Below are 57671 nucleotides of genomic sequence, written 5' to 3' on the forward strand. Positions count from 1 at the left end.
CCACGGCCGTCTCCCGTCCCCGGCGTCGCCTTCCGTGTTGCCGCCGCAACTGGCATAATCGATCTTGTTACTCATCAGTAACCAAACGGGCGATGGCCGGCCCGTCCTCGGAGGCCATCGCGAAGCACCCGAGTCGAACAAGGCAGGAACTCGATGGCCCACGACGTCGATCCGAACAACCTCCCCTACGCGAGCGGGGACTTCCTCCACTTCGAGGAACTCCTCAGCGCTCAGGAGCAGGTGCGTCTGAAGGAGGTGCGGGAGTTCCTCGACGCCGAGGTCCGCCCGATCGCCCGCGACGCCTGGAACAAGGCGGAGTTCCCGCACGAGATCATCCCGAAGATCGCCGAGCTGGACATCGTCTCGCCCGTGCGCCGCCTCGGCTACTCGCCGCTGCTCGCCGGCTTCATCCACGCCGAGTTCACCCGCGCGGACACCTCCATCGCGACCTTCATGGGCGTGCACGACGGCCTGTTCACCGGCTCGATCGAGCTGCTCGCCTCCGAGGAGCAGAAGGAGGCGTGGCTGCCCGACATCTACGCGATGAAGAAGATCGGTGCATTCGGCCTCACCGAGCCGCTCGGTGGCTCCGACGTCGCCGGCGGTACCCGCACCACCGCCGAGCGTCAGGGCGACAGCTGGGTGCTCAACGGCGCCAAGCGCTGGATCGGCAACGCCACCTTCAGCGACTGGGTCGTGATCTACGCCAGGGACGTCGCCGACAACAAGGTCAAGGCGTTCCTCGTCGACACCTCCCTTCCCGGCTACACGGCCACGAAGATCGAGAACAAGATCTCGCTGCGCACCGTGCAGAACGCGGACATCACGCTCGAGAACCTCGTGGTCGGCGACGAGTTCCACCTCGCCCACGCCAACAGCTTCCGCGACACCAACAAGGTGCTGCGCGCCACCCGCATCGGTGTCGCGTGGCAGGCCGTCGGCCAGCAGATGGCGGCCTTCGACGTCGCCCGCAAGCACGTCGTCGAGCGCCACCAGTTCGGCCAGCCGCTGGCCGCCAACCAGATGGTGCAGGACCAACTCGCCACGATGCTCGGCAACGCCATGGCGTCGATGGGCCTGCTGGTCCGCGTCGCCCAGCTCGAGGCGAGCGACCAGGCCACCGAGGAGCACGCCGCGCTGGCCAAGACCTTCGCGTCGGCCCGGATGCGCGAGACGGTGGCCATGGGCCGCAGCCTGCTCGGTGGCAACGGCATCGTCGTGGACTACGAGATGGCCAAGATCTTCGCCGACGCCGAGGCCATCTACACCTACGAGGGCACGCAGGAGATCAACAAGCTGATTACCGGCCGCTCCGTCACGGGCATCTCCGCCTTCGTGTGATCCCCGGCCCCGGGCGCCGTCGGGTGTCCGGGATCTCTTTTCCGACGTGCGCCGTCGTGGACCGGTTCGGACCGGACCGCGGCGGCGCCCGTGCGTTCCCGGCCGCCCTCACGGCAGTGTTCCGACGGGGGAGCCCGCTGAGGCTGGGCGCCACGGTCGCTCACGGCCCGCTTCCGGACCGACGGCACTCACCCCCGATCGTCGATCACGGCCCGGGTCGCTCACGGCAGCCCGCCGGACGGTGAGAGCGGCAGCAGGATCGACGGCCGACGGTCGAGGATGAGGCTGAGCGGGTCGACGTAGTCCTCGCCCAGGCGCACGCCCCAGTGCAGGCACGTCGCGGGGGAGCAGTGCGAGCGCCCACCCGCGAGCTGACCCACCACCTGACCGGCGGCCACACGGTCACCGCGGTGCACCGTCGCCGTCACCGGCTCGACACTCGTGCGCAGCCCGTCCGCGTGGGCGATGGCCAGCACGGGGCGGTCGACGACGACGCCGACGAACACCACGGTGCCCGCGGCCGGACTGCGGACCGCCGAGCCGGGCCCTCCCGCCAGATCCACGCCACGGTGGCCGGCCGACCACTGCTGCTCCGGCGCGTCGAACGGCCGCAGCACTGCCGGACGCGGCTGCAGCGGCCACTGCCACCCGCGCGGTGCCGGGGTCGGGCTCGCCCGCGGCACCCCGGTCGTGCCCGTCCTCATCGTCCCGCCACCGGCGACGGCCGGTAACCGGTCCCCGGCGAACGCCGGTGCGGCGGCGGGAGAGGCAGCCACCAGAGAGGCGAGCACGACCGCAGCGACGACGGCTCGCTGCGGAAGCGGTTGCCCGGACCCGCGTCGTTCTCGTCGGAGCTGCCCTTGTCGCCGGCTGTCGACCAGCTGGCCTCGACGCGGTCCGCCGACCAGTCCGCCGTGTCGCGGCTCGCTGATCATCCGGCGTTGCGGGGGCTCGCCGAGCTGCGGTGGCTCTCCCCACGATCGGGCGTCCCGTCCTCCGGTGGGGTCATGCGGATCGCGCCGCGTCGGTATCGACGTCGTCATGAGCTGAGCGTGCTCCGACCGCAGCCGGCGCGGGGTCGGCTCGTGCCCTTCTGGGGACGACGGCCTGCAGGTCCCTGCCTGGGGAGGGAGAAGCTCTATCCGTCCGCCCGGCTGAGCGGAGCACCGCCGGGTCGACCGGCATCCGCATCCTGTCCCGGGACACGCCGTCGTCGACAGGGATATGGCGTCATCTCCCGCCCGACCGCAGCGTGTCGTGGGACGGGCTGCGCCCGTCCCCGCCCGCCCGCCGCACCCTCAGACCGGCGGCCGGGAGCACTCCGCGACTGCGGTAGACTTGCACGAGCAGTCGAGTGTCCTCGGCTGACTACGCGTGTCCGCGCGCAGACGTCGACGGTCGCCGGTGAACGGTGACCCGAGATGACGGTTCCTCCCCACGGTCCGGGCTGATGCCCGGTCGGGAGGTCCACGGTGATCCACCGTCCCGGGCACCAGGAGCGACCGCCCGCCGGGCGGCCCGGACGCCTGTCCGGGAGCGATCAACCGTCAACAGGCAGTGGAGCAGGCCGGAGGGCCACCGCTGCCGGAAGGAGTGTCGACATGCCCGTCGTCACCATGCGCCAGCTGCTCGACAGCGGCGTCCACTTCGGTCACCAGACCCGCCGTTGGAACCCGAAGATGAAGCGCTTCATCTTCACCGAGCGCAACGGCATCTACATCATCGACCTGCAGCAGTCGCTGTCCTACATCGACCGCGCCTACGAGTTCGTCAAGGAGACCGTCGCGCACGGCGGCACCATCCTGTTCGTGGGCACGAAGAAGCAGGCCCAGGAAGCCATCTCCGAGCAGGCCACCCGCGTGGGCCAGCCCTACGTGAACCAGCGCTGGCTCGGCGGTATGCTGACCAACTTCCAGACGGTCTCCAAGCGGATCTCCCGCCTCAAGGAGCTCGAGGAGATCGACTTCGAGGACGTCGCCGCCTCCGGCCACACCAAGAAGGAGCTGCTGCTCCTCGGCCGCGAGAAGGACAAGCTCGACAAGACCCTCGGCGGTATCCGCAACCTGGCGAAGACCCCGTCCGCGATCTGGATCGTCGACACCAAGAAGGAGCACCTGGCGGTCGACGAGGCCAAGAAGCTGGGCATCCCGGTCGTCGCGATCCTCGACACCAACTGCGACCCGGACGAGGTCGACTTCCCGATCCCGGGCAACGACGACGCGATCCGCTCCGTCAACCTGCTGACCCGTGTGGTCGCCGACGCCGTCGCCGACGGCCTGATCGCGAAGAACAACCGCGCCGCGGGCAAGGACGGTGCCCCGAGCACCGAGGAGCCCATGGCCGAGTGGGAGCGCGAGCTTCTCGAGGGTGCGCAGAACGCGCAGCAGAACGAGACCACCACCGAGGCGGCTGCCGACGTCGAGGTCTCCGAGAACGAGGTCGTCGACCCGGTCGCCGCCGAGGCCACGGCCGAGCAGGACGACGCGCAGGCCGAGACCGCCGCCGAGGCCACCGAGACCCCGGCCGAGTGATGTCCGCGGGCTGAGCCCGCGGCTTCCTCCTGATCCACCGGCGGCACTGCCGCCGCGACTGCGGACCGCACTTCACCAGGGCGGTCCGCAGTCACGACTGGGGCCGACATCGAGAGCGGCCCGCACCGATCCAACCAGAGGAGATGTCATGGCGAACTACACCGCTGCGGATATCAAGGCACTGCGCGAGCGCACCGGCGCCGGCATGCTCGACGTGAAGAAGGCGCTGGACGAGGCCGACGGCGATGCCGCCAAGGCCATGGAGATCATCCGCGTCAAGGGCCTGAAGGGCGTCACCAAGCGCGAGGGCCGCTCGACCGCGGAGGGCCTGATCGCCGCCCGCGTCGAGGGCTCCGTCGGCGTCATGGTCGAGGTCAACTGCGAGACCGACTTCGTCGCCAAGGCCGCCCCCTTCGTCGAGTTCGGCAACAAGGTCCTCGAGGCCGCCATCGCCTCCGGCGCGAACGACCTCGACTCCCTGCTGGCCGCGCAGATCGACGGCAAGCCCGTCTCCGAGCAGGTCACCGAGGCCGGTGCCCTCCTGGGTGAGAAGGTCCAGGTCCGGCGCGTGGTCCGGGTCGAGGGTGCCACCGTCGACGCGTACCTGCACAAGACCTCCAAGGACCTGCCGGCGCAGGTCGGCGTCCTCGTGGCCGTCGACGGCACCGGTGACGCGGCCCAGGCCGTGGCGCACGACGTCGCCGTCCACACCGCCGCGATGGCCCCGACCTACCTGAGCCGGGACGACGTCCCGGCCGAGACGGTCGAGAACGAGCGGCGCATCGCCGACGAGACGGCTCGCGCCGAGGGCAAGCCCGAGGCCGCGCTGACCAAGATCGTCGAGGGTCGCCTGACCGGTTACTTCAAGGAGGTCGCCCTCCTCGACCAGCCGTTCGCGAAGGACAGCAAGAAGACCGTTGGTAAGGTTCTCGAGGAGGCCGGCACGACGGCCGTGGGCTTCGCCCGCTTCCGCGTCGGCGCCTGAGCGCCCGGCCTCTCACCAGCAGCAGTACCCGGTCCGCCGCCCGGCGGCGGACCGGGCCACGCAGACGACGGGGGTGGTCACCTGGATCCGGGTGACCACCCCCGTCGTCGCGTCCACCCTGTGAAACCCGGAAGGCAGGCGCCCATGCCGACGCACAATCCCGACCTCGCCCACGAACCCGGACCCCACCGTCGTCGGGTGCTGCTCAAGCTCTCCGGCGAGGTGTTCGGCGGCGGCAGGCTCGGCGTCGACCCGTCGACCGTGCGGGGCATCGCCGACCAGATCGCCCGGACGCAGGGTGAGGTTGAGGTGGCCATCGTCGTCGGCGGCGGCAACTTCTTCCGTGGCGCCGAGCTCTCCCAGGAGGGCATGGACCGCTCCCGCGCCGACTACATGGGGATGCTCGGCACCGTGATGAACTGCCTGGCGCTGCAGGACTTCCTCGAGCAGGCCGGCGTCGAGACGCGCGTCCAGTCGGCCATCACGATGGGCCAGGTCGCGGAGGCCTACATCCCGCGGCGGGCCATCCGTCACCTCGAGAAGAACCGGGTCGTCATCTTCGGCGCCGGCGCCGGCCTGCCGTACTTCTCCACCGACACCGTCGCCGTCCAGCGCGCGCTCGAGGTGCACGCCGACATCGTCCTCGCCGCCAAGAACGGGGTCGACGGCGTCTACACCGCCGACCCGCGCAAGGACCCCTCGGCGACCAAGCTGGACCGCCTCACCTACGACGAGGCCCTGCACCGCGACATCCGGGTCATGGACCAGACGGCTTTCAGCCTCTGCAAGGACAACGGCATGCCCATGCTCGTGTTCGGCATGGAGGGCCCTGGCAACGTCACCCGGGCCATCCTCGGCGAACAGATCGGCACCGTCATCACCGCCTGAGGCCCGCGGGGCGGGGGCCCGCCGGACCGGTCGGCCCCCGTCCGCTGGATAGGATGACGAACGAGACCCTTCAGACCGACGACGCCAAGGAGACGCGCGTGATCGACGACACTCTGCTCGAAGCCGAGGACAAGATGGACAAGGCCGTCGACGTGGCGAAGGAGGACTTCGCCGCCGTCCGTACGGGCCGGGCGAACCCGTCCCTCTTCGCCAAGCTGACCGTCGACTACTACGGGGCTCCGACCCCGCTGCAGCAGCTGGCCTCCTTCCAGAACCCCGAGGCCCGCACCCTGCTCATCACCCCCTACGACAAGGGGTCCCTCAACGACATCGAGAAGGCGTTGCGCGCCTCGGACCTGGGTGCCAACCCGGCCAACGACGGCAACGTCATCCGGATCGTCATGCCCGAGCTGACCGAGGAGCGCCGCCGGGACTACATCAAGCTCGTCCGCAACAAGGCGGAGGAGGCGAAGGTGTCCGTCCGGAACATCCGTCGCCGCGCCAAGGACGACCTGGACAAGCTCGTCAAGGACGGCGAGGTCGGGGAGGACGAGGGCACGCGCGCCGAGAAGGAACTCGACTCGGCGACCAAGCGGCACACGGACTCGATCGACGAGCTGCTCAAGCGCAAAGAGACCGAGCTGCTGGACGTCTGAATGAGCGATCTCCCGACGCCGGACGGGCCAGGGCACCCCCCGGCCGGTTCCGCGCCGCTCGGGTCGCCGGTCCAGGCCGCGGCCACGGCAGCGCCCGGACGGGGGACCCGCCGCTTCAGCCTGCTGCCGCCGGCGCACGGGCGGGCCAACCGTACCGCGCGGAAGACACCGTCGCGTGCCGGCCGCAACCTGCCCGCCGCGATCGCCGTCGGGCTCGCGCTGCTCGGTGCCCTCATCGTCGGGCTGCTGTTCTCGCCCCTGCTCTTCACCGCCTTCGTGGCTGCCTTCGTCGTCGTCGGCGTGATCGAGTTCGCGCGGGCGATGGCGTTCCGGCAGGTGCTCGTGCCCCGGATCCCGGTCGCGCTCGGCGCGGCCGTCCTGCCGTTCGCCGCCTATCTCGGTGGCCCCGAGGCGCTCACGCTCGCCTTCGTGGGCGCCTGCCTGCTCACGGTGCTGTGGCGGGCGATCGACCCCCGCCCGGGCGCCCCCGCGGCGGCCCGCGCCGGGGTCATGGCCCTGACCTGGATCCCGCTCATGGTCAGCTTCGCGCTGCTGCTCGTGCGCACCCACGACGGCGCCCTCAAACTCATCACGATGCTGCTCCTCGTGGTCGCCAACGACACCTTCGGCTACATCGTCGGCGTCCTGTTCGGGCGGCACGCGATGGCCCCGCGCGTGAGCCCCAAGAAGACGTGGGAGGGCTTCGCCGGCTCCATCGTCGGAGCGGCCGTGATCGGCCTGCTCTGCGCGACCCTGCTGCTCGGCCAGAGCTGGTGGGTCGGCTCCGTCATGGCGGTCGCGACGGTCGGTGCCGCAACGCTCGGCGATCTGGCAGAATCCATGGTCAAGCGCGAAGTGGGGATCAAGGACATGGGCACGATCCTGCCGGGACACGGCGGTGTCATGGATCGGCTCGATTCCGTCATTATCGCGTCGCCGGTGGCATTCTTGATGTTCGAACTGCTGATGCCGCAGTTGTGACCAGGTCGGCCCCGCCGTCGGCCCGGCTCGCGACCCGCGGCCACCCCGGGCGCGGTGCCCGGGTTCTGAAAGGACACGGCCGATGAGCGCCACGGGGGAGTCGGGTCCTGCCACGACCACGGCAGGAACACCGGCGGCTCTGCCGGTCACGCCTCCGGCCGAACGCGCCGCGCGGACGGCCTTCACGCTCGTTCCCCACCGCCGCCGCGGCTACCGTCCGGCCCAGGTCGATGCCTTCCTCGCCCGCGTGCGTGAGGCCTGGGCGACCGACGCCGCCGACGCGTCGCTCGGCAGCGGCCACCTGCGCGACGCCGTCTTCGACCTCGTGCGGGGTGGCTACGACCCGCAGCAGGTGGACGAGGAACTCGACCGGCTCGAGGACGCCTTCGCCCGGCGCGAGCGGGAGGACGCCGACGTGACCCGTCGTGCCGACCTGGACCAGGCCCTCGCCGTCGTCCGTGCCCGCATCACCCGCGGCCCGGGACACCGCTTCCGCGTCCCGACCGGCCGGCGGCCCGGCTACCGGCAGCGTGACGTCGACGCCCTGTGCGACCGGGTGGGCGAACATCTCGACGGCGGCACGGCGCTGCGGGTCGAGGAGATCCGCGCGGCGCGCTTCTCCCCGCAGCGCGGCGCCGACGCCTACGACTCGGGCCAGGTCGACCTCTTCCTCGACCGCGTCATCGACGTCCTCCGCTCCCGCGGCTGATCCCTTCCGCGTCTGAGTCCTTCCCGGGCCGACCGGGACATCTCCCTCGCCGGCCGTGTCCGGACCGGCGCCGGCCGCTCCGCCGCCGCGCCTCCTCGTCGTGCTGCCGCAGATTTGTTGTGCCGCGCAACGTGTCGGCACCACCGTCCGTCGGTGGTGCCGGTTAGCCTGTGCGCAGTGATGTGGATCACGTCCGCCGGGTCCATCCCGGTGATCCCGGTGCTCCGCGTCGCTCGTACGTGATGCTCCACCACCGGCCCGGCCGGGATGCTGCACGCCGGTCGGCCCGCCGACGCCCGGACCCGGGTGTCGGTTCGCCGCCGAGCGCACCTGCTCATCCGTCAAGGAGGACCCATGGGCACCCATCCATCACACGACGACCCCGATCCGGGCGCGGGATTCGACCCGACGCCCGACGATCACCACCCCGGCCGCCACGAGGCCAGGCACGGCGACCTGCCGCCCGGCCCGCAGACCGCGGAGGACGACGCCCACGAGCCGGTGGGCAGGCACGCCGCTGCGACGGGCGCCGACACGACGCCCGACGTCGGCACGTCGACCGACGCCCGTACCGGCTCCGGTACCACCACCGAGTCGGCCGAGCCGGCCGACCTGCGCGACGTCGACTTCGTGGGCGTCCAGCGCGACGAACGGTTCGTCCACCTGCGGCGCAGCCATCGCAGCTTCGTCTTCCCGATGGCCGCCGCGTTCCTGGTCTGGTACTTCCTCTACGTGCTCCTGGCCGACTACGCGCACGAGTTCATGGCCACCCGGCTGGTCGGGTCGATCACGGTCGGGCTCGTGCTCGGGCTCGCCCAGTTCGTGACCACCTTCGCCATCACCATGGGCTACGTGTCCTACGCCAATCGCCGGCTCGACCCGCAGGCGGCCGCCCTCCGGGACGAGCTCGAGGGCAGCGACTCGCCCTATCACCGGGCGCCGACCACCGCCGGCACCTTCGACGGCGACGTCGACGTGCTCGCCCGCGGGGACGCCGGCGGCACGGGCCGTTCCACCAGCACCCCTGGCACCACCGTCACCCGTGAAGGAGACCCCTCGTGAGCGCACCGCACGCCCTGCCGGCCCTCATGCCCGGCCTCGTCCCCATGGCCCCGAACGAGCAGGTCGGCACCCCGTGGGTCAACATCCTCATCTTCGGCGTCTTCGTCGTCATCACGCTCGTGATCGTGCTGCGGGCCAGCCGCAACAACCGCACGGCCGCGGACTACTACGCCGCCGGCCGGTCCTTCACGGGACCGCAGAACGGGACGGCCATCGCGGGGGACTACCTCTCCGCCGCGTCCTTCCTCGGCATCGTCGGCGCCATCGCCGTCAACGGCTACGACGGCTTCCTCTACTCGATCGGCTTCCTCGTCGCGTGGCTCGTCGCCCTCCTGCTGGTCGCGGAGCTGCTGCGCAACACCGGCAAGTTCACGATGGCGGACGTGCTCTCGTTCCGGCTCCGGCAGCGGCCGGTGCGGATCGCCGCGGCCATCACCACCCTGGCCGTCTGCTTCTTCTACCTGCTCGCGCAGATGGCCGGCGCGGGCGGCCTCGTGTCGCTGCTGCTCGGCATCCCGGACCGGCTCGGGCAGTCCGTCGTCATCGTCGTCGTGGGCGCCCTGATGATCCTGTACGTGCTGGTCGGCGGCATGAAGGGCACCACCTGGGTGCAGATCATCAAGGCCGGCCTGTTGATCGTCGGTGCTGCCGTGATGACGGTCTGGTTGCTCGCCCTGCACGGCTTCAACCTCTCCACGCTGCTCGACCACGCGGTGGCGACGGCGGGCGGGAACGAGGCGATCCTCAACCCGGGGCTGCAGTACGGCAAGACGCCGACCTCCCGGCTGGACTTCGTCTCCCTCGCCCTGGCGCTCGTGCTCGGCACTGCGGCCCTGCCGCACGTGCTGATGCGCTTCTACACCGTGCCGACGGCGAAGGAGGCGCGTCGGTCCGTCGTCTGGGCGATCTGGCTGATCGGCATTTTCTACCTCTTCACCCTCGTCCTCGGCTACGGCGCCGGGGCGCTGATTGGCGCGGACCGGATCAAGGCCGCCCCCGGCGGCGTCAACTCCGCGGCGCCGCTGCTCGCGTTCGACCTGGGCGGCTCCCTGCTGCTCGGCTTCATCTCGGCGGTCGCCTTCGCCACGATCCTCGCGGTCGTGGCCGGCCTGACGATCACCGCGGCCGCGTCCTTCGCGCACGACATCTACGCCAACGTCGTGCGGCGCGGCCAGGTCGACGCGGGCGGCGAGGTGAAGGTGGCACGCCGGACCGTCGTGGTGATCGGCATCGTCTCGATCATCGGCGGCATCGGGGCGCAGGGGCAGAACGTGGCGTTCCTCGTCGCGCTGGCCTTCGCGGTCGCCGCCTCGGCCAACCTGCCGACGATCCTGTACTCCCTGTTCTGGCCGCGGTTCACGACGCGCGGCGCCGTCTGGAGCATGTACGGGGGGCTCGCGGCGGCGATCGTGCTCATCGCGTTCTCCCCGGTCGTCTCCGGCTCGGCCACGGCCATGATCCCCGGCGCGAACTTCGCGATCTTCCCGCTGTCCAACCCGGGGCTCGTGTCCATCCCGCTGGCGTTCCTGCTCGGCTGGGTCGGCTCGATCACCGACCGGGCGGGGGAGAGCCGGCGCAAGCAGGCGGAGATGGAGGTGCGCTCGTTGACCGGCGTCGGCGCCGAGAAGGCCGTCGAGCACTGAGCCGGATCGAACACCGAGCCGGATCGAACATTGAGCCGGATCGAACCCTGAATCCACGGGTCCACCGGCCGCATCCTCGGCAGCGGACCCCGTGGGACGGCGTCCCGGTCCCTCCNTCGAACCCTGAATCCACGGGTCCACCGGCCGCATCCTCGGCAGCGGACCCCGTGGGACGGCGTCCCGTTCCCTCACCTGCGGGTGAGGGAACGGGACGCGCTGCGTCGCCCCGGCTCCGCCCCGTCGCGGGTCGGTTCCAGCTCCGGCGCCGGCGGCGGTCAGGTTCCGCCGCGGGCCAGTCCCTGGTCGATCAGGGGGAGCACCCGGTGGGGGATGATCTCGTGCATCGAGATCGACGTGTCGATGCGCATCACGCCGGGGCACGCGAGCATCGCGCCGTGGATGCGGAACAGGTCCTCGGCGTCGACGCCGACGACGCGCACGAGCAGGTCCGCGGTCCCGGTCGTGCCGTGCGCCTCGACGATCTCGGGGATGCGGCCGAAGGTCTCGGCGATCGTCTCGAGCTCGGGCTGCTGCACCTGTACCGACATGAACGCCGTGAGCGGGTAGCCGAGCGCCGCCGGGGCCACCTGGTGCGCGAAGGGGAGGAAGGCGCCGCCCTCCTCGAGCCGCCCCAACCGGCTCTGCACGGTGTTGCGCGACAGACGCAGCCGACCACTGATCGCGACCGCCGTCCGGCGGGGGTGCAGCACCATGTCCCGCAGGATCCGCAGATCGGTTGAATCGGCAAGCATCATGGGCTCGACAGTAGCCATGGTGACCACTTCTGCCAAGCTAGACGATGCTCAGATGTGCGACATGCTCAGTCGCGTGGCAGATCATTGCGCGGTGTGATGCTTGTGAGTAAGTTCACAGTCAGGCGGCCGACGGAGCCCGCCCGGGTGATGACGCCACCGCGTCGATCCCGACCCTTGATGCGAAAGCAGCGTGTCAGCCGTGTCCGTGAACAGTCTCATCCTCGATGCCCTCAACCAGGGCGGCCAGCTCGTCGACGATCTCGTCCAGCTGATCAGCCCCACCGGTGAACGCCGGGTCAATCCCGTCTTCGACGCCCTCGTCGAGGACATCGACGCGGACGGCCTCGCCTCGTTCTACGTCGACATGAGCGTCATCCGGCGGATCGACGCGGAGGCGACCGCGCTGCAGCGACAGGGTGAGCTCGGCCTGTGGCCGCCGCTGACCGGCCAGGAGGCCGCGCAGATCGGCTCCGGCCGGGCCCTCGACGCCCGCGACATGGTCTTCCCGAGCTACCGCGAGCACGGCGTCGCCTACACCCGCGGCGTCGACCCGGTCGACATCCTCCGCCTGTGGCGCGGTGCCGCCTCGTGCGGCTGGGACCCGACGGCCACCCAGATGGCCACCCCGCAGATCATCATCGGCGCGCAGACCCTGCACGCCACCGGGTATGCGATGGGCATCAAGGCCGAGGGCTCCGACGAGGCCGCCATCGTCTACTTCGGAGACGGTGCCACCAGCCAGGGCGACGTCAACGAGGCCATGGTCTTCGCGGCCAGCTTCGGCGCGCCCGTGGTGTTCTTCTGTCAGAACAATCAGTGGGCCATCTCCGAGCCCGTGGGCCTGCAGGCGCAGGGCCACATCGCCGACCGCGCCCCGGGCTTCGGCATCCCCTCCGTCCGCGTCGACGGCAACGACGTCCTCGCCGTCACCGCGGTGACCCGCAAGGCCCTCGCCCGGGCCCGCGCGGGACAGGGCCCCTCCTACATCGAGGCGGTCACCTACCGCATGGGCCCGCACACCACGGCCGACGACCCGACGCGCTACGAGGACCGCGGTCTGCGGGCCGAGTGGGAGGGGCGGGACCCGCTCGCCCGGGTCCGCGCGCTGCTCGCGGCCGAGGGGCACGACGTCGACGCGCTCGACGCCGACGCCACGCGTGCCGCGGACCGTGCCGCCGCCGGCCTGCGGTCCGGCATCACGTCGATGGCCGACCCGACGCCCGAGAGCCTGTTCGAGCACGTGCTGAGCACGCCGGACGCGTGGCTGGAGGACCAGCGCGACCGTTACCTGCTCTACCTGGACTCCGTGCACGGCGAGGTCGACGGCATCGAGGCGGGGCCCACGGCGTCGAGGGGGGCGCGGGCATGAGCACGATGACGATGGCCGGGGCGCTGAACGCGGCGCTCGCGGCCGAGCTGGATCGGGACGAGAAGACCGTCCTGATGGGCGAGGACATCGGCGCTCTCGGTGGCGTCTTCCGGGTGACCGACGGGCTGCAGGCCCGCTTCGGCAAGCACCGGGTCATGGACACGCCGCTGGCCGAGTCCGGCATCGTCGGCACCGCGATCGGCCTGGCCATGCGCGGCTTCCGGCCGGTCGTCGAGATCCAGTTCGACGGCTTCGTCTACCCGGCCTTCGACCAGATCGTCTCCAACCTCGCCAAGCTGCACTACCGCACGCGGGGTGCGGTGACTCTGCCGGTGACCATCCGCATCCCGTTCGGCGGCGGCATCGGCTCCCCAGAACACCACTCGGAGTCCCCCGAGGCCTACTTCGCCCACACGGCGGGACTCCGGGTGGTCAGCGCTTCCACCCCGCAGGAGGCCTACAGCACGCTGCGTGCGGCCATCGCCTCGGACGACCCCGTCGTCTTCCTCGAACCCAAGCGACGCTACTGGGGCAAGGGCGAGGTCGACGACGCGCGGGAGGCCGACCTGACCCGCGCCGCCGTCGTGCGACCCGGGACGGACGCCACCGTCATCGCCTACGGGCCGCTCGTGGCCACCGCCCTGGACGCCGCCACCGCGGCCGAGGACGAGGGCGTCGACCTCGAGGTCATCGACCTGCGCTCCCTCTACCCGCTCGATCTGGCCACGCTCGAGGCGTCGGTGCGGAAGACGGGGCGGCTGCTCGTCACCCACGAGGCCGGCGAATTCGGCGGCCTCGGCGCGGAGATCGTCGCCGTCCTCACCACTCGCTGCTTCTACTCGCTGCAGGCGCCGCCCGAACGCGTCACCGGCTTCGACATCCCCTACCCGCCGGCCCGGCTCGAGGACCACCACCTGCCCGACCTGGACCGCATCCTCGACGCCGTCGACCGGCTCGTCGGGCGCGAGAACTCCCAGACCGGTTCCCGTTTCGACGCGCTCGCCGGCGCGTCGTCCTCCACCTCCCTGATCGGAGCTGCTTCGTGATCCGTGAATTCGCGCTGCCGGACCTCGGCGAGGGCCTGACCGAGTCCGAGATCGTGAGCTGGAAGGTCACGGAGGGGCAGAGCATCACCCTGAATCAGGTGATCGCCGAGGTCGAGACCGCCAAGGCCGTCGTCCAGCTGCCCAGCCCGTGGGACGGCGTCGTCCAGCGGCTGCTGCAGGCCGAGGGCACCACCGTGGACGTCGGCACGCCGATCCTCGCCATCGACGTGCCCGCGGCCGACGGCTCCGGCGACGGTGCCGGTACCGGTGAGGTGGGTGCGGCTCGCCGCGAACCGACCCTCGTCGGTTACGGTGCGGCGCCCGCGGGGAGCGGTCGTCCCACCCGGCGGCGCCGGGCCGTGGCCGTCGCCGGTTCCACCGGGTCTGCCGACGATCAGCCGGAGCCGCAGCCGGGCGACGAGCCCGGTCAGCCCGGGGTGCCGGACGCTCCGCGCGTGCCGCGCGATCCCGACCAGCCGGATCCCGAGCAACCGCAGCCCGACCAGCCGCAGCCGGATCACTCGCGCCCGGAGGAGCCCGGCGTGCCGCTGCCCGGCCACACGCCGGGCGAGCCCGCCCTGCCCACCGGACCGGACGAGCCCCTGCGCCCGGGTGGCCCGGAGGTCCCCCCGCTGCCCGGCCGGCCGGACGAGCCGCTCTCCCCGAACGGACCCGAGATCCCGCCCCTGCCCGGTGCGCCCGACCTGCCGCGCCCCGACCAGGACGGCGCGAGCGCCCGCCGTGGCGGCAGCGGTGCTGCCGTCGACGGGCGCCGCGACGGCCAGCTGCTCGAGCGTCGGCTGAGCACGCCCATCGTGCGCAAACTGGCCCGCGACCTGGGCGTCGACCTCGAGTCCCTGACCGGCACCGGTCGCGGCGGCCTGGTGACCCGGGACGACGTCACGGCCGCGGCGGCAGCCCCGACCGTGTCGGTGCTCGCCGCTCCGACTCCGGTGAACGCACCCGCAGCGACGTCCACTTCCGCGTCCGCGGCGGCCGCCGCCACCACGCCGGTGGCACCCGCCGCGGGAGGGCCCGCCCGGGAGACGCGCGAGCCCATCCGCGGGGTCCGCAAGCACACGGCCGCGGCCATGGTCGCGAGTGCGTTCACCGCCCCGCACGTCACCGAGTTCCTGACGGTCGACGTGACGGAGAGCGTCGCCCTGCTCGAGTCGCTGCGCGCGGACCGGGCCTGGCGGGAGGACCGGCCGACGATGACGGCCCTGGTCGCCAAGGCCGTGCTCGTCGCCCTGCGCCGACACCCGGAACTGAACTCCCGCTGGGACGAGGCCGCCGGCGAGATCGTCCGCTTCGGCTACGTCAACCTCGGCATCGCCGCCGCGACGCCCCGCGGGCTCGTCGTTCCGACCATCAAGGACGCGGACGCTCTCGACCTGCGGGCGCTGACGGGCGCCCTGCGCGACCTGACCGCTGCCGCCCGGGAGGGACGCACGACTCCCGCGGCCCTGAGCGGGGGCACCTTCACGATCTCCAACGTCGGCGTCTTCGGCGTCGACGCGGGCACGCCGATCCTCAACCCCGGGGAGGCGGGCATCCTGGCGACCGGGCAGGTCCGGCGCACGCCGTGGGAGCACAACGGCCAGATCGCGCTGCGCGACGTGATGACGCTGAGCCTGTCCTTCGACCACCGGCTCGTCGACGGGGAGGCCGGCTCTCGGTTCCTCGCCGACGTCGGTGCCGTGCTGCGCGCGCCCGGCGCCACGCTGACGCTGGTCTGACGGGCACCGATGGACACGCTGACCAGCACCCTCGACGGCGCACTCGACACGGCGGCCGTCGATCCCATGGTCGCCCGGCGCACCGCCGCACACGCCGAGCTCGCCGCTGAACTGCGGCGCCGCCTGGACGTCGCGGCGCTCGGTGGCTCCGCGGCCTCCCGCAAGCGGCACCGCGACCGCGGCAAGCTGCTGCCCCGGGAACGGGTCGAGCAGCTGCTCGACGACGGCAGCCCGTTCCTCGAGCTCTCGCCCCTGGCCGCGACCGGGATGTACGACGACGCGTGCCCCGGCGCCGGGCTGATCACCGGCATCGGGCTGGTGGCCGGGCGGCCGGTGATGGTCGTGTGCAACGACGCGACCGTCAAGGGCGGCACCTACTACCCGATGACGGTCACCAAGCATCTGCGGGCCCAGCAGGTGGCGCTCGAGAACCGGCTGCCGTGCCTGTACCTCGTCGACTCCGGCGGCGCGTTCCTGCCGCTGCAGGACGAGGTGTTCCCCGACCGTGAGCACTTCGGCCGGATCTTCTACAACCAGGCCAACCTCTCCGCCGCGCGGATCCCGCAGCTTTCCGCCGTCCTCGGGTCGTGCACCGCCGGCGGTGCCTACGTGCCGGCGATGAGCGACGAGACCGTCATCGTCGCCGAGCAGGGGACCATCTTCCTCGGCGGGCCGCCGCTGGTGAAGGCCGCCATCGGGGAGGACATCAGCGCCGAGCAGCTCGGCGGTGGACGTCTGCACACCGGCACGTCCGGGGTCGCGGACCACCTCGCCGACGACGACACCCACGCCCTGCAGATCCTGCGCGACATCGTCGCCACCCTGCCCGAGCCGGCCGCCCCGGCGTGGACCGTGCGCGCGTCGGTCGAGCCCGCCGTGGACCCCGCGGCCCTGACCGCCGTCGTGCCCGTCGACACCACCACCCCGTACGACGTGCGCGAGGTGATCGCCCGCCTCGTCGACGGGAGCGCCTTCAGCGAGTTCAAGCGCGACTACGGCTCCACCCTGGTCACCGGGTTCGCGCACCTGCACGGCCACCCCGTGGGCATCGTCGCCAACAACGGAGTGCTGTTCAGCGAATCGGCCCTGAAGGGTGCCCACTTCATCGAGCTGTGCGACCAGCGTGGCATCCCGCTGATCTTCCTGCAGAACATCACCGGGTTCATGGTCGGCGCCGACGCGGAGGCCGGCGGCATCGCCAAGCACGGCGCCAAGATGGTCACCGCCGTCGCCACTTGCCGGGTGCCGAAGCTGACCGTGATCATCGGCGGCTCGTTCGGCGCCGGCAACTACTCGATGTGCGGCCGCGCCTACGGCCCGCGGTTCCTGTGGATGTGGCCGAACGCCCGGATCTCCGTGATGGGGTCCGCGCAGGCCGCCGCCGTGCTGTCCACGGTGCGGCGTGACGCCGCCTCCGCGGCGGGGGAGGAGTTCACCGCCGAGGACGAGCGGGCCCTGACCGAGCCGGTCGTCGCGCAGTACGAGCAGCAGGGCAGCCCCTGGTACTCGACCGCGCGGCTCTGGGACGACGGCGTCATCGACCCGGCCGACACCCGCACGGTGCTCGGCCTCGCGCTCGACGTCGTCAGCCGGACCCCGCTGCCCGACGACCACCGCTTCGGCCTGTTCCGGATGTGAGGCCATGACGACCGAATCCACTCTCCTGAACCAGGCCGGCACGGACCGGCTGTTCTCCACCGTGCTCGTCGCCAACCGTGGCGAGATCGCCTGCCGCGTGATCGCGACCCTGCACCGGCTCGGCATCGAGGCCGTCGCCGTCTACAGCGAGGCCGACGCCGGCGCCCGGCACGTCCGGGAGGCCGACCGCGCCGTGCTCATCGGTCCCGCCGCCGCCCGGCTGAGCTACCTCGACGTCGATGCCGTCGTCCGCGCCGCGAAGGACACCGGCGCGCAGGCCATCCACCCCGGCTACGGCTTCCTCTCCGAGAACCCCGAGCTCGCCGACGCGTGCGAGCGGGCCGGGATCGTCCTCATCGGCCCGGGCAAGCGCGCGCTGGTGACGATGGCCGACAAGATCCGGGCGAAGGCGCACGTCGCCGCCCACGGCGTCCCCGTGGTGCCCGGCGTCGACGACGCGGACCTCGCGACGGAGGCGGGTACCGGCGTCGATGACGAGGACCGGGACGCGCGACTGATCGCCGCCGCCGACCGCGTCGGCTACCCGCTGCTGGTCAAGCCCTCGGCCGGGGGCGGCGGCAAGGGCATGGTCGCCGTCACGGAGCCGGCCGCGCTGCCCGCCGCGCTGGCCACGGCCCGGCGCACCGCCGCGGCCGCCTTCGGGGACGACAGCCTGCTGCTCGAACGCCTCATCACCTCCCCGCGGCACATCGAGGTGCAGGTGCTCGCCGACGACCACGGGACGGTCATCCACCTGGGGGAGCGCGAGTGCTCCCTCCAGCGGCGCCACCAGAAGGTGATCGAGGAGGCGCCCTCGCCGCTGATCTCGGCCGCGACCCGCGCCGAGCTGGGCGTTGCCGCCTGCCGGGCTGCCGCGAGCGTGGACTACCGGGGCGCCGGCACCGTCGAGTTCATCGTCTCCGCCGACGAACCGGACCGCTTCCACTTCCTCGAGATGAACACGCGGCTGCAGGTCGAGCACCCGGTCACCGAGATGATCACGGGGCTGGACCTGGTCGAGGAGCAGGTGCGCATCGCCGCGGGCCTGCCGCTGCGGATCGGGCAGGACGACGTCACTCTCACCGGGCACGCCGTCGAGGCCCGGCTCTACGCGGAGGACCCGGCTGCCGGGTTCCTGCCCACCGCCGGGACCGTCGTCGCCCTCGCCGAACCGGCCGGACCGGGCGTGCGCGTCGACAGTTCCCTGCTGCCCGGTACCGTCGTCGGCACCGACTACGACCCGATGCTCGCCAAGATCATCGCGCACGGCGCGGACCGGGGGCAGGCCCTCGACCGGCTCGCGGGTGCGCTCGCGGACACCGTGGTCCTCGGCGTCGGCACCAACGTCGACGCCCTCCAGGCGCTGATCGCGCACCCCGACGTCCGGGCCGGCCACCTGGACACGGGCCTGATCGACCGGAGCCTCGAGGAGCTGACCGGGTGGCGTCCCGGCGACGCCGACGTCGCCGGCATCGCCGTCGCCCTGCTCGTGGCGGAGCGGGACGGGACAGATCGCGCCGCGGAGGGCACCGCACGCGATCGGGGACACCCGCAGGGCCAAGGGATCGGGGACGACGGACAACCGTCCCGGTCCCGTGCGCTGGGGGGAACGCCGGACGCCCCGGCGGCGGGGACCTGGTCCCGCGCCGCCGGCTTCCGGCTCGGCGGTCGGGTCGACCGCCTGCGCCTGCGTGACGGTGACGGCACCGACCGCGTCGTCACCGTCACGCAGGCCACCTCCGGACCTGACGGCGCGGTGACGGCGCTGGTCGACGGGGAGCCGGTGACGCCGTCCGGCCCCTGGCGGGTCACCGTCGCCGGGGACGCCGTCCACGCCCACGGAGGCGCCGGCACCGGCGGCACCGGCACGCGGACGTCCGGCGGCCCGGCCGCGTACCCGCACACCGTCACCCTCCACCGGATCGACCGCGCCGCGGCCCTGGCGGCCGCGCGGGCGCGGGCCGTGCGCGCCGCGACCGGCGTCGATCCCGAGGTGCGCAGCCCCATGCCGGGCACCGTCGTCGCGGTCCTGGCCGAGGCCGGCGCCACCGTCACCGCCGGCGCCCCGCTGGTCGTGGTCGAGGCCATGAAGATGGAGCACGCCCTCACCGCCCCCGCCGACGGCGTCGTCGCCGTGCACGTCGCCGTGGGCGACCGCGTCGCCGCCGGCACCGTCGTCGCCGACGTCACCCCCGCCGACGCGACCCCCGCCGACACGACCCCCGAGACCGTTCCGCACGAGGAGAACCCCCGATGACCGACGTCCTGCACAGCTCCCACACCAGCGCCGACCTCAGCACGGCGGGCCTGAACGAGGAGCTGACCGATCTGGCCGCCATGGTGCGGGACTTCGCCGACACCGTCGTCGCTCCCGCCGCCGTCGCGCACGACGCCGCGCACACCTTCCCGTACGAGGTCGTCGCCCAGATGGGCGAGCTCGGCCTGTTCGGGCTGCCCGTGCCCGAGGAGTACGGCGGGATGGGCGGGGACCACGTCGCCCTGTGCGTGGCGATCGAGGAGCTCGCCCGCGTCGACCAGTCCATCGCCATCACGCTCGAGGCCGGGGTCTCGCTCGGCATCTCGCCGCTGCTGCACTACGGCACGGACGAGCAGAAGGCGGCCTGGGTGCCGGACCTGGCCGCCGGCCGGGCGCTCGCCGGCTTCGGGCTGACCGAGGCGGAAGCCGGCTCCGACGCCTCCGGCACCCGCACGACGGCCCGGCTCGAGGACGGGCAGTGGGTGATCAACGGCAGCAAGGAATTCATCACCAACTCCGGGACCGACATCACCAGCCTGGTCACCGTCACAGCCGTCACGGGCACCGGCGCGGACCGGACGGGCAGGGAACGCCAGGAGATCTCCACCCTGTTGGTCCCGGTCCCCACCGAGGGCTTCCGCGCCGAGAAGGCGTACGACAAGGTCGGCTGGAACTCGTCCGACACCCACCCGCTGACCCTGACCGATGTGCGGGTGCCCGAGGCCAACCTGCTCGGCGAGCGCGGCCGCGGCTACGCCAACTTCGTGCACACGCTCGACGAGGGGCGCATCGCCATCGCCGCTCTCGGCACGGGGGCGGCGCAGGGCTGCCTCGACGCCGCCGTCCGCTACGCGAAGGAACGGCGTGCGTTCGGCTCGGCGATCGGGGCGCACCAGGCGATCGCCTTCAAGATCGCCCGCATGCAGGTCCGCGTCCACACCGCGCGACTGGCGTGGCGTGACGCGGCGGCGCGGATGACGGCCGGCCAGCCCTTCAAGACGCAGGCCTCGATCGCCAAGATCGTCGCCGGCGAGGCGGCGATGGACAACGCCCGCGACGCCACCCAGGTGTTCGGCGGGTACGGCTTCATCAATGAATTCGTCGTCGCCCGGCACTATCGTGATTCCAAGATCCTGGAGATCGGCGAGGGGACCACCGAGGTGCAGCAGATGCTCATCGCCCGCTCGCTGGGACTGGAGTGAGCATGACGACGGAGGAGACCGCCACGCGCGGCGCCGCCACGGGGGACGCCCGCGCGGGGGAGCACCCGCGCACGGGCCCGATCCCCATCACCGAGACGGTGCGCCAGCGCGGCCTGTACTTCGAGGAGTACCGGTCCGGCGTCGTCTACGAGCACCGGCCCGGTCGCACGATCACCGAGGCCGACGACGTCCTCTTCACGACGCTCTCGGGCAACAGCCAGTCCCTGCACCTGGACGAGCACTTCGCATCCGGCCAGCCGTTCGGGCGCCGCCTGGTCAACTCGATGTTCACGCTCTCCCTGCTGGTCGGCCTGTCGGTGGCCCAGCTGACCGAGGGCACGATCGTCGCCAACCTCGGCTTCGAGGCCGTCGAGTTCCCCGCCCCCGTCTTCCACGGGGACACGGTCTACGCCTCGACCGTCGTCGTCGGCAAGCGGCTCTCGCAGAGCCGTCCCGGCCAGGGGATCGTGACGCTCAAGCACACCGCCCGCAACCAGCACGGCTCCGTGGTGGCCATCGCGACCCGCTCGGTGCTCGTGTGGTGCGAGGACGCCCACCGGCGGCACGAGAACGCCGAATGAGCCCGGCCTGATGCACGCGTTCGCCTTCTCCGCGCACGGCGGTCCCGAGGCGACGGCGCACGTCGACGTCCCGGAGCCCGTGCCCGGACCGGGCGAGGTATTGATCCGCATGGCCGCCGCCGGCGTCAATCCCGGCGACATCAAGGTGCGCAGCGGCGGACGGCAGGGCGTTTTCGCCGTCCGGTTCCCCATGACGATGGGCCGCGAGGCCGCCGGTGAGGTGGTCGCGGTCGGCGAGGGCGTCGACGGGTGGGCCGCCGGCGACGCCGTGTTCGGTCCCGCGGCCGCCGGCACCGGAGCCATCGCCGATCTCGTGCTCCTGGCCGCCGACGGCGTCGCCCGCCGACCGGCCGGCGTGCCGCCCGAGCAGGCCGCCTCCATCCCCGTCTCCGTCGGCACCGCATGGGACGCCCTGGACGAGCTCGACCTGCCCACCGGCGCGACCCTGCTCGTGCTCGGTGCCGGCGGCGGGGTGGGCTCCGCGGCCTGCGCGATCGCGGCCGGCCGTGGGCTGACCGTGATCGGGGTCGCCTCCGCGGGCAAGCGGGAGCTCGTCGAGGGCCTCGGCGCGGTGCACGTCCTCTCCGGCGAGGGCTGGACCGACCGCGTCAGGTCGCTGGCGACCGACGGTGCCGTCGACGGCGTGATCGACCTCGTCGGCGGGGACGTGCTCCGCGACGCGGCCGCCCTGATCCGCGACCGGGCCCGGATACGCAGCGGTGCAGCGCCGCAGCTGGCCGCCGAGCTCGGCGGCTCCAGCGTCACCCGGCGACGCACCACCGCGGTGTTCACCGCCATCGCCGAGGCCGTCGCGGCGGGCGCGTTCACGCCCGTCGTCACCTTCGCCGTCCCGCTCGCGCGGGCGGAGGAGGCGATCGCCGCGGTCGAGGACGGCCACGCGGCCGGCAACGTCGTCGTGGTGGCGGACCGCGACTGATGCGGTGACCGATCCGGGCCGGAGACCGCCGGTGGACGCGCCCCGTAGCATCGACGCTGTGACGACCTCCTCGACCTTCACCCTCGGCCCCGCCCTGTTGTTCTGTCCGGCCGACCGTGCGGACCGCTTCGCCAAGGCCGCCGACCGGTCCGACACCGTCATCCTCGACCTCGAGGACGCCGTCGCCCCCGTCGACAAGGAGACCGCGCGGGCGAATCTGGCGGAGCACCCGCTGGACCCCGCCCGCACGATCGTCCGGGTCAACGCGGCGGGCACCGAGGACTTCGACGCCGACGTCGCCGCCCTGGCCGACCTGCCGTACCGCACCGTCATGCTCGCCAAGACGGAGACCACCGCGCAGGTGCGCGCCCTGGCCGGGCACGACGTGATCGCGCTGATCGAGACCGCGGCCGGGGTGTTCGCGGTCGCCGATATCGCCGCCGAACCGAACGTCATCGGCCTGATGTGGGGCGCCGAGGACCTCGTCGCCTCCCTCGGCGGAACGAGCAGCCGCACCGCGGACGGGCGGTACCGGGCCGTCGCCACCCAGGCCCGGTCGATGACGCTGTTGGCCGCCGGGGCGCACGGCAAGGCCGCGATCGACGCCGTCTACACCGCGATCGCGGACACCGAGGGGCTGACCGCCGAATGCCAGGACGCCGCCGCCACCGGCTTCGCGGCCAAGGCCTGCATCCACCCCTCCCAGGTGGCCACCGTCCGGGCGGCGTTCGCGCCGTCCGACGAGGAGGTCGCCGACGCGCGGGAGCTGCTCGCCGAGGCGGAGCACCGGCCCGGCGCGTTCTCCTGGCGCGGCGCCATGATCGACGAACCGATCCTGCGGCACGCTCGCGCCCTCGTCGCCCGCGCCGCTCACTAGCTCGACCGGACGACGGCAGAGGACCCACGTGGACGCGACGGACGAGTTCGAGGCCGAACGCCCGCGTCTGCTCCGGGTCGCGGCACGGATCCTGGACGACCGGGCCGAGGCCGAGGACGTCGTGCAGCAGGCGTGGCTGCGCCTGCACGGTGCCGACGGGCCGGCCGAGAACCTGCCGGCCTGGCTGACCACCGTCACGACCCGCCTGTGCCTGGATCGCCTCAAGGCCCGCATCGCCGTGCCCGTCGACACGACCGAGGCGACCGGGCCGGCCGAGCAGGCCGCCACGACGCCGGACCCGGCCGACGCCGCCGTTCTCACGGACGCCGTCGGCGGTGCGCTCGGCGTGGTCCTGGACCGGCTCAGCCCGGCCGAACGCGTCGCATTCGTCCTCCACGACTCGTTCGCGGTCGACTTCCCCGCCATCGCCGCCATGCTCGACACGACCCCGGCGGCCGCCCGGAAGCTGGCGTCCCGGGCCCGGGCGAAGGTGACGCAGCCGTCGGAGCAGTTCGAGCACCGGCCCGCCGCCTGGGAGGTGGTCGACGCCTTCATGGCGGCGGCCCGCGAGGGCGAGCTCGCCCGCCTCGTCGCGCTCCTCGCACCCGACGCCCGCATCACCGCCGACGAGCCCGCCGTCGCCGCCGGCACCCCGGAACTCGTCGAGGGCCGCGACGCTGTCGCTGCCTTCTTCAACGGCAGCGCCCGGGCGGCTCTGCCCGTCTTCGTCGGGGACGGCGCCGGCTCCGCCTGGTACCACCGGGGCCGGGCCGCCGTGTTCTTCGACTTCACCGTGCTCGACGGCCGCGTCCGGGAGATCACCTTCCGCGCCGACGGCGCCGTCCTCGCCCGGGTGCGCCGGCGCCGAGGCGCGGACTTCGCCTGACCGGCGTCGCCGTCCCGCCCCTTCACGCGCTCGGTCACACTCCCGGCCGCCCGCTCGTCATCACGGTGTACGACGTTCCACCGACGACCCACGGAGCCCACCATGAAGACCATGACCTGCCGTCAGCTCGGCGGACCCTGCGACCTGAGCCACCGCGGCGCGACCGCCGACGACGTGATCAAGGCGCAGGACCGCCACCTGAAGGAGGCGGAGAAGACCGGCGACGCCACCCACCAGGACGCGCGCAACGCGATGAAGGGCCGCTGGCGTCATCCGCGGCAGTCGATGACCTGGTACAACGACGTCAAGGCGACGTTCGCGGGCCTGCCCGACTCCTGACGGCCCGAGTCCTGACGGGCCGGTGCTGACTGGTCGATAGATGACGGTTTCCCTGCCGCCGACGGCGGAGAACGGTCACCTATCGACCAGTGGACGAAACCGGGCCCCGACCCGCGGGCGTGACGGCCTGGTGTGGCGGTGTCACGACGGACGTCCGGGGCCCGTCGGTAGAGTGACGCGGGTGTTCGCCCTCGTCCTCGTCGCCGCCGTCGTCGGGGCCGCGGCGCAACGCATCTCGGGGCTCGGCTTCGCGCTGACGGTCTCCCCGGTGCTCGTGCTCGTTCTCGGCGCCTTCGACGGGGTGATGCTCGTCAATCTCTGCGCCGCGGTCTCCGCCGCGATGGCCGTCCCCCTCGTGCGGCGCGACATCGAGTGGCGCCGTTTCGCGGCCCTCGTCGGTTGCGCGCTGGTCGGCATCGTGCCCGGCGCCTGGCTCGCCGCTTCCCTGCCGGGGCCGACCCTCGAGATCGCCATCGGGGTCCTCCTGATCGCCGCGCTGACCGTCTCGGTGCTGCTCACCCGTACCTCCGTCGTGCTGTCCGGCCCGGCCACGCTCGTCGTCAGCGGCGTCGCGTCCGGCGCGATGAACGCCGCCGCCGGGATCGGCGGCCCCGCCGTCAGCGTCTACGCGATGCTCAGCCGCTGGCCGCACCGGACCTTCGCGGCCACCCTCCAGCCCTACTTCCTCACCCTCGGCCTGTGCTCGCTCGGCGCCAAGTGGGTGGCCTCCGGCGGCCGCATGCCGGGTCTGCAACCGTGGCAGTGGGTCGCGATCATCGGCTGCACCGCCGGGGGACTGCTCATCGGCCAGCGCGTCGCCCCGCACGTGCCCGCCACCGTCGCCCGCCGCATCGTCGTCGCCATCGCCTTCCTGGGCGCGGTCTCGCTTCTCGTCAAGGGCCTGTCGGCACTCTGAGGCACATGACGGACGACCGCCTCCCCGCGGCGTGAGATGCCGCACCCCGTGACGGATCGGCCCGACGCGTCGCGGCATACTGGACGGATGCCCGACTCGCGCGACGACGCCCGCACGCCCCCCGGACGGACCGCAGCACCCGACGCCGGCCCGGGTGGCGGCTCTCACCGGCGGACCGTCAGCCTGCTCGGGTCCACGGGCTCGATCGGCACCCAGGCCGTCTCCGTCGTCCGGGCCAACCCGGACCGTTTCCGCGTCACCGCCCTGGCCGCCGGTGGGCACGATGTCCCGGCGCTGGCCGCGCAGGTCGTGGCCGTCGGCGCCGAGGCCGTCGGCATCGCCACCGGCGATCCGGCCGCCCTGCAGGACGCGATCGACGACGCCGCCCGGGCTGCCGGCCGGGCCGGCCAGCACCGCCCCCAGATCGAGCACGGGCCGGACGCCGCCAGCCGGATCGCCGCCGTCGGGGCCGACGTCGTCCTCAACGGCGTCACCGGGTCCATCGGGCTGCGTCCCACCCTGGCGGCCCTGGACGCCGGTTCCACGCTCGCCCTGGCCAACAAGGAATCGCTCATCGTCGGCGGCTCCCTCGTCACCCGCCGGGCCGCCCCCGGCCAGCTGGTGCCCGTCGACAGCGAGCACAGCGCCATCGCCCAGAGCCTGCGCGCGGGCCGCCGGGGCGAGGTGCGCCGCCTCGTCGTCACCGCCAGCGGCGGCCCGTTCCGCGGCCGCACCCGCGACCAGCTGCGCGACGTGACCCCCGCCGAGGCGCTCGCCCACCCCAACTTCGCGATGGGCCGGGTCATCACGACCAACTCGGCGACCCTGGTCAACAAGGGCCTCGAGGTGATCGAGGCCCACCTGCTCTTCGACGTGCCCATGGACGCGATCGACGTCGTCGTCCACCCCCAGCAGTACATCCACTCGATGGTCGAGTTCGTCGACGGGGCCGTCGTCGCGCAGATCGGGCGGCCGACGATGGCCGTGCCCATCGCGCTGGGCCTCGGTTGGCCGGACCGCGTGCCCGACGCGGAGACGCCCATCGACTGGACGAAGGCCGCCGACTGGCGGTTCGAGCCGCTCGACGACGAGGCGTTCCCCGCCGTCGTGCTCGCCCGCCGGGCCGGGTCCGCCGGCTCCACCTACCCGGCCGTCTACAACGCGGCGAACGAGGAGTGCGTCGAGGCCTTCCACGCCGGCCGCATCGGCTTCCTCGCCATCACCGAGATCATCGAGCGGGTGCTCAGCGAACACCGGGCCGACGGGCAGCTGAGCGTGGATACTGTTCTTGAGGCCGAACGCTGGGCGCGTGCCCGCACCCACCAGCTGCTCGGCTTGCTCTGATCACCACGGCTCGGCCCCGGCCGGCTGAGACCGACGACTCCGCAGGACGGCCATGACTGTAGTGCTCTTCATCCTCGGTGTCCTCGTCGTGGTCGTCGGCGTCGTCCTGTCGATCGCGCTGCACGAGGTGGGCCACCTGGTGCCCGCGAAGCTGTTCGGCGTCCGGGTCACCCAGTACATGATCGGTTTCGGCCGCACCGTGTTCTCCGTCCGCCGCGGCGAGACCGAGTACGGCGTCAAGCTCATCCCCGCGGGCGGTTACATCGCCATGATCGGCATGTACCCGCCGGCGCGCGAGGACGGCCGCGTGCGCGCCTCGACCACCGGCGTCTTCCAGAGCATGGCGGACGACGCGCGCCGCGCCTCCGCTGCGGAACTGCAACCCGGCGACGAGAACCGGATGTTCTACCGGCTGCCGGTGTGGAAGCGCATCGTCATCATGCTCGGCGGCCCGACCATGAACCTGCTGATCGGCACCGTGCTGATCGGGGTGCTGCTCATGGGGTTCGGCACGGCGCAGCCGACGACGACGGTCGGGTCGCTCAGCCAGTGCGTCGTCACCGCCGCCCAGCAGCAGCGCACGGGCCAGACCTCGTGCCTGTCCACCGACAAGCCGTCCCCGGCGGTGGCCGCGAAGCTGCAGCCCGGCGACACCATCGTCGGCTTCGGCGGCACCGACGTGACCTCCTGGAACCAGCTGACCAGCCTCATCCGGGACAGCGCCGGCAAGACCGTGCCGATCGTCGTAGAACGCCACGGCACCCGCGTGAACTCGACCATCACGCCCGTCATCAACGACGTCTCCGTGCTCGACGCCAAGGGCCAGCCGGTGCGCGACGGCAACGGCACCGTGCAGACGACGCGGGCCGGCTTCGTCGGCATCGGGCCGACGCAGGCGATGGTGCCGCAGCCCGTCACCGAGGTGCTGCCGACGGTCGGGCAGAACGTCGGCGCCGTCGTCGGCGTCGTCCTGCACCTGCCGCAGCGGATGGTGGAGGTCGGCCAGGCCGCGTTCACCAGCGCGCCGCGGGACCCGAACGGTCCCATGAGCGTCGTCGGTGTCGGCCGCATCGCCGGCGAGGTCGCCGCGACCGACCAGATCGACGTGAAGTCGAAGGTCGCGGGGCTGATCGGGCTCGTCGGCAGCGTCAACATCGCCCTCTTCGTGTTCAACCTCATTCCGCTGCTGCCGCTGGACGGCGGCCACGTCGCCGGGGCCCTGTGGGAGGCGATCCGCCGTGGCTTCGCCCGGATGTTCAAGCGTCGCGATCCCGGCCCGGTCGACATCGCCAAGCTGATGCCGGTGACGTACGTGGTCGCGGGGCTGCTGCTCGTGATGGGCGCGCTGCTGATCTTCGCCGACATCGTCAAGCCCGTGAACCTCTTCTGAGGCCGGCCCTGGGCCCCATCGTGACGCCGCGGGCCGCCGCGGGTCCGCGCTGCTGGCGAACGATCCGGCCCCCGGGACGGCGACGAAGACAACGAGGGGGATAATGGACGTCGGTCCACCGATCCGTGAGGAGAGACTTTGACCTCGGTCAGCCTGGGAATGCCCGCTTCGCCGCCGCCGGTGCTCGCACCGCGACGGAAGACCCGCCAGATCAAGGTGGGCAGCGTCGGTGTCGGGTCCGACTACCCGGTCAGCGTCCAGTCCATGACGACGACGCCCACCACGGACATCAACGCCACCCTGCAGCAGATCGCGGAACTCACCGCGTCAGGCTGCGACATCGTCCGCGTCGCGTGCCCGAGCCAGGACGACGCCGACGCACTGCCGATCATCGCGAAGAAGTCGCAGATCCCGGTGATCGCCGACATTCACTTCCAGCCCAAGTACGTGTTCGCCGCGATCGAGGCCGGTTGCGCCGCGGTCCGCGTCAACCCGGGCAACATCCGCAAGTTCGACGACCAGGTCAAGGAGATCGCTCAGGCGGCGAAGGACCACGGCACGTCGATCCGCATCGGCGTCAACGCCGGCTCCCTCGACAAGCGGATCATGGACAAGTACGGCAAGGCGACGCCCGAGGCGCTCGTCGAGTCCGCCGTGTGGGAGGCGTCCCTCTTTGAGGAGCACGACTTCCACGACTTCAAGATCTCCGTCAAGCACAACGACCCCGTCGTCATGGTGCGCGCCTACGAGCTGCTCGCCCAGCGCGGCGACTGGCCGCTGCACCTGGGCGTGACCGAGGCCGGTCCCGCGTTCCAGGGCACCATCAAGTCCGCCACCGCGTTCGGTGCGCTGCTGTCCCAGGGCATCGGCGACACCATCCGCGTCTCCCTCTCGGCCCCGCCGGTCGAGGAGGTCAAGGTCGGCAACCAGATCCTGCAGTCGCTGAACCTGCGGCCGCGCAAGCTCGAGATCGTCTCCTGTCCGTCCTGCGGGCGTGCCCAGGTGGACGTCTACACGCTGGCCGACAAGGTGACCGAGGGGCTCGAGGGCCTGACCGTGCCGCTGCGCGTGGCCGTCATGGGCTGCGTCGTCAACGGCCCGGGCGAGGCCCGTGAGGCCGACCTCGGCGTGGCGTCCGGCAACGGCAAGGGCCAGATCTTCGTCAAGGGCGAGGTCGTCAGGACCGTGCCCGAGGACCAGATCGTCGAGACCCTGATCGACGAGGCGATGCGCATCGCCGAGGAGATGGGGGAGACCGGTGGCGAGGACGCCGTCGCGGGCAGCCCCGTGGTCAGCGTCAGCTGAGCTGAGCGCCCCCGTGCCGGTCGGCGTCGACGGTGTCCGTGAGCTCGGTGCCGCGGACACGGCTGCCCTGCGCGAACTCGTCGCCGCGGACCCCGTGGCGAACATCTTCCTCGACTCCCAGCTCGGCTCCCGCGGCATCGTCGCCGGGACCGGGCGGATCCTCGGGCACGTCGACGGCGGCCGACTGACGGCCGCGTGCTGGGCCGGGGCGAACGTCGTCCCCGTGGGGGCGACGGCGGACGTCGCGGAGCCGCTCGCGGACGCCCTCGTGGCCCTGCGTCGCCGGTTCTCCTCGATCTTCGGCCCCGCCGACTCGGTCCTGCCGCTGTGGGACGCGATCAAGGGCCGCAGCCCGCACCCGTTCGACGTCCGGCCGGACCAGCCGCTGCTCGCCGTCGGGCCCGACGTGCCCGTGCGCGGTCCCGGCCTCGTGCGGCTTGCCGGCCAGGAGGACTTCGACGTCGTGCTGCCCGCCTCCGTGGACATGTTCACCGAGGAGGTCGGGTACAGCCCCCTGCAGGCGGGGGAGCAGTCCTACCGGGAGCGGGTGCGCGGCTTCATCGCCGCCGGGCAGTGCCTCATCCACCGGGACCGCGACGGCGACATCGTGTTCAAGGCCGACCTCGGCACGATCAGCGCCCATGCGAGCCAGATCCAGGGGGTGTGGGTCAATCCGCGGCACCGCGGTCAGGGCCTCGCCGCGGGCTTCATGGCCGACGTCGTGACCCTCGCCCGGCGCCGTGCGCCCGTCGTCAGCCTCTACGTCAACGACTTCAACACGCGCGCCCGCGCCGTGTACGAACACGTGGGTTTCACCCCGGTCGGCCGGTTCGCCACCGTCCTGTTCTGAGGACCGGTCAGCGCAGGAAGCGGGCCGGCGCCGTGGTGCGACGGATCGCGGTGAGCTGTTCGCGCTGGTCACCGGCGCGCCGCTGCAGCCGTTGCAGGGCCGGCCGGTCCAGTCCCGCGTCCGCCGGCAGCGCCAGCAGGGTGTCCCACAGGGATTCCTTCATGTCGACCGCGGACTCCAGCGCCTCGATCTCCATCTGCGCCGCCTGGGTGCCGCGGCGGCGTAGCGGGTTGATCGGGTCGAGCCGGGCGACGGTGGCCGAGGCGATGCCGATCACCCGGCGCACCGGAGGGATCCGGTAGCCGAGCCGGCGGATCAGCGCCGCCAGGTCGCGGCGGTCGGCGTCCACGTCCGCAGTCAGGCGGCGCATCGCCGGTCCGTGCTCGGTCGACGCCCACGTGCGGCTCACCGCCCGGAAGAGACGCAGGCCGGAACCGGCGGCGAGCAGGTGGTGCACGAGGTAGGGGGCCAGTTGGTCGTCGTCGAGTCGCTCGTGTCCGTTCGCCATACCGCCATTGAACACGTCGCGGCAGCGCTCCGCGAGTGCGCTGGTGGCCGCCGCGGAGTGCGCCGCGTCAGAACCGCGACCCGGGGGAGGGGCGGGCCTCGCCGATGGCGTTCAGCCCCTCGGGCGGGGTGCCGTTGACGAACCAGTCGCCGATGGCGCGCGCCCGGAACACCGCCGGGTTGTGGGTGGCGACGGTCTGGGCGTTGCGCCAGTGCCGGTCCAGGCCCTTCTTCGTGCTCGTGGCGGACGCGCCGGAGGCCTCGAACAGCTGCTGTGCGGCGGCGAGGGCGAGCTCGGGCACGGTCACCTGGGCCTGTTCGACGTCGACCTCGGCCCGCAGCTGCGCCGGGGTGGCCGGCGCCGGTTCCTCGCCCGCGCCGGTGGCGGCCGGGGCATCGACCAGCGCCCGGTCGAGGCTGCGGGCGGCGGCCAGCACGGTGGCCTCGGCCGCGAACGCGTTTGCGGCGATCCGGCCGACCACCTGCTGGATCAGCGGGTCCTCCCGGAACGGCAGGCCCGAGCCGGTGTTGAAGGTCCGCGTCCGGCCGGCGACGATCGTGGCGGCGTCGTCCCGGGCGGCCCGGGCGATGCCGGCGAGCACCGCGAGCAGCACGAGCTGGAAGAACGCGGCCTCGTGCACCGCCTCCGCCGAGCCGACCACCCGGTCCAGCACGTCGATGTCGTCGACCAGGACGTCGGTGAACGTGGCGGTGCCGGTGCCGGTCAGGCGCTGCCCGAACCCGTCCCAGTCGTCCTCGACGGTGACGCCGGCCGCGGTCACGGGGACGACGGCGAAGCGGCGGCCGAGCGCGCCGTCGAGGGCGGCGCTGACGCGGGTGTGGTCGGAGAAGATCGTGCCGGTCGTGTAGTACTTCGTGCCGTCGAGTCGCCAGGCGCCGGCCCCGTCCCGGCGCAGGGTGGTGTTCACCGTCCCGAGGGCGTTGCCGCCGCGCTCGGTCGAGGCGTTGCCCACGGTCTGGCCGCCGGCGATCCGGCGGTACCAGCGCCGGCGCACCGCCTCCGGCTGCCAGCGCAGCGATTCGGTGAACCCGAGGTGGGACCGGTAGAGGTGGGCGATGTTCGAGTCCGCGGCCGCGAGGTCGACCAGCAGCCGGATCACCGTCTCGACGGAGGCCCCCGCGCCGCCGTGCTCGGCCGGCACCCGCAGCGCGCCGAACCCGGCCTCGTCGAGCCACCGCACCGGATCGTGGGGGAGGGTCCGCTCCTGGTCGCGACGCAGTGCGTCCGCGGCGATGCGGGCGATGATCGGGGCGAAGCGGGCGTGCACCCGCGCGTACTCGGCGGCGGGGTCGACCGGCGGGGAGGAGGACGCGGGCGCAGGGGAAACGGTCGTGGTCATCGGCACATCAGCTCCATCGCACCTGGCGGTAGCACCGGCTCCGGAGAGTGGTTGCTGCGGCGTCGTGGAGCCAGGTCTCTCGGCCGCTCGGGATGGTGGGCGCCCCCGGGGGGACACGCTCAGCCCAGACGACGACCGGGTGCTGTCGCAAGTCCGCGGTGGCGCGCACGGGACACACGAGGTCATACACCGCTGGACAAGAAACCCAAAGGTTGCGTATTCTGATGCCGTGGACGACGGGTTCACCGCCATCGCCCATCCGGCCCGACGGGCCCTGATCGGCGAGCTGGCGGAACGGAACGACCAGACGCTGTTCGAGCTGACCATCCGGCTGCTCGAGCGGCACGGACTGCCCCTGACCCGGCAGGCCGTCGCCAAGCACGTCGGCGTCCTCAAGGAGGCCGGTGTCGTCACGGTCAGCACCCGCGGCCGGACGACCATCCATCACCTGCACGCAGGCGCGCTCGCGCCCGTCCGCGACTGGTTCGCCCGCCTCCCGGAGGCCGGAGCCACCCGCATCGAGAACCCCACCGAGCACCCCATCACGTCCACCCGGGAGCAGCCATGATCATCACCACCATGAGCATCTTCGTCGACGACCAGCAGGCCGCGCTCGACTTCTACACCGGCCCGCTGGGCTTCGTGCCGCAGCAGGACATCCCGCTCGGTGGGCCGTACCGGTGGCTGACCGTCTCCTCGCCCGAGCACCCCGACGGCGTCCAGATCTCCCTCGAGCCGGCCGAGCACCCCGCGGTCGGGCCGTTCCGGGACGCGCTCGTCGCCGACGGCATCCCGTTCACCAGCTTCGGCGTCACCGACGTCGCCGCGGAGTACGAGCGCCTGCGCGGCCTCGGCGTCGTGTTCACCCAGGAACCGCTGAGCCAGGGGCCGGTCACCACCGCGGTGTTCGACGACACGTGCGGCAACCTCATCCAGCTCGCCGCGTTGACCGGCGCCCCGACCGACTGATATGTAGCTCGGTTCGTCAACGCCGCCCACCCCCACCTCAAGGAGGAAGAGCCGGATATGGCAGGGCGCATGCCAGCGAATCTCGGACCCGACCGACGTCTGGTAGCCTCGCCGCAAACGATCGTCTACGGCGGAGCCGCCTCGTGATCGCCGAAAAAGTCGGCGCATCGTTCCGCTACCCACGACGCACTATCAGTCATTGTTCCACTGGCGCTCGGCTTCCTGCCCAGCGAGCGCAAGCGGCCTGCAACTCGCCGCTGATTCGCACAGCCGCGTTGGTTGGCACAGGGCCGCGCTGACGACCGCGGTCGTGACGATTACCCCTTTGCGGTACCGGCTCATCATCAGAACCGCTGTCAACGTCACGATGATAACGAGCACAAGGACGAATGGCGCGACCACCGCAAGCGTGTACAGAGCGTATGCCCTGGGATCGAGCAGCGGACCCGGGCACTATCCCGGCTCGATCGCTACAGATCAACTCAAGGCGAGCCCCTTGACACGTGGTTCCTGGGGGCGTTCGCTGTCTAGCGGGGCCGGCGTCGGAGAGGCCTGCCGGAAAGACATCGAGCAACACGATCGGATCGGAGTAGACATGAAAGCAGTGGTGTACGAGGGACCCCGTCAGGTCAGCACGAAGGACGTCCCGGACGCGAAGATCGAGCGACCCACCGATGTCCTGGTCAGGGTAACGACGACGAACATCTGCGGCTCGGACCTCCACATGTACGAGGGGCGGACTTCCTTCGAAGTAGGCCGGACGTTCGGTCACGAGAACATGGGGGAGGTCATCGAAGTCGGTAGTGGCGTGGAGAAGGTCAGGGTCGGAGACCGGGTTGTGCTCCCGTTCAACATCTCGTGCGGATTCTGTAAGAACTGCGAACGCGGCCTGACCAACTACTGTCTCACCACCCAGCCCGAACCATCATTCGCCGGAGCGGCCTATGGGTTCGCCGACATGGGTCCCTATGGCGGTGGCCAAGCGGAGCTGCTCCGCGTGCCTTTCGGTGACCACAACGCGCTGCGCCTGGGCGAGGATGCGGAGGAGAGGGAGAACGATTACGTCATGCTCTCTGACATCTTCCCCACCGGCTACCATGCCACCGAGATGGCCGGCGTGATACCCGGCGACAGCGTTGTGATCGCTGGGGCGGGTCCGGTCGGATTGATGGCCGCCCTGTCCGCGATGATCAAGGGCGCAGCAAAGGTGATGGTGGTCGATCGCCACCCTGACCGGCTCGCGCTGGCCGAGCAGATCGGTGCGATTGCCATCGACGACTCCAAGGTCGACCCCGTGCAGGCTGTGCTGGACGAGACGATGGGGCTCGGAGCTGACCGTGGTTGCGAATGCGTGGGCTACCAGGCCCACGATCCCCAGGGCAACGAGGACACCGCCGCCACGCTGAACATGCTCATCAACTCGGTGCGTTTCACCGGAGGAATCGGCACCGTTGGCGTGTTCGTTCCCCAGGATCCGGGGGCCAAGGGCGAATTGGCCAAGCAGGGCAAGGCGGCCATCGACTTCGGAACGCATTGGTTTAAGGGGCAGACCATGGGGAGCGGTCAGGCCCCGGTCAAGCGGTACAACCGCCGGCTGCGAGACTTGATCGCGGCCGGGAAGGCGACCCCTTCGTGGATCGTCTCCCACGAGATCTCGTTGGACCAGGCTGCCGATGCCTACAAGAACTTCGACGCCCGGTCCGAGGGTTGGACCAAGGTCCTCATCAAGCCCGGGATGTCGACCGAGAAGAAGGCGAACTGATATGGCCGAGACGCTGCAGGGCAAGAGAGTCGCCATCCTCGCCGCCGACGGGGTCGAGCGAGTCGAGCTCGAGCAGCCCCGCGAGGCGCTGGAACGGGCCGGCGCTCAGACAGAGGTTCTCTCGATCCATGACGGTGAGATTCAGGCCCGTGAGAACGACCTGGATGAAGCGGGCACGTTCACCGTCGACGGGTTGGTCGCCGACGCCTCGGTGGGCGACTACGACGCCCTGCTTCTCCCGGGCGGCACGGTGAACCCCGACCAGCTCCGGGTCGACAAGGACGCCGTTTCCTTCGTCCGCGAGTTCGTCGAGAGTGGCAAGCCCGTGGCGGCGATCTGTCACGGGCCGTGGACGCTGATTGAGGCTGGTGTGGTCGGAGGTCGCACCTTGACGTCCTTCCCGAGCATCCGCACGGATCTCCGCAACGCCGGTGCTGAGGTCGTTGACCAGGATGTCGTGGTCGACGGGAACCTGATCACCAGCCGCTCGCCCGATGACCTGCCTGCGTTCTGCGATACGGTCGTGGTGAAATTTGCGAGCAATTCGACCCAGGAAGAGGTGACGTCGTGAGCGTGACGAAGGGACTGCTTGTCAGGCTGGAGGCCCTGCCCGGCAAGGAAGACGAGGTCCAGGAATTCCTCGGCATCGGGCGAGGACTCGTCGAGGAGGAACCGGCCACCGTCGCGTGGTTCGCGATCCGTCTCGGCCCGTCCTCCTTCGGGATCTTCGACGTGTTCCCCGATGACGCCGGCCGCGACGCGCACCTGTCCGGCGCAGTCGCTGCCGCTCTCGGCGAGCAGACCGGCAAACTGTTCAGCGAGCCGACGATCGAGAAGTTGGACCTCCTGGGCTCCAAACTCCCCGCCTGACACCGCAGACCGGGAGTACTGGCACAGAAAGGAGGGGTCGCTGCGCGCGGTGACTTCGGGCTTACACAGCCCGCTGACGTCGTGGCAGCGGCCCCTTCTTTTGCGCCCTATCGCTAGTCACCAACAGATCGGGGAACCGCGATGACAGGAACTGACGACGGCGTTGCCACGACGCGTGCACCCGAGGTAGCAGTGATCGGGGGCGGGATCGTCGGTCTGTCGACGGCGTACGCGCTGCGGGAGCAGGGCGTGCCGGTGCGCTTGTATGAGGCTGGTCTGCCCGGGACGGGTCAGTCCGCAGGCGAGTCGCGGATCTTCCGGCACGCTCACGACGACCCGCGACTCGTCGCTTTCGCGCGCGAAAGCCGTGGGGTATGGGATGAGTGGGCCGAACACTTCGACGTCGAGCTGGTCTCATCAGACGGTGTCCTGGCGATCGGAGACAGCGCCCTGGCGCGGCTGCGGGTGCTCGACCAGGTCGGCGGCGTGGAAGCGCACGAGATCGACGCGGCCGAGGTCGCCCAGCGGATGCCGCTGCTCGCTGGGTATTCGGGGCCAGCGGTGCTCGACGAGTCGGGCGGCGCGATCCGCACCCGAGCCGCGATCACGGCACTCACGGGTGCCCTCGCAGATGCGGTCACCACCGGTGAGGTCATCTCCATCGATCCCCGCGCCGACGGGACGGTCGAGGTGCGCAGCGTCACCGACCGGGCTGTCTACTCCAAGGTGGTCGTGTGCGCCGGCCGCGAAACCGCCCGCCTGGCACGCAGCGTCGGCCTGTCGCTGCCGGTTCGCCTTGCCGCACACGTCAGGCTGACCTTCGACGTGAAAGCCGCCGCCCCGGCACGAGTCGCGTGCCTGCAGGACAGCAGCGGCGTCTTCGGCGAAGTCGGCGTCTACGCGACGCCGCTACCGGGCAACAGAAACTACTCGGTCGGACTCAGCGACACCGTCGGCGTCCGCGACGACGGAACTTTCATCGACCCGGCGGCGATTCGATCGCTGGACGAACGCGCACGCGAATACGTGACACGGGCGCTGCCCGGTCTCCACCCAGAGCCGCGCGACTTCCTTCACTGCTGGGTGACCGACCTCCCGTGGAGTGAGGACGGCGTGGCCGTGTGGGAGGCAGGCTCTGTCCTTTTTGTGGCTGGTCACAATTTGTTCAAGCAGGCACCTGCGCTGGGTCGCGCTCTTGCCCGGGCTGCGACCGGCGGCGGTCTCCGCGCCGACCTCACGCCCGAAGCGCGCCTCGGCGAGGCCCAGAGCTAGGGCGTGTCTCCCAATCGCGGGGGACCCGCGATTCTGGCCGGCAAACTGTTCAGCGAACCCACGATCGAGAAATTGGACGTCCTGGCCTCTAAGCTCCCCGCCCGAGACCACGACCTCGTCGAGCGTGCCGCGGTCCGATTCTCACATCGCACAGCGGCACGCTCGTCACGATGGGGTCACGTTGGTGGCTGCCTGCAGTGCGGCGGTGAGGTAGCCCGCGGAAGCACCGACACCTTTGTCCGCGACGTGCTCGGGCGTACCAGCTGCAACCACGATCCCGCCAGCGTCGCCCGCACCGGGTTCAAGATCGATCACGTGATCGGCCACCGCGATGACACGAATGTCCAGCTCCGCGGCGACGGCCGTGTTGCCCGCATTGAGCAGCGGTTCGTCCTGGTTAGGGTTCCTCGCAGCGGCGGTCGGACAACGACCACCCACACTTCAATCGTCGGTACGACGCTAGGAATGGTTCCGCGACGTGCTCCAGAGTTCCTGGAGCTTTTCCCTCGCCCACACCCGTGCGTCGCTCAGCCGGTCCGAAGTTTGTCCGCTGGAAGAGCGACCAACCAAGAACGTGAGCGTCAGCGCTCATCTCACGCCACAACCGCCGGGCGGCGTCGCGCGACGTCCGGTCCAGGAACGCGTGGTCAGCTGCGGCGCCGATGATCTCAGTGAGGTTGAGCGTCGCCGTCGTAGTTCGGATTGAGGTCACATCACCACGGCGTTCGGTCAGCCACCGTCGCTGATCGACGAGGCTTGCACGGCCCGCGGCGTCGAGTGGCGTGCTCTCGAGAAAGCCGTAGTACTTGTCCATCTGTGCGCACATCTCTGTGAGGACGGTCAGACCTCGCTCGCGCAGTCCCGTACGATCCGGTCATGACTTCGTCTGGTTCTTCACCCGCCGCCGACGCGCAGGTTCGGGTCTCGGGTGCTCGGGAGCACAACCTGCGGAATGTGGACCTCTCCGTTCCGCGGGACTCGTTAGTGGTGTTCACGGGTGTGTCGGGTTCCGGGAAGTCATCGTTGGCGTTTGGGACGCTGTACGCGGAGTCGCAGCGACGGTATTTGGAGTCGGTGGCGCCGTACGCTCGCCGTCTGATCGACCAGGCGGGCGTTCCCGATGTTGACTCCATCACCGGGATGCCGCCGGCCGTGGCGTTGCAGCAGCAGCGTGGAGGACGCAGTGCCCGGTCCACGGTGGGAAGCATCACCACGGTGTCCAGTCTCGTGCGGATGCTGTACTCCCGCGCCGGGGACTATCCGGATGGGCAGCCGATGCTCTACGCGGAGGATTTTTCTGCGAACACGGTGCAGGGGGCCTGCCCGGAGTGTCACGGCATTGGTCGTGTCTACGCGGTGCCCGAGGAGCGGATGGTGCCGGATCCGTCGCTCACGATCCGGGAGCGCGCGATCGCGTCCTGGCCGACGGCATGGCACGGACACCAGCTCCGCGACGTGTTGGTGGCCCTCGGCTATGACGTTGACGTGCCATGGAAAGATCTGCCACGAAAAGACCGGGACTGGATCCTTTACACGGATGAGACCCCGTTCGTTCCGGTCCACTCCCGGTTGACGCTTGCTGAGGCTCGCGCCGCGACCAAGGCCGGGGTCGAGCCGAGCTACTCGGGCACCTTCGTCGGAGCCCGCCGGTATGTGTTGGACACATTCGCGAACTCGAAGAGCGCGTCGATGAAGCGTCGCGTCGCGCAGTACCTCGACGCTGCCCTATGCCCGGTCTGTCACGGGAAGCGGCTGAAGCCTGAAGCGCTCTCGGTCACGTTCGAGGGCCTGGACATCGCGGAGTTCTCGCAGTTGCCGCTTCGAGAGCTTGCTGACATGCTCTCCGACGTTGTTGCGAGAGCGCAACAGGCCGAGACCGTTCCGAATGGTGCTGTGCTGCATGCCAATTCCCGTCGCGCAGCCACGGAGCAGCGCATCGCCGCCGGAGGGTCCGCGCACGCCGCCGCACCCGATGTGCGCCGCACCGCAAACCGTTCGCCGGAGAAGCGCGCCGCTGCGTCCCGGCTCGCTTCCGGGCTGATCGAGCGACTCCGCCCACTGACCGATCTTGGCCTCGGGTATCTGTCGTTAAGTCGAACCACCCCGACCCTGTCGGGTGGCGAGTTGCAACGAATCAGGCTCGCCACACAGCTCAGCTCCGACCTGTTCGGCGTCGTCTATGTCCTCGATGAACCATCCGCAGGCCTTCACCCACAAGACGTGACAGCGCTCTTGAAGATCCTCGACGGGCTCAAGAGAAGCGGAAACAGCCTGTTCGTCGTCGAGCACTCCGTCGATGTCATGCGGCACGCGGACTGGCTCGTGGACATCGGCCCCGGCGCGGGCGAGCATGGCGGCCGCGTTCTCTACAGCGGCCCTACCGATGGGCTTGCCGACGTCAAGGACTCAGTGACACGCGGCTACCTCTTCGGTGGCAGTGGACTGCCCCCGCACACCCCTCGCGACCCGCGCGGGTGGCTCCACTTGAAGGACGTGACTCGTAACAACCTGCACGGCGTCTCCATCGACATTCCCCTGGGTGTTTTCACCGCGGTCACCGGAGTCTCGGGTTCCGGCAAGTCGAGCTTGGTCAGCCAGGTCCTCCCGGCTCTCGTCGGTGACCGCCTCGGTCACAGCATTCCGGCGGAGGACGAACCGACCGGCGACGAGCTGCTCCTTGCCGGTACCCCAGAGCGGCTCGACGGTGTCTTCGACGGCTGTCTCGAGGGGGTCCGGCGGGTTGTCAACATCGATCAACGACCCATCGGCCGAACCCCCCGATCGAACGTTGCAACATATACGGGCTTGTTCGACCACGTCCGTCGACGCTTCGCTGAGACGCCCGAGGCTCGCTCGCGTGGGTACAAGCCCGGCCGTTTCTCCTTCAATGTCTCTGGCGGCCGCTGCCCCACCTGTGAGGGCGAAGGGTCCGTGATGGTCGAGCTACTCTTCCTCCCATCCGTGTACACCGAATGCCCCGACTGTCACGGGACCCGGTACAAAGCCTCGACCCTCGAGATCACTTGGCGGGAGCGCACCATCGCCGACGTGCTCGCGATGAGCGTTGAGGAAGCCCACCCGTTCTTTGACGGCGAAGACGACATCACTCGCTCACTAGCTGCACTGTCAGACGTGGGTCTCGGATACTTGCGACTCGGACAACCGGCAACCGAGCTCTCTGGAGGTGAGGCACAACGCGTGAAGCTCGCAAGCGAGCTACAGCGCGCACAACGAGGGGACACCTTGTATGTTCTCGACGAACCAACTTCGGGCCTGCACTGCGCTGACGCTGACCGGCTCGTGACGCATCTGCAAACCCTCGTCGACGCAGGAAACACCGTCGTCGCGGTGGAGCTTGACATGCGGGTGGTGGCAGCAGCCGACTACGTCATCGACCTCGGACCCGGCGCCGGCGATGATGGCGGCGCAGTCGTCGCCGCTGGAACTCCTGCACAAGTTGCCGAGAACGGCGTCGGCGCGTCCGCGGAATACCTCACCGCGGCGATCAAACTGATCGTTGCGGCTACCTGTGAGGCGCCCTGGGTCTGATGGAGACTCGCGCTATTTGATTCCGACGAGCTGTTCGCGGCCGGTTTGCACAGCATAGAACGTGTTCTCGAACTCGGCGGGCGGGACGTCGCCGAGGTAGCCGTGGAGGCGCTGCGTGTTGTGCCAGTGCACCCAGCCGAGCGTGGCGAGTTCGAGATCCTCGACCGTCTTCCACGGCCCTGATCGCGCGGGCCCGCGGACGAGTTCGGCGTTGTAGTAGCCGTTCACCGTCTCGGCCAGGGCGTTGTCGTAACTGTCCCCGACGGTCCCGATCGACGGGGTGGCACCGATCTCCGCGAGTCGTTCGCCGTAGCGAATCGAGGTGAATTGAGACCCCGCATCGCTGTGACATCGCAGGTCGGCGTGATGGTGGCCTCGGGACCAGCGGGCCATCTCGATCGCGTCGAGGATCATCTCGGTGCGCATGTGTGACGCGACCCGCCAGCCGACGATCATGCGGGAGAACGCGTCCACGATGAAGCACACGTACGCGACGCCGGCCCAGGTCGCCACGAACGTCAGATCAGTCACCCAGAGCCGGTTCGGTGCAGTCGCGGTGAACTCCCGCTGCACCAGATCCGGGTGCCGCGCCGACGCCGGATCCGGCCGGGTCGTGTTCACCTTCTTCGACCGCCTGGCGCCTTCCATCCCTGCCAGCTTCATCAGCCTCGCGGTCTGGTCGCGGCCGATCACGATCCCCGCGCGCCGGGCCGCTTTCCAGAGCTTGCGGACCCCGTAGACGCGGTAGTTGGTCTCCAACAGCTCGACCAGCTGCGGGATCAGCTCCTCGTCCCGCACCGCACGGGCGGACGGGGCACGGGTCTTGGTCGCGTAGTAGCTGCTCGGAGCCACCTGCAACAGCCTGCAGATGAGCTCGACTCCGAGCCGGCGACGGTCGACCGTGTCGTCCTTGTTCGCGTCGATGAACGCGACTACTTCCGATAGTGGCGGTCGAGCTCCGCCCCGAAGAAAGACGCGGCCCGCTTGAGCACCTCGTTGGCCCGCCGCAGCTCCCGGACTTCCTGCTCGAGCTCACGCACCCGCTGCGCCTCGGTCGAGCTCACGCCCGGGATGACGCCGTCATCGATGTCGGCCTGCTTCACCCACATCCGCACGGACTCCACCCCGTATCCGAGCTGCGTCGCGACGCGCTGCACGGTCCCCTGCGTGACCCCGAGCTCGGCGCGCAGCGTCCTCACCATCCGCACCGCGGCGGCCTTCTCCTCGTCAGAGTAGCGACGCGTCGTCGGCTTCCCATTCGCCAGTTCCTTCGGCATGACTCCATCCTCGTTTCCAAGGTCAGGAGCCTCCACCAAACCCGGGGCGGTTCACCTATTGACGTACTCACCTTTCGGCCCTTTCCTTGGCGCCGCACCGCAGGTGCCCATATCGGACCGCGGATCGCTTGCTCGGGACCGCCCGCGTGGCGTCCCGAGCAAGCGCCCGATGGTGCGGGAGGGGTCTAGGCGGGTGCGCCTTCGAGGCCGGAGGCCTCGGCGTCGGAGGCCTCCGGGATGCGCATCTCGAAGGTTTCGGTGATCGAGGTGTAGTCGTAGTAACCCATCCGGGCGAGGGGCCGGATACGGGGGATGTCCAGCTTCCCGTCCGCGGTGATCACCTCGTCGTTGATGTGGATCCGTTCGACCTGGGCGAAGACGATGTCGATGGTGCCCACGTTGGAGTTGCCGGACATGCGGTGGGTGGAGAGGTAGCGACACTCGAAGTGGACGGGGCTTTCGGCCACCATCGGGGTCGGGGAGAGCTCGGCGTAGGAGCGGGTGACGCCGGCGCGATCGAATTCGCTCACCTCCGGAGGTAGGGCCATGGCGCTGATGTTGACCGCCTCGCGGAGGTCGTAGGTAGCCATGTTCCACACGAACCAACCGGTCTGTTCGGCGTTGAGCACGCTGTCCTTGCGCCGCCCGTCCGGGTACTGGTTGGCCGAGAACATCACCATCGGGGGGTCGAAGGTGAGGTTCTGCCATTGGCTGTAGGGGGCCAGGTTCTCCACGCCGTCCGGGCTGACGCTGGAAATCCAGCCGATCGGGCGGGGCACGGTGCAGCTCTTGAAGGGCGAGTAGGGCAGTGGGCTGCGGTCGGTGGAGGGGTCGTACTTCACGGGGTCTCCTTGGTGGTGTTGGTGCGGACGTCCGCCGGGGTGGCTCCTTGGCCAGTGGACGTGCTGGTGGGGGTGATGGATGCGCCGGCGGTGGCGAGGGTGCGGGCGTGGTCCCTGTCGCGTGTCATTGATCGGCGGACACGTCCGGAGAGCGCCCAGTACACGCCGCCGGCGACGATGATGCCGATGATCCAGGCGATCTCAGCGCCGCCGAAGAGCTGGGCCACGGGCCCGACGTACAGGCTGCTGTTCATGAAGGGGATCTGGATGAGCACGCCCAGGATGTAGGCGAGGAAGGCGCCGCCGTTGATCCGTCCGTACTCGCCGTCGCGGTCGAACAGGGCGGTGATGCTGTATCGCTCCTTGCGGACCAGGTAGTAGTCGACCAGGTTGATCGCCGACCACGGGGTCATGAAGTACAGGAGGAACAGCAGGAAGTCGGTGAACGCGCTGAGGAAGTTATCGGTCGCGGCTAGCGCGATCGCCAGCGAGATGACCGAGATGATCAGGACGTAGACGGTGCGCGCCCGGGGTCCGACCCGGTTCTGCCCGACGAGGCTGGTGATGATGGTTGCCACTGACATGTACCCGCCGTAGGAGCTCAGGGTGTTACCCGTGAGCTTGCCGCAGATCACCGCCAGCAGAACGATCGGCCACAGCGCACCGCCCAGGCCGGCAAGATAGCCGACCTGATCGTGGCCGAATGCGGCCCCACCCAGGGCCGCGGCCAGGGCTCCGAGGGTCATCGCCAGCGACCCGCCGATCACGCTGCCGGCGAAGGTCCACCCGATCGTCGACCGCTTCGGCGTGTCGGCGGGCAGGTACCGCGAGTAGTCGGCGATGTAGGGGCCGAAGGTCAGCTGCCACGACGCCGACAGGGAGATGCCGAGGACGAAGGTCGCGACGTCGAACGCGGGCTCCCCAGCCACCTGGCCGATGCGCCCGTCGGACAAGATTCGGATCAGCAGCCCGACGAACACCACGAAGCTCAGCGCGGCAGCGAAATGGGAGAAGCGGTGAATGTAGCGGTAGCCGACCACGGCCAGCACCGTGGACAGCACAGCGAACACCGCCGACCCGAGTTGGTGAGGGATCCCCACCAGCGTGCCGATCGCCTGACCCCCCAGCACCAGGCCGGTGGCGTAGAAGCCGATGTAAATCATCAGCGCGAGGATCAGCGGCAGGATCGCCCCGTAGTAGCCGAACTGCGCCCGGCTCTGGATCATCTGCGGCACCCCCAGCCGCGGCCCCTGCGCCGAGTGCAGCGCGGTCACGAACCCGCCCACCGCGTTGCCGATGATGATCGCCGGAATCGACCAGAGGGCGCTGTTGCCAAGGATCACGAACAACGCACCGGTCACCACGGCGGTGATGGAGGTGTTGGCCGCAAACCACACGAACAGCAAGCTGCGCGGGTGACCGTACCGTTCGTCCGCCGGGATGAAATCGATGGAGCGTTGCTCCAGCTCGACTGCCTTCGCCATGATGACCTCGATCGAGTGAGTGGCCAGGATCACACCAGTATGCAGCCGGTATATCGGTTGTGCAAGGGTTCGGAGCTAGGGTGACGGCATGCCACCGCAACGCCGAACTCCTCTGACCACGATCCCCGACCGTGCCACAGCCATTCCGCTCGGCTTTCCGGGCGGCCTCTGATGCTGCAGGGAAAGGCCGCGCTGGCGTATGAGCAGATCGAGCGGCTCATCGTCGTGGAAGACATCGCCCCCGGATCCCTGGTGTCGGAATCGGTGCTGATGGAAATGACTGGCCTCGGACGGACCCCGGTGCGAGAAGCACTGCAACAGCTAGCGCGCAACCGCATGGTGGAAGTGCACCCGAACAAGGGCGTCCTCGTCCCACCCGCGTCGGTCGAGGCCCAGTTGCGCATGCTCGAACTGCGGCGTGCTCTGGAAGCACTGACCGTCCGACTCGCCTGCAAGAGAGCAACTCCGGCGGATCATGACCGGATGACGGCCATGATCGAAAGACTGGACTCCGAGACCTTCACCCTGAGCACTTACCTCGACACCGTTACCACCACCCACCACCTCCTGGTCGCGGCCTGCCACAACGAATACGTGGAGGACGCGATGGCCCCTCTGCAGGGACTGTCCCGCCGCTTCTGGCACGCGCACGTCCGCGACGTGCAGGCCGAGATCCAACGAGGGTCGTTACTGCACGCAGACATTCTCCGCGCCGTCACCGCCCGCGATCCGGATGGAGCGGAACAGGCGTCACACGCGCTCATCGACTATCTCGTCGCCTTCTCGTTCGCCACGATCAATCAGGAAACTGGCTCGCGCTGATACGCCGGGGCATCTTTGATGCCGTTGTCCCTGTAGCTACGCCTGACGTGGTGGCTGGTGGCGGTGGCGTGGTGATCGCTGGGCGTCCGGCGGGACGGTGGTCCGGCACTTTCTGTCGGTGCCAGACAATCGTCCGCTTCTGGCACCGCCGGGCGCGGGCACTCGTCAACAGGCGGGCTTGGAGTGACTTGGGCCGATCACAGACGCTCCGACGGTTTGGATCGCAGCAGCGCACAGTCGCCCTTGAGGGGTGGGGAAGTGTCCGATAGGCGTTCGCCTATCCTGCACGATTGACTGCCACCGACCCGGCGGCGCTGTCCGTGTCGTGAGGCGTCGATCTTCAGAAGAACGATCGCCACTGCATGACTAGAAGGGAAGGCGTCCGTGTTTCGGGGGGACCATCAGAATCCCGATTACCTTCAGGTCTTCGGTCACGGCGACGCGTCCCTCGAGGGAACCTTCCTCGCACCGGATGGCGGTCACTCCGACGACGGTGCCGGAAAGGTAGGCAGATTCATCAACCGTCGTCCCCCCCCGGGGAGCTCGACGTGGGAGGCGCTCAGCCGCTCCAGCGCCCCCAGATCGAACTGGATCGCCCGCCATGCGCTGGCGAGAAAGATTCGCGGATTTTCATCAGCCGTGACGGCGTGCATCACGGCCCCGAGCCGGTCGAACTCCCCGGCAGCGATCCAGGCGAACACCTGCTCGGTAAGTTGGACCACCTGCCGATGGGTACGACGAGAGAGATACCCCGTCGTCCACATCAACGGGGCAGCGGACTGCCTGGAAGAGGGCCGGCTAACCACGCCAAGTTCTCCCGCCGTGGCGAGGCCTGCGGTCGGAGGGGCGGTAACCCGACGAGAGCGAAGGCAAGAAAACCATCGCTTGGCTAGAGTCTTCGTCAGATTGACCGGAAGATCCCAGGTAGGGGGTCGTCCTGATGTTTCGAATCCTCACCTGACGATCAACACGTCGAGGTGGCGAGGCCCGTGAACTCCCTCGACGCGCTCCAGCTCGATGTCGCTCGTCGCCGAAGGCCCGGAGATCATCGTCGTCGGCCGGACCGGATCGAGACGGCCGACGGCCTCCGGCACCAGTCCGACGATCGACTCCACCGGAACCAGGCAGATGTGGTGATCCGGCACCAGGGAGATGGCGCGTCGGCCCTGGTCGGGGGATCCGTCGAGGAAAATCGTGCCGGTCTGGGCGACCGAGACTGCACTGCTGGTGACCACCGCACCCACGTGGTCGAGCATGTGCACGTCCAACGGGGCATCGGCGGAGTCGACGAGGCGGCGCGCCTCCGTCTCCAGATTGGCCAGGGGGTGGCCCGGTTCGTCCAGTGCCGGTGGGACCACGTACGACGAGGCGCCGGCCAAGCGCCGCGCGACCGCGGTCGGCAGATCGGCGGCATCGATCACGTCGACGTCGGCCCGGTAGTCCACGAGGCGGTCCACCAGCAGCTCGACGAGTTCGTCAGGGCTGAGCGACGATGAGTGCCGGTAGTCCCGGGGGATGTCCGCCGGTGTCCGTGCCGCCTCCCGAGCGTCGTCGCCGGTAGCGGCGCCGTCGTCGGCGAGGGCGCCGCGGATTCGTGCCAGCACCGTTTCCCGCGCCGAGACTGGCACGTCGTTGGACTGCTCGCTCATGCCTGTTCCTTCCGAGTCCCGCGATCGCCGTCGTTCTTCTCTCGTTTCTTCCACCAGGTGTGGAAGGACTCGGCGGGAGGGGCGGGGATGTCCCGGCTCGATGTCCATGCCCCGGCGATGCCGGGCAGCGTCGAGAACTTCCGGTCGCGTCCGGCGAAGAGGGATCCCAGCGGCAGGACCCGTTCGACGGCGGCCATGCGACGGCCGTCGCTCATCATCCACTGGGCGCCCTTCAACGCCGTGTCCAGCTGACCTTTCAGGGTTCCGGCCTCCTTCCGCGCCTCGACGTCCTTCCCGCGCAGGTGCACGAGGATCTCGGGGATGTTGATCTTGACCGGGCACACGTCGTAGCACGCCCCGCACAGCGAGGAGGCGTAGGGCAGGGACCCGTTCTCGCCCTGCTCCACCCCGGTGAGCAGCGGGGACAGGATCGCGCCGATCGGCCCGGGATAGGTGGACCCGTAGGCATGGCCGCCGGTCCGCGAGTACACGGGGCAGACGTTCAGGCACGCTGAGCAGCGGATGCAGTTCAGCGCGGATCGGCCGTCCTCGTCCGCCAGGGCAGCGGTGCGGCCGTTGTCCAGCAGGATGACGTGCACGTTCTGCGGCCCGTCGCCCGGCGTCACGCCCGTCCACATCGACGTGTACGGGTTCATCCGCTCGCCGGTGGAGGAGCGGGGGAGCAGCTGGAGGAACACCTCGAGGTCGGCGTAGCTGGGCAGGAGCTTCTCGATGCCCATCACGGTGATCAGCGTTTCCGGCAGCGTCAGGCACATCCGGCCGTTGCCCTCGGACTCGACCACGGTGAGCGTCCCGGTGTCGGCGATGCCGAAGTTGGCGCCCGAGACGGCGACCTTCGCGGCGAGGAACTTGGCGCGCAGGTGCTTCCGGGCGGCCATCGCGAGCAGGCGCGGGTCGTCGGAGAGCGCGGGGTCCACGTCGGTCATCTCCCGCAGGAAGATCTCGCGGATCTCGCTCCGGTTCCGGTGGATCGCAGGGACGAGGATGTGGCTCGGGGTGTCGTGCCCGAGCTGGACGATCAGTTCGGCCAGGTCCGTCTCGAACGCGTCGATGCCCACGCCCTCGAGGTACTCGTTCATGCCCATCTCCTGGGTGGCCATGGACTTGACCTTGACGACCTCGCGGCGCCCGTTCGGCAGCACCGGGGCGTACCGGGTGGCGAGCTGTTCGACGATGCGGTTCGCCTCGTCCGCGTCGCGTGCCCAGTGCACAACGCCGCCCCGGGCGGTGACGTTCGCCTCGAACTGCTCGAGCAGGGCCGGCAGGTTTGCCATCGTCGCGGCCTTGATCGCCGAGCCGGCGTCCCGCAGGGCCTCCCAGTCGTCGAGCTCCCCGACGACGGCGGCACGCTTGGCGCGGATCGTCGAGGTTGCCCGGCCCAGGTTCGCGCGAAGCTGCTCGTTGCCTAGCTCTCGCTCGGCGTACTGCGGGAAGGGTTCGCGTTCGATGATGTTCCCGACGCCGTGAGCGGGGCGGACCCGCGGCATGCCCAGATCCGTGCTCATCGCAGCGCACCTCCCTGCAGCTGGGCCGCGCCGTCGAAGACGAGCGGGTCCTCCCGAGTGCTGGCGAGCACCTGCGCCAGGTGCACCGTGCCGACGCCGGTGTGCTGGCGGGACAGGCCGCCGCCCATATGCATCAGGCAGGACGCATCGCCGCCGGCACACAAGGGGGCTCCGGTCGCGACCACGTTGGCTACCTTGTCGTCCAGCATCGCGGTGGACACGGCGGCGTTCTTCACCGAGAACGTGCCGCCGAACCCGCAGCACTCCTCCGCGTGGGGCAGGGGATTCACCTCGATCCCCTCGACGCTGCGCAGCAGATCCAATTGCCGGTCACCGAGCCGGAGCAGTCGCATCCCGTGGCAGGACGGGTGATAGGTGATCCGGTGAGGGAACCACGAACCAAGCTGCGCGGCCGCGTCGGTGACACCGAGGACATCGGTGAGCAGAGCCGACAGCTCGAAGGTGCCGCGACCGATCACCTCCGCCCGCGTCGCCAGGTCCGCGTCGCCTACGCGGCGGGCCATCTGCGCATGCTGGTGCTTGACGGAGGCGACGCAGGAGCCCGACGGGGCGACGGCGACGTCCCACTCCTCCGCCTCGAACGCCCGCACGTGATTGCGGATGACCGGCACGGACGCGTCCGCGTAGCCGGAGTTGACGTGCATCTGGCCGCAGCAGGCCTGCCCGGCGGGGAACACGACCTCGTGGCCGAGCCGCTCGAGGATCGTCACGGTCGCGACGGCGACCTGGGGGTACATGGCATCCACGATGCACGTGGCGAACAGGGCGATTCTCATCGACGGCCTCCCAGCAAATGGATCCCGTTCATGTGGTCAGACCATGCTACGTGGGGTACTTCACAGTGGCAAGAGTGTGAGCTAGAGTACATGGTCAGACCACATTGGTCAGACCATTTATGGGCAGACCGCCGTCTTGACCGGGGCGGCTCCTGACGGAAAGGCATATCCATGTTCACTCCCGTGACCGACCCAGTCGCGAACAGCGTGCCGCTGTCCGCGCTGATCGCGTTGATCCCCCTGGTGGTTTTCTTCATCCTCCTTGCCGTGGTCAAGGTAAGGGCGCACGTCGCCGGGCTCGCGGCCCTGGTCACCGCTCTGATCGTGGCGGTCGCGGCATTCGGGATGCCGATCGACCTGGCGCTGCTGGCCGGGGCGGAAGGCGCAGTGTTCGGTGCCCACCCGGTGCTGTGGATCGTGATCATGGCCATCTGGCTGTACCAGGTCACGGTCCTCTCGGGCCGGTTCGATGACCTGCGGCGGGTGTTCGACATGATCGGTGGCGGTGACGTGCGGGTGCAGGCCATCCTCATCGCCTTCTGCTTCGGCGGCATGCTGGAAGCCCTCGCCGGCTTCGGCGCCCCGGTTGCGATCACGGCGACGATGCTGGTCGCCCTCGGCATCTCCCCGCTCAAGGCTGCATGCGCGGTCCTGTTGGCCAACACCGCCCCGGTCGCCTTCGGTGCGGTCGCCATCCCGATCACGACCGCGGGTAGCCTCACCGGGCTGGACGCCGCCCACATCGGCGCCATCGTCGGCCGGCAGGCACCCCTGCTGGCGGTCATCGTCCCGGTGATCCTGCTCTTCATCCTCGACGGGCGCCGCGGCGTGAAAGACGCCTGGCCGATCGCACTGGGCACCGGTGTCGCGTTCGGCCTCGCGCAGTTCCTGTGCTCGAACTTCTTCTCCTACGAGCTGACCGACATCGTCGCCTCCCTCGTCGGGCTCGCCGCCGCCGTCCTGATCCTGCGTGTCTACACCCCGCGCGGTCGCGACCAGGCGCGTGAACGGTTCGGCATCGCCACCGTCACGACGGGCGGGTCGCTCTCCTCCGGCCGGATCGGCATGGCCCTGTTCCCGTACCTGCTCGTCATCGCGGTCTTCGGGATCGCCAAGCTGTGGAAGCTCGGCGTGAACATTCCGGCCGCTCTCGCGGCGACGGACGTGAAGATTCCGTGGCCGGGCCTGTCCGAGCGCCTGGTCGACGCCGCCGGCAAGCCGCTCAGTTCCACCACCTACACCTTCACCTGGCTCTCGAGCCCGGGCACGCTGCTGCTGATCACGGGTCTCATCGTTGCCGTGGTGTACTCCCTGAACGACGACGGTGGTCGCTTCCGGCTGCCCTTGGGCACCGCGATCCGCGAGATCGGGGTCACGGTCTATCGGATGCGCTGGGCCGCGGCGACCATCCTCCTCGTCCTCGCCCTGGCCTATGTGATGAACCTGTCCGGGCAGACGGTCACCATCGGCGTGTGGCTGGCGGGGACGGGCGGCTTCTTCGCCTTCCTCTCCCCGATCCTCGGTTGGCTGGGCACCGCCGTGACGGGGTCGGACACTTCCGCGAACGCCTTGTTCGCCAAGCTGCAGCAGACCGCCGGCGTCAACGCCGGCATTGACCCGAACCTGTTGGTCGCGGCCAACACCACCGGCGGTGTCGTCGGCAAGCTGATCAGCCCGCAGAACCTGGCCATCGCCGCCACGTCGGTTCAGCTGGACGGGCAGGAGGGCACCATCTTGCGCAAGGTGGTCGGGTGGTCCGTCGGCCTGCTGCTCGTGCTGTGTGTCCTGGTCTTCTTGCAGTCCACTCCGGTCCTGGGCTGGATGCTTCCTTGAGATGACCTCGCGTCCCCGCCTCGGCCAAGACCGGGAAACATCGCCGCTGAGGCGGGGATAATGAGACCAGTCCATTGATCAGGAGGAAGCCGCGTGCCGTCGGATCGTTCATACCAGGTCGTGCTCGACGGCGTGGAGGCGGACTTGCGCAGTGGCGTACTCTCTCCCGGTGACCGGTTGCCGGGGGAGCGCGCCCTCGCCGCCAAGTACGGGATCTCGCGGGCCTCTGTCCGTGAGGCGTTGCGGGTCCTGGACACCATCGGACTGGTCCGGTCCGCCGTCGGATCCGGTCCGGGGTCGGGGGCCATCGTGATCTCTGATCCCGCCGGCGGGATGGCGCGAGCGATGCGCCTGCACATGGCGGCACGTACTCTGCCTCTGGACGACATCGTGCAGTCCAGAATGCTCCTGGAGGGCTGGGCGGCACGGGCCGCCGCCGACCGGGTCGCCGCGGACGAGAAGCAATTTCCGGAGATCGAAGAAGCCTCTGCCCTGCTGGAACGGATGAGCGCCGACGACGTCGATCGCGTGCGGTTTCACATCCTCGACTCTCAGTTTCACCTTGCCGTCTCGGCGTTGGCCGGCAGCGCGGTGATCAGCACCGTCATGGATTCCCTGGGCGAGACGATCCGACGTTACGTGATCGAGGCATTCACCGAACTGGACGACTGGGCCGATGTAGCCGCGGAACTACGCCGCCAACACCACGGGATTCTCGATGCCGTGGTGGCCGGCGACGGGGACGCGGCAGAACGGCTCGCTCGCGACCACATCGCCTGGTTCGTGGACCGAGCCGGCGTCACCACTGAGCCTGCCACGTCGGCACGCTCGGGAGAACGGCGGCTGGCTTAGCCGTCTCGAGAAGGCACATCTTCGCGTCCGAATGCTGGCATAAGGGAACAGTCTGCACCCGACAAGATCGCTAACAGACGGACTGCATGCCGGAGCAGGGGCCAATCCTTCCTCACGCTTCCGTCGGACCCCGGTGCTAGCCCGATGCCTCGTCAGTCGAACATACTTTCGAAGCGGGAGCGTGGGCCGTGAGCGTGGCGGTGGTGGTGGAGATCGGCACCCTCACTGACGAGCACTTCGGGGACGGTATCCAAGTCGCCCCGATCGCCGTCCCGGCCGGTTTCCCCTCGCCGGCACAGGACTACTACGACGGCTCCGTCGACCTGAACCACCGCCTGATCCAGGACCGGACCTCCGCGTTCGTGGTCCCGGTGTCGGGGGATTCGACGACCGGGGCCGGCATCAGCGAAGGCGACGAGCTCGTCGTCGACCGCGCCCGCCGGCCCACCGATGGTGCCGTGGTCATGGCGATCCTCGACGGTGAGCTGACCCTCGCACGTCTCCGCCTCACCCGGGCCGGTGTCGTCCTGGCCGCGGAGAACCCGGCCTACCCCGACCTCCGCGTGCCCGCACCCCGTGGTTCCAGCTCGCCGCCCGGGCGACAAGCTGGGGGATGGTCGCCAAGTCCTCGAACTACGAGCTGTACGGAGACCCGTCTTCCAGAACCATGGAGCTGCTGGGCCGGCACGCGGCCTGGCAGGAGGTCTACTCCATCGACGACTCCTTCCGGGGCCTGGACGCCCGTCGCGGCGCCTACGCCGACCAGGGCGGGGTGATCCGGGCCGCGGTCGCCCGGCACACCGGCCCTACCGGGCGGAAGCTTGACCTCGATGACTTCGCCGGTCGACGTGTCCAACGCCGCCGCCCGCACGCTGCGCGCGTGCACATCCAATCCCACCGCCGTACGCTCGTTGAACACCAGGGCCTCCGCTGCATGTCGGCATCCCAAGGCCACTGCTCGGGATGATCCACGAATCTGCACCGTGAGGCCCTGGGCCTACAAGACCTCCAAGCCCCACCCCCATCGGGTCTGAGCCGGTGCTGGTGCCGCTGCGGCCGTTCCTCGGAGGTCGGCTCAGGCGGGGTCGGTCGAGCCTTCCTCGACCGGAGTGACCGCCGCCTCCGGGGTCGCGTCCGCGGCGAGCGCCTGACGGCGGCGGTGGACCTGGACGCCGATCGCCACCGGGATGGCGGCGACGGCGACCGCCCGCATCCACGGCCGGTCGAGCACGTGGCCGGTCAGCGCGTCCAGCGAGGCCCGGCCGGGTCCGCCGACGGCGAAGGACGTGGCGGCCAGGCCGAGCACCGCCGGGTACTCGAAGCCGCCCTCGGTGGCGAAGAAGCCGTTGGGGGTGTGCACGCTGGCGGCCACGCCCATCGTCGTGGCGGCCGCGGCGCCGGCCACCGGTGTCCCGAGTCCCAGCGCGAGGGCCAGTCCCGCCCCCGCTTCACCGACGCCGGCCAGCAGCGCACTGGTCCTCGCCGGCCGGAACCCCATGGCGTGCATGCCCTGGCTCGTCCCCTCGATGCCGCCGCCGCCGAACCAGCCGAACAGCTTCTGCGACCCGTGGGCGACCAGCACGCCGCCGAGGCCGACGCGGAACATCGTGCGGGCGACGGTGGTGGCGACCGGAGTCGTGGTCTCGTGACTCATGGGGATCCTTCCGGTGGGGACGGGGCGAACGCAGGCGCCAGTCTACGGAGCCTTCCGGCGCGGGTGCCGTCACCGGGTGCCGGGGTCCCGGCCTCTCGGACGGCCGCCACGGGCCGCCGGACGCCCTGTAATACACTCGCTGAGGGCCGGGATCGGCCCCATCCCCCGACGATCGGATCAACCGCACCGTGGTCACCCGCCTCTCCCAGCTCTTCCTCCGCACGCTGCGCGAGGACCCTGCCGACGCCGACGTCGCCAGTCACCGGCTGCTCGTGCGCGCCGGGTACATCCGTCGCGCCGCCCCGGGCATCTACTCGTGGCTGCCGCTCGGGTTGAAGGTGCTGGGTCGGGTCGAGGCCATCGTGCGCGAGGAGATGAACGCGATCGGCGCCCAGGAGGTGCACTTCCCGGCCCTGCTGCCGCGGGAGCCCTACGAGGTGACCAACCGCTGGACCGAGTACGGGGAGAACCTGTTCCGGCTGAAGGACCGGCGTGAGGCCGACTACCTGCTCGCGCCCACCCACGAGGAGATGTTCACCCTTCTGGTCAAGGACATGTACACGTCCTACAAGGACCTGCCCGTGTACCTGTACCAGATCCAGACCAAGTACCGGGATGAGGCCCGTCCCCGGGCCGGCCTGCTGCGCGGCCGCGAGTTCATCATGAAGGACTCCTACTCCTTCGACGCCGACGACGAGGGCCTGCAGCGCGCGTACGACGCCCACCGGGCCGCCTACGTGCGGATCTTCGCCCGCCTCGGCCTCGAGGTGGTCGCGGTCAACGCCGTCTCCGGGGCCATGGGCGGCTCCCGCAGCGAGGAGTTCCTGCACCCCACCGAGGTCGGCGAGGACACCTTCGTCCGCTCCGCCGGAGGCTACGCCGCGAACGTCGAGGCCGTCACCACGGTGGCGCCCGCCCCCGTCGACGCCGCGGACGCCCCCGCCGCGCACATCGAGGACACCCCGGACACGCCGACCATCGAGACCCTCGTCGCGGTCGCGAACGAGCGATTCCCCCGGGACGACCGGGACTGGACCGCCGCGGACACGCTGAAGAACGTGGTCATCGCCGTCACCCTCCCGACGGGGGAGCGGCGCATCGTCGTGATCGGTCTGCCCGGGGATCGCGCCGTCGACCTCAAGCGCGTGGAGGCGACCGTCGGGGAGCACCTGGGCGTGGCCGGCGAGGTGGGCGTCGAGGCCGCCTCCGACACCGACCTGGCCGCTCATCCTGGCCTGGTCAAGGGCTACATCGGCCCCGGCGTGGGCCTTGACGTCCCCGTCCTGGGCACCACCTCCCGCACCGGCCTGACCTACCTGCTCGACCCGCGCATCGTCGACGGCACCCGGTGGATCACCGGCGCCAATCAGCCGGGGAGGCACGTGTTCGAGCTGACCGCGGGCCGCGACTTCGTGGCCGACGGTGTGATCGAGGCCAGCGAGGTGCGCGCCGGGGATCTGGCCCCCGATGGTTCCGGCCCGCTCGAGCTGGCCCGCGGCATCGAGATGGGGCACATCTTCCAGCTCGGCCGCAAGTACGCCGAGGCCCTCGACCTGCAGGTGCTCGACGCCAACGGCAAGCGCGTGATCGTGACCATGGGCTCGTACGGCATCGGCGTGAGCCGCGCCGTCGCCGCCCTCGCCGAGAGCAACCACGACGAGAAGGGGCTGGTCTGGCCCCGCGCCGTCGCCCCCTTCGACGTGCACCTGATGGCCACCGGCAAGGGCGAGGAGATCTTCGCCGCCGCCGAGCAGCTGGCCACCGACCTGGAGGCGGCCGGGATCGACGTCCTCTTCGACGACCGGCCGCGCACCTCGCCGGGCGTGAAGTTCGGCGACGCCGAGCTGCTCGGGGTGCCCAGCGTCGTCGTCGTCGGCCGCGGCCTGGCCGACGGCGTCGTCGAGGTCAAGGACCGGCGCACGGGCGAGAGCGTCACCGTGCCGGTCGCCGACGCGGTGGAGCATCTGCGCGGCGTCGTCCGTGGCTCCTGAGGGCCGCCGCGTGACGGCCCCGCCCGTGACGACCGGCTTGTGACCACCGGCCTAGAGGCCGCCGACCCCGCCGTCATCGTCATGGTGATCGTCGCCGGCCTGGCCGCCGGCTGGGTGGACGCCGTGGTCGGCGGGGGCGGTCTGCTGCAGCTGCCCGCCATGCTGCTCGTGCCCGGGATCACCCCGGTACAGGCGCTGGCGACGAACAAGATGGGCTCGGTGTTCGGCACCTCGACGAGCGCGGTGACGTACTACCGTCGCGTGCGGCCGGACCTGCGCACGGCGTTGCCGATGGCGGGGTTCGCGCTGGTCGGCAGCGTGTGCGGGGCGATCGTCGCGGCCAGCCTGCCGCAGCAGGTGTTCAAGCCCGTCATCCTCGTCGCCCTGATCGCCGTCGCGGTCTTCACGGCCCTCAAGCCCGACGCCGGGCAGGTCACCCGGCTGCGGCACTCGGGCCGGCGGCACCACGGCCTCGCCGCCCTCATCGGTGCCGTCATCGGCTTCTACGACGGGCTGCTCGGGCCCGGCACCGGATCGTTCCTCGTGATCGCGCTCGTCACCGTGCTCGGGTATGCGTTCCTGCAGGCCAGCGCCAAGGCCAAGATCGTCAACGTCGCCACCAACATCGGCGCCCTGCTCTTCTTCGTCCCGCACGGCTCGGTGCTGTGGGGCCTCGGCCTGATCCTCGGCGCGGCCAACATGGTCGGCGGCTACCTCGGTGCCCGGACCGCCGTCGCCCGCGGCAGCCGCTTCATCCGGGTCGTGTTCCTCGTCGTCGTCGGGCTGCTCGTGCTCAAGCTCGGTTCGGACGTCCTCGGGGATCTCCGGCGCTGAGACGCGAACGGGGCCCGGTCTCCCGGGCCCCGCACGACTGCACTCGATACCGGCTCAGCCGACGCCCGAGACGCCGAGCAGCCGCCCCACGAGGAACGTCGCGGCCAGGGCGAGCGCGCCACCGATGACGACGCGCAGCGTCGCCCGCAGTTGCGGTGCCCCGCCCAGGCGCGCGGACACGGCCCCCGTGATCGCGAGGGCGATGAGGGTGACGACCACCGTGACGGGCACCCGCAGGCCGGCCGGCGGCAGCAGGACCGCGATCAGCGGCAGTACCGCCCCGATGAGGAAGGCGACGAACGACGCGGACGCGGCGTGCCACGGGCTGACGACGTCGTCCTGGTCGATGTTCAGTTCCATGGACAGGTGGGCGCTGAGGGCGTCCTTCTCGGTGAGCTCCACGGCGACCTGGTGGGCGGTCTCCTCGCTCAGTCCCCGCTGCCGGTACAGCTCGGCGAGCTCGACGAGTTCGCCCTCGGGGTCGTCCCGCAGCTCGGCGGTCTCCTTGGCGATCAGCGCCTCCTCCGAGTCGCGCTGGCTGCTGACGGACACGTACTCGCCGAGCGCCATCGACACAGCGCCACCGACGACGGCTGCGGCACCGGCCACGAGGATCGGGCCGGGTTCGGTGGTGACCCCCGCGACGCCGACGACGACGGCGGCCACGGAGACGATGCCGTCGTTCGCGCCGAGCACCCCCGCACGGAGCCGGTTGAGGCGCTGGGAGAGGCCAGAAGCGGCGTGCGGTTCGGGATGGTCGTGGAGGCGAGACTGAGGCTGGTCCATGAGGGCATCCAACACCCGGCGCGCCGATCCCGCCAGCAAGGTTGGGCTTGCCTCAACGGTGCGGCGTCCGGTGCGGGCGGCGTCGGATTCGGTCGACGGCTGGCGGATCGGCACCCGGTCTTCCGACGACACGCCGGCCGACACGGGGACCGGGTGTGGTGTGAGCGGTGGCCGCGCACTGGATCCCAGGACATGCCGGCCGACGCTGGGACCGGGTACTGGGTCAGGGGTGGCCGCGCACTGGATCCCAGGACATGCCTGGTGGATCGGGGACCGGGCGCTCTATCCCGATCGGAATCGGCGTGTCGCGGGACGGGGTGGACCGAGCTCGATGTCACCGACCGGATTCAGCACCCGAGGACGCCGTGCCCGACGGCGCAGTGCTCGACGGAGCGGAACCGGACGTTGCCCGACCGGACGGTACCGAACCGGCCGCCGGTGAGCCCGGCGACGACGAGGGCAGCAGACTGTCGCTCAGTCCGGGGGCGACGGCGATGACGCCCGTGAGTGCGGTGCCGGCCCGTGCCGCGTCGAGGAGGAGCGGCACTGCCCGGGCCCGCGTCGCGGCGTCGCCGAACGCGACCGCATCGCCCCACGCCAGGATCGCGTCGCGCTCCAGCCGGGCGGTCGCCGCCGTCGCCCGCGCGGGCTGGTCGAGGACCGTGCGGTCGACCGGGAACGCCGGCCGCTCAGGTTCCACGGCGCGGCAGTGATGGCGGGCGAACTCGACCGCAGCCGTCAGCCGGGTCCGGTGGGCACGCTCGGCTGCGGTCGCCGACGGGAGCGTGTCCCCGGTTCGTGCGCGCA

At 70.6% G+C, this 57671-nt stretch carries 52 protein-coding genes, 2 pseudogenes, 1 riboswitch and 1 other annotated feature (1 of these 56 only partly in view); of the genes and pseudogenes, 39 read left to right on the forward strand and 15 right to left on the reverse strand.

What is annotated here, in order from left to right; genetic code table 11:
* The first annotated feature begins 153 nt into the window (after positions 1-153).
* Positions 154-1341, forward strand: coding sequence for an acyl-CoA dehydrogenase family protein (locus V6N00_RS16690; protein WP_334234156.1), 1188 nt, complete (start codon positions 154-156; stop codon positions 1339-1341).
* Between the two features lie 221 nt (positions 1342-1562).
* Here V6N00_RS16690 and V6N00_RS16695 read toward each other — a convergent pair whose 3' ends face one another.
* Positions 1563-2132: a M23 family metallopeptidase gene (locus V6N00_RS16695; protein ID WP_334234159.1), complete on the reverse strand. Its 570-nt coding sequence runs from the start codon at positions 2130-2132 to the stop codon at positions 1563-1565.
* Between the two features lie 810 nt (positions 2133-2942).
* On the opposite strand from V6N00_RS16695, the gene rpsB reads away from it, so the two are divergent.
* From rpsB to V6N00_RS16735, 8 genes and pseudogenes are all read left to right on the forward strand, one after another.
* A complete protein-coding gene (rpsB, locus tag V6N00_RS16700; protein WP_334234161.1) occupies positions 2943-3872 on the forward strand; it encodes a 30S ribosomal protein S2 in 930 nt (309 codons plus the stop codon).
* Positions 3873-4020: 148 nt separating this feature from the next.
* Entirely contained in the window at positions 4021-4857 is an 837-nt protein-coding gene (tsf, locus tag V6N00_RS16705; RefSeq protein ID WP_334234163.1) for a translation elongation factor Ts, read from the forward strand.
* 144 nt (positions 4858-5001) lie between these two features.
* Positions 5002-5745 (forward strand): UMP kinase, encoded by a 744-nt coding sequence (pyrH, locus tag V6N00_RS16710; protein WP_334234165.1) that lies wholly within the window; start codon positions 5002-5004, stop codon positions 5743-5745.
* Positions 5746-5843: 98 nt separating this feature from the next.
* Positions 5844-6401, forward strand: coding sequence for a ribosome recycling factor (frr, locus tag V6N00_RS16715; protein WP_334234254.1), 558 nt, complete (start codon positions 5844-5846; stop codon positions 6399-6401).
* Positions 6402-7382 (forward strand): phosphatidate cytidylyltransferase, encoded by a 981-nt coding sequence (locus V6N00_RS16720; RefSeq protein WP_334234167.1) that lies wholly within the window; start codon positions 6402-6404, stop codon positions 7380-7382. It begins immediately after the preceding gene.
* Positions 7383-7464: 82 nt separating this feature from the next.
* Complete coding sequence (locus tag V6N00_RS16725; protein ID WP_334234169.1) at positions 7465-8091, forward strand: DivIVA domain-containing protein; 627 nt, start codon at positions 7465-7467, stop codon at positions 8089-8091.
* A gap of 612 nt (positions 8092-8703) precedes the next feature.
* Positions 8704-9012: pseudogene (locus V6N00_RS16730) on the forward strand (DUF485 domain-containing protein); the annotation flags it as partial.
* Positions 9013-9179: 167 nt separating this feature from the next.
* On the forward strand, positions 9180-10796 hold the full coding sequence (locus V6N00_RS16735) for a solute symporter family protein (RefSeq protein ID WP_334234256.1): 1617 nt from the start codon (positions 9180-9182) through the stop codon (positions 10794-10796).
* Positions 10797-11071: 275 nt separating this feature from the next.
* On the opposite strand, the gene V6N00_RS16740 is transcribed toward V6N00_RS16735, so the two are convergent.
* On the reverse strand, positions 11072-11569 hold the full coding sequence (locus V6N00_RS16740) for an Lrp/AsnC family transcriptional regulator (protein ID WP_334234171.1): 498 nt from the start codon (positions 11567-11569) through the stop codon (positions 11072-11074).
* 181 nt (positions 11570-11750) lie between these two features.
* Here V6N00_RS16740 and pdhA point away from each other — a divergent pair, with 181 nt between their 5' ends.
* The 16 genes from pdhA (at position 11751) to V6N00_RS16820 (ending at position 30227) form a co-directional block, all read left to right on the forward strand.
* Positions 11751-12920 (forward strand): pyruvate dehydrogenase (acetyl-transferring) E1 component subunit alpha, encoded by a 1170-nt coding sequence (gene pdhA, locus V6N00_RS16745; protein ID WP_334234172.1) that lies wholly within the window; start codon positions 11751-11753, stop codon positions 12918-12920.
* Positions 12917-13966, forward strand: a complete 1050-nt coding sequence (locus V6N00_RS16750) for an alpha-ketoacid dehydrogenase subunit beta (RefSeq protein ID WP_334234174.1) — start codon at positions 12917-12919, stop codon at positions 13964-13966. Before pdhA ends, V6N00_RS16750 begins: the two co-directional genes overlap by 4 nt.
* Positions 13963-15705, forward strand: a complete 1743-nt coding sequence (locus tag V6N00_RS16755) for a dihydrolipoamide acetyltransferase family protein (protein ID WP_334234176.1) — start codon at positions 13963-13965, stop codon at positions 15703-15705. The genes V6N00_RS16750 and V6N00_RS16755 overlap by 4 nt, the downstream gene beginning before the upstream one ends.
* A gap of 9 nt (positions 15706-15714) precedes the next feature.
* On the forward strand, positions 15715-17343 hold the full coding sequence (locus V6N00_RS16760) for a carboxyl transferase domain-containing protein (protein WP_334234178.1): 1629 nt from the start codon (positions 15715-15717) through the stop codon (positions 17341-17343).
* A gap of 4 nt (positions 17344-17347) precedes the next feature.
* On the forward strand, positions 17348-19600 hold the full coding sequence (locus V6N00_RS16765) for an acetyl/propionyl/methylcrotonyl-CoA carboxylase subunit alpha (protein WP_334234180.1): 2253 nt from the start codon (positions 17348-17350) through the stop codon (positions 19598-19600).
* Positions 19597-20802 carry an acyl-CoA dehydrogenase family protein gene (locus tag V6N00_RS16770; protein ID WP_334234182.1) on the forward strand — a complete coding sequence of 402 codons (1206 nt, stop codon included), beginning with the start codon at positions 19597-19599 and terminating at the stop codon, positions 20800-20802. The genes V6N00_RS16765 and V6N00_RS16770 overlap by 4 nt, the downstream gene beginning before the upstream one ends.
* A 2-nt stretch (positions 20803-20804) precedes the next feature.
* Entirely contained in the window at positions 20805-21383 is a 579-nt protein-coding gene (locus V6N00_RS16775) for a MaoC family dehydratase (RefSeq protein ID WP_416385107.1), read from the forward strand.
* Positions 21384-21393: 10 nt separating this feature from the next.
* Positions 21394-22320 carry an NADP-dependent oxidoreductase gene (locus tag V6N00_RS16780; protein WP_334234184.1) on the forward strand — a complete coding sequence of 309 codons (927 nt, stop codon included), beginning with the start codon at positions 21394-21396 and terminating at the stop codon, positions 22318-22320.
* Between the two features lie 58 nt (positions 22321-22378).
* The gene (locus tag V6N00_RS16785) at positions 22379-23197 is read left to right on the forward strand and encodes an HpcH/HpaI aldolase/citrate lyase family protein (protein WP_334234186.1); all 819 of its coding nucleotides are present in this window, start codon (positions 22379-22381) and stop codon (positions 23195-23197) included.
* A gap of 28 nt (positions 23198-23225) precedes the next feature.
* The gene (locus V6N00_RS16790) at positions 23226-24083 is read left to right on the forward strand and encodes a sigma-70 family RNA polymerase sigma factor (protein ID WP_334234188.1); all 858 of its coding nucleotides are present in this window, start codon (positions 23226-23228) and stop codon (positions 24081-24083) included.
* A 102-nt stretch (positions 24084-24185) separates the two neighbouring features.
* Complete coding sequence (locus tag V6N00_RS16795) at positions 24186-24422, forward strand: hypothetical protein (RefSeq protein WP_334234189.1); 237 nt, start codon at positions 24186-24188, stop codon at positions 24420-24422.
* A 181-nt stretch (positions 24423-24603) separates the two neighbouring features.
* Positions 24604-25338, forward strand: a complete 735-nt coding sequence (locus tag V6N00_RS16800; protein ID WP_334234192.1) for a sulfite exporter TauE/SafE family protein — start codon at positions 24604-24606, stop codon at positions 25336-25338.
* Between the two features lie 87 nt (positions 25339-25425).
* The gene (gene dxr, locus V6N00_RS16805) at positions 25426-26682 is read left to right on the forward strand and encodes a 1-deoxy-D-xylulose-5-phosphate reductoisomerase (protein ID WP_334234194.1); all 1257 of its coding nucleotides are present in this window, start codon (positions 25426-25428) and stop codon (positions 26680-26682) included.
* 52 nt (positions 26683-26734) lie between these two features.
* Positions 26735-28072: a M50 family metallopeptidase gene (locus V6N00_RS16810; protein WP_334234195.1), complete on the forward strand. Its 1338-nt coding sequence runs from the start codon at positions 26735-26737 to the stop codon at positions 28070-28072.
* 138 nt (positions 28073-28210) lie between these two features.
* The gene (ispG, locus tag V6N00_RS16815; protein ID WP_334234196.1) at positions 28211-29377 is read left to right on the forward strand and encodes a flavodoxin-dependent (E)-4-hydroxy-3-methylbut-2-enyl-diphosphate synthase; all 1167 of its coding nucleotides are present in this window, start codon (positions 28211-28213) and stop codon (positions 29375-29377) included.
* Between the two features lie 13 nt (positions 29378-29390).
* On the forward strand, positions 29391-30227 hold the full coding sequence (locus V6N00_RS16820; protein WP_334234197.1) for a GNAT family N-acetyltransferase: 837 nt from the start codon (positions 29391-29393) through the stop codon (positions 30225-30227).
* 7 nt (positions 30228-30234) lie between these two features.
* On the opposite strand, the gene V6N00_RS16825 is transcribed toward V6N00_RS16820, so the two are convergent.
* Both V6N00_RS16825 and V6N00_RS16830 read right to left on the reverse strand, forming a co-directional pair.
* Positions 30235-30735 (reverse strand): hypothetical protein, encoded by a 501-nt coding sequence (locus V6N00_RS16825; protein ID WP_334234199.1) that lies wholly within the window; start codon positions 30733-30735, stop codon positions 30235-30237.
* 67 nt (positions 30736-30802) lie between these two features.
* Entirely contained in the window at positions 30803-32095 is a 1293-nt protein-coding gene (locus V6N00_RS16830; protein ID WP_334234200.1) for an acyl-CoA dehydrogenase family protein, read from the reverse strand.
* Between the two features lie 10 nt (positions 32096-32105).
* Positions 32106-32194: riboswitch (SAM riboswitch) on the reverse strand.
* A gap of 130 nt (positions 32195-32324) precedes the next feature.
* On the opposite strand from V6N00_RS16830, the gene V6N00_RS16835 reads away from it, so the two are divergent.
* The 6 genes from V6N00_RS16835 to V6N00_RS16860 all read left to right on the forward strand — a co-directional run bounded on the left by V6N00_RS16835 (position 32325) and on the right by V6N00_RS16860 (position 36968).
* The gene (locus V6N00_RS16835) at positions 32325-32663 is read left to right on the forward strand and encodes an ArsR/SmtB family transcription factor (RefSeq protein WP_334234202.1); all 339 of its coding nucleotides are present in this window, start codon (positions 32325-32327) and stop codon (positions 32661-32663) included.
* Positions 32660-33064, forward strand: coding sequence for a VOC family protein (locus V6N00_RS16840; protein ID WP_334234204.1), 405 nt, complete (start codon positions 32660-32662; stop codon positions 33062-33064). The genes V6N00_RS16835 and V6N00_RS16840 overlap by 4 nt, the downstream gene beginning before the upstream one ends.
* A 595-nt stretch (positions 33065-33659) precedes the next feature.
* On the forward strand, positions 33660-34826 hold the full coding sequence (locus V6N00_RS16845; protein ID WP_334234205.1) for a glutathione-independent formaldehyde dehydrogenase: 1167 nt from the start codon (positions 33660-33662) through the stop codon (positions 34824-34826).
* A gap of 1 nt (position 34827) precedes the next feature.
* Positions 34828-35397 (forward strand): type 1 glutamine amidotransferase domain-containing protein, encoded by a 570-nt coding sequence (locus tag V6N00_RS16850; protein ID WP_334234206.1) that lies wholly within the window; start codon positions 34828-34830, stop codon positions 35395-35397.
* Positions 35394-35696 (forward strand): putative quinol monooxygenase, encoded by a 303-nt coding sequence (locus V6N00_RS16855; RefSeq protein ID WP_334234208.1) that lies wholly within the window; start codon positions 35394-35396, stop codon positions 35694-35696. The genes V6N00_RS16850 and V6N00_RS16855 overlap by 4 nt, the downstream gene beginning before the upstream one ends.
* Positions 35697-35837: 141 nt before the next feature.
* Positions 35838-36968, forward strand: coding sequence for an NAD(P)/FAD-dependent oxidoreductase (locus tag V6N00_RS16860; RefSeq protein ID WP_334234210.1), 1131 nt, complete (start codon positions 35838-35840; stop codon positions 36966-36968).
* A 165-nt stretch (positions 36969-37133) separates the two neighbouring features.
* Here V6N00_RS16860 and V6N00_RS16865 read toward each other — a convergent pair whose 3' ends face one another.
* On the reverse strand, positions 37134-37406 hold the full coding sequence (locus V6N00_RS16865; protein ID WP_334234212.1) for a hypothetical protein: 273 nt from the start codon (positions 37404-37406) through the stop codon (positions 37134-37136).
* 438 nt (positions 37407-37844) lie between these two features.
* Between V6N00_RS16865 and V6N00_RS16870 the strand changes: the two genes are divergently transcribed.
* Positions 37845-40517, forward strand: coding sequence for an excinuclease ABC subunit UvrA (locus V6N00_RS16870; protein ID WP_334234214.1), 2673 nt, complete (start codon positions 37845-37847; stop codon positions 40515-40517).
* Between the two features lie 12 nt (positions 40518-40529).
* Here V6N00_RS16870 and V6N00_RS16875 read toward each other — a convergent pair.
* The 3 genes from V6N00_RS16875 to V6N00_RS16885 all read right to left on the reverse strand — a co-directional run bounded on the left by V6N00_RS16875 (position 40530) and on the right by V6N00_RS16885 (position 44120).
* A protein-coding gene (locus V6N00_RS16875) for an IS3 family transposase (protein WP_334234216.1) occupies positions 40530-41794 on the reverse strand; the annotation gives its coding sequence in 2 pieces (ribosomal slippage) (positions 40530-41491 and positions 41491-41794; 1266 coding nt in all).
* Positions 41361-41495: a sequence feature (AL1L pseudoknot), on the reverse strand. (Overlaps the previous gene by 135 nt.)
* A gap of 185 nt (positions 41795-41979) precedes the next feature.
* Positions 41980-42636 carry a flavin reductase family protein gene (locus V6N00_RS16880; RefSeq protein ID WP_076697281.1) on the reverse strand — a complete coding sequence of 219 codons (657 nt, stop codon included), beginning with the start codon at positions 42634-42636 and terminating at the stop codon, positions 41980-41982.
* Positions 42633-44120, reverse strand: a complete 1488-nt coding sequence (locus V6N00_RS16885) for a purine-cytosine permease family protein (protein WP_334234220.1) — start codon at positions 44118-44120, stop codon at positions 42633-42635. The genes V6N00_RS16880 and V6N00_RS16885 overlap by 4 nt, the downstream gene beginning before the upstream one ends.
* 171 nt (positions 44121-44291) lie before the next feature.
* On the opposite strand from V6N00_RS16885, the gene V6N00_RS16890 reads away from it, so the two are divergent.
* Complete coding sequence (locus V6N00_RS16890) at positions 44292-44942, forward strand: GntR family transcriptional regulator (RefSeq protein ID WP_334234221.1); 651 nt, start codon at positions 44292-44294, stop codon at positions 44940-44942.
* A gap of 479 nt (positions 44943-45421) precedes the next feature.
* On the opposite strand, the gene V6N00_RS16895 is transcribed toward V6N00_RS16890, so the two are convergent.
* From V6N00_RS16895 to V6N00_RS16910, 4 genes are all read right to left on the reverse strand, one after another.
* Complete coding sequence (locus tag V6N00_RS16895; RefSeq protein WP_334234223.1) at positions 45422-45664, reverse strand: hypothetical protein; 243 nt, start codon at positions 45662-45664, stop codon at positions 45422-45424.
* Positions 45665-45895: 231 nt separating this feature from the next.
* The gene (locus V6N00_RS16900; RefSeq protein WP_334234260.1) at positions 45896-46591 is read right to left on the reverse strand and encodes a LutC/YkgG family protein; all 696 of its coding nucleotides are present in this window, start codon (positions 46589-46591) and stop codon (positions 45896-45898) included.
* Positions 46588-48117 (reverse strand): lactate utilization protein B, encoded by a 1530-nt coding sequence (locus V6N00_RS16905; protein ID WP_334234225.1) that lies wholly within the window; start codon positions 48115-48117, stop codon positions 46588-46590. Before V6N00_RS16905 ends, V6N00_RS16900 begins: the two co-directional genes overlap by 4 nt.
* Positions 48114-48914: a (Fe-S)-binding protein gene (locus V6N00_RS16910; RefSeq protein WP_334234226.1), complete on the reverse strand. Its 801-nt coding sequence runs from the start codon at positions 48912-48914 to the stop codon at positions 48114-48116. The genes V6N00_RS16905 and V6N00_RS16910 overlap by 4 nt, the downstream gene beginning before the upstream one ends.
* Positions 48915-49079: 165 nt before the next feature.
* Between V6N00_RS16910 and V6N00_RS16915 the strand changes: the two genes are divergently transcribed.
* From V6N00_RS16915 to V6N00_RS17245, 4 genes and pseudogenes are all read left to right on the forward strand, one after another.
* The gene (locus V6N00_RS16915) at positions 49080-50747 is read left to right on the forward strand and encodes an L-lactate permease (protein WP_465193516.1); all 1668 of its coding nucleotides are present in this window, start codon (positions 49080-49082) and stop codon (positions 50745-50747) included.
* Positions 50748-50840: 93 nt separating this feature from the next.
* Entirely contained in the window at positions 50841-51599 is a 759-nt protein-coding gene (locus V6N00_RS16920; protein WP_334234230.1) for a FadR/GntR family transcriptional regulator, read from the forward strand.
* Between the two features lie 206 nt (positions 51600-51805).
* Positions 51806-52171 (forward strand): annotated as a pseudogene (locus V6N00_RS16925) (LexA family protein); the annotation flags it as partial.
* 41 nt (positions 52172-52212) lie between these two features.
* Positions 52213-52566: a hypothetical protein gene (locus V6N00_RS17245; RefSeq protein ID WP_416385110.1), complete on the forward strand. Its 354-nt coding sequence runs from the start codon at positions 52213-52215 to the stop codon at positions 52564-52566.
* A 108-nt stretch (positions 52567-52674) separates the two neighbouring features.
* Here V6N00_RS17245 and V6N00_RS16935 read toward each other — a convergent pair whose 3' ends face one another.
* The gene (locus tag V6N00_RS16935) at positions 52675-53253 is read right to left on the reverse strand and encodes a DoxX family protein (RefSeq protein ID WP_334234232.1); all 579 of its coding nucleotides are present in this window, start codon (positions 53251-53253) and stop codon (positions 52675-52677) included.
* A 188-nt stretch (positions 53254-53441) separates the two neighbouring features.
* Here V6N00_RS16935 and V6N00_RS16940 point away from each other — a divergent pair, with 188 nt between their 5' ends.
* Positions 53442-55244: a proline--tRNA ligase gene (locus V6N00_RS16940; protein WP_334234234.1), complete on the forward strand. Its 1803-nt coding sequence runs from the start codon at positions 53442-53444 to the stop codon at positions 55242-55244.
* A gap of 81 nt (positions 55245-55325) precedes the next feature.
* Positions 55326-56078, forward strand: coding sequence for a sulfite exporter TauE/SafE family protein (locus tag V6N00_RS16945; RefSeq protein ID WP_416385108.1), 753 nt, complete (start codon positions 55326-55328; stop codon positions 56076-56078).
* A 54-nt stretch (positions 56079-56132) separates the two neighbouring features.
* On the opposite strand, the gene V6N00_RS16950 is transcribed toward V6N00_RS16945, so the two are convergent.
* A complete protein-coding gene (locus V6N00_RS16950) occupies positions 56133-56864 on the reverse strand; it encodes a VIT1/CCC1 transporter family protein (protein WP_334234237.1) in 732 nt (243 codons plus the stop codon).
* A 334-nt stretch (positions 56865-57198) separates the two neighbouring features.
* Positions 57199-57671, reverse strand: the 3' end of a protein-coding gene (locus V6N00_RS16955) for a DUF4439 domain-containing protein (RefSeq protein WP_334234239.1). The gene runs 1261 nt beyond the window's last position; 473 of the gene's 1734 nt are visible here — the last part of the coding sequence; its start codon lies beyond the right edge, outside the window — the gene reads right to left on this strand; the stop codon is at positions 57199-57201.

The sequence above is a fragment of the Tersicoccus mangrovi genome (assembly GCF_036881825.1).
In the GTDB taxonomy this organism is placed as follows: Bacteria; Actinomycetota; Actinomycetes; order Actinomycetales; family Micrococcaceae; genus Tersicoccus; species Tersicoccus mangrovi.

Coding starts and splice junctions, on each gene's coding strand:
- V6N00_RS16765 (WP_334234180.1), top strand. CDS start 17,348: ATGACGACCGAATCCACTCTCCTGAACCAGGCCGGCACGGACCGGCTG.
- V6N00_RS16905 (WP_334234225.1), bottom strand. CDS start 48,117: ATGAGCACGGATCTGGGCATGCCGCGGGTCCGCCCCGCTCACGGCGTC.
- V6N00_RS16740 (WP_334234171.1), bottom strand. CDS start 11,569: ATGGCTACTGTCGAGCCCATGATGCTTGCCGATTCAACCGATCTGCGG.
- V6N00_RS16775 (WP_416385107.1), top strand. CDS start 20,805: ATGACGACGGAGGAGACCGCCACGCGCGGCGCCGCCACGGGGGACGCC.
- V6N00_RS16845 (WP_334234205.1), top strand. CDS start 33,660: ATGAAAGCAGTGGTGTACGAGGGACCCCGTCAGGTCAGCACGAAGGAC.
- V6N00_RS16830 (WP_334234200.1), bottom strand. CDS start 32,095: ATGACCACGACCGTTTCCCCTGCGCCCGCGTCCTCCTCCCCGCCGGTC.
- V6N00_RS16860 (WP_334234210.1), top strand. CDS start 35,838: ATGACAGGAACTGACGACGGCGTTGCCACGACGCGTGCACCCGAGGTA.
- V6N00_RS16735 (WP_334234256.1), top strand. CDS start 9,180: ATGCCCGGCCTCGTCCCCATGGCCCCGAACGAGCAGGTCGGCACCCCG.
- V6N00_RS16810 (WP_334234195.1), top strand. CDS start 26,735: ATGACTGTAGTGCTCTTCATCCTCGGTGTCCTCGTCGTGGTCGTCGGC.
- tsf (WP_334234163.1), top strand. CDS start 4,021: ATGGCGAACTACACCGCTGCGGATATCAAGGCACTGCGCGAGCGCACC.
- V6N00_RS16945 (WP_416385108.1), top strand. CDS start 55,326: ATGGTGATCGTCGCCGGCCTGGCCGCCGGCTGGGTGGACGCCGTGGTC.
- V6N00_RS16770 (WP_334234182.1), top strand. CDS start 19,597: ATGACCGACGTCCTGCACAGCTCCCACACCAGCGCCGACCTCAGCACG.
- V6N00_RS16750 (WP_334234174.1), top strand. CDS start 12,917: ATGAGCACGATGACGATGGCCGGGGCGCTGAACGCGGCGCTCGCGGCC.
- V6N00_RS16900 (WP_334234260.1), bottom strand. CDS start 46,591: ATGAGCGAGCAGTCCAACGACGTGCCAGTCTCGGCGCGGGAAACGGTG.
- V6N00_RS16825 (WP_334234199.1), bottom strand. CDS start 30,735: ATGGCGAACGGACACGAGCGACTCGACGACGACCAACTGGCCCCCTAC.
- V6N00_RS17245 (WP_416385110.1), top strand. CDS start 52,213: ATGGTCGCCAAGTCCTCGAACTACGAGCTGTACGGAGACCCGTCTTCC.
- pyrH (WP_334234165.1), top strand. CDS start 5,002: ATGCCGACGCACAATCCCGACCTCGCCCACGAACCCGGACCCCACCGT.
- rpsB (WP_334234161.1), top strand. CDS start 2,943: ATGCCCGTCGTCACCATGCGCCAGCTGCTCGACAGCGGCGTCCACTTC.
- V6N00_RS16885 (WP_334234220.1), bottom strand. CDS start 44,120: ATGGCGAAGGCAGTCGAGCTGGAGCAACGCTCCATCGATTTCATCCCG.
- V6N00_RS16760 (WP_334234178.1), top strand. CDS start 15,715: ATGGACACGCTGACCAGCACCCTCGACGGCGCACTCGACACGGCGGCC.
- V6N00_RS16850 (WP_334234206.1), top strand. CDS start 34,828: ATGGCCGAGACGCTGCAGGGCAAGAGAGTCGCCATCCTCGCCGCCGAC.
- V6N00_RS16935 (WP_334234232.1), bottom strand. CDS start 53,253: ATGAGTCACGAGACCACGACTCCGGTCGCCACCACCGTCGCCCGCACG.
- V6N00_RS16795 (WP_334234189.1), top strand. CDS start 24,186: ATGAAGACCATGACCTGCCGTCAGCTCGGCGGACCCTGCGACCTGAGC.
- V6N00_RS16950 (WP_334234237.1), bottom strand. CDS start 56,864: ATGGACCAGCCTCAGTCTCGCCTCCACGACCATCCCGAACCGCACGCC.
- V6N00_RS16780 (WP_334234184.1), top strand. CDS start 21,394: ATGCACGCGTTCGCCTTCTCCGCGCACGGCGGTCCCGAGGCGACGGCG.
- V6N00_RS16690 (WP_334234156.1), top strand. CDS start 154: ATGGCCCACGACGTCGATCCGAACAACCTCCCCTACGCGAGCGGGGAC.
- V6N00_RS16720 (WP_334234167.1), top strand. CDS start 6,402: ATGAGCGATCTCCCGACGCCGGACGGGCCAGGGCACCCCCCGGCCGGT.
- V6N00_RS16840 (WP_334234204.1), top strand. CDS start 32,660: ATGATCATCACCACCATGAGCATCTTCGTCGACGACCAGCAGGCCGCG.
- V6N00_RS16890 (WP_334234221.1), top strand. CDS start 44,292: ATGCTGCAGGGAAAGGCCGCGCTGGCGTATGAGCAGATCGAGCGGCTC.
- V6N00_RS16870 (WP_334234214.1), top strand. CDS start 37,845: ATGACTTCGTCTGGTTCTTCACCCGCCGCCGACGCGCAGGTTCGGGTC.
- V6N00_RS16725 (WP_334234169.1), top strand. CDS start 7,465: ATGAGCGCCACGGGGGAGTCGGGTCCTGCCACGACCACGGCAGGAACA.
- dxr (WP_334234194.1), top strand. CDS start 25,426: ATGCCCGACTCGCGCGACGACGCCCGCACGCCCCCCGGACGGACCGCA.
- V6N00_RS16910 (WP_334234226.1), bottom strand. CDS start 48,914: ATGAGAATCGCCCTGTTCGCCACGTGCATCGTGGATGCCATGTACCCC.